Origin of the sequence: Planktotalea arctica (genome assembly GCF_002105285.1) — a bacterium.
Classification (GTDB): Bacteria; Pseudomonadota; Alphaproteobacteria; order Rhodobacterales; family Rhodobacteraceae; genus Planktotalea; species Planktotalea arctica.
The window spans coordinates 1-55,197 of the sequence record NZ_MUHR01000030.1; the positions used below are offsets into that span (position 1 = coordinate 1).

60 protein-coding genes, 2 tRNA genes and 1 pseudogene (1 of these 63 only partly in view) are annotated in these 55,197 nt (G+C 57.0%); 41 read left to right on the forward strand and 22 right to left on the reverse strand.

Features of this window, described 5'->3' with window-relative positions:
* Positions 1-173 precede the first annotated feature (173 nt).
* Positions 174-1,334: a site-specific integrase gene (locus tag B9P63_RS18025; protein WP_085311409.1), complete on the reverse strand. Its 1,161-nt coding sequence runs from the start codon at positions 1,332-1,334 to the stop codon at positions 174-176.
* A gap of 168 nt (positions 1,335-1,502) precedes the next feature.
* On the opposite strand from B9P63_RS18025, the gene dusA reads away from it, so the two are divergent.
* The 3 genes from dusA to B9P63_RS18040 all read left to right on the forward strand — a co-directional run bounded on the left by dusA (position 1,503) and on the right by B9P63_RS18040 (position 4,097).
* Entirely contained in the window at positions 1,503-2,459 is a 957-nt protein-coding gene (gene dusA / locus B9P63_RS18030; RefSeq protein WP_245830755.1) for a tRNA dihydrouridine(20/20a) synthase DusA, read from the forward strand.
* Positions 2,460-2,526: 67 nt separating this feature from the next.
* On the forward strand, positions 2,527-3,351 hold the full coding sequence (locus B9P63_RS18035) for a sulfite exporter TauE/SafE family protein (RefSeq protein ID WP_085311413.1): 825 nt from the start codon (positions 2,527-2,529) through the stop codon (positions 3,349-3,351).
* Positions 3,348-4,097, forward strand: a complete 750-nt coding sequence (locus tag B9P63_RS18040; RefSeq protein WP_085311415.1) for a hypothetical protein — start codon at positions 3,348-3,350, stop codon at positions 4,095-4,097. The genes B9P63_RS18035 and B9P63_RS18040 overlap by 4 nt, the downstream gene beginning before the upstream one ends.
* On the opposite strand, the gene B9P63_RS18045 is transcribed toward B9P63_RS18040, so the two are convergent.
* From B9P63_RS18045 to B9P63_RS18080, 8 genes are all read right to left on the reverse strand, one after another.
* A complete protein-coding gene (locus B9P63_RS18045) occupies positions 4,094-5,173 on the reverse strand; it encodes a 2'-deoxycytidine 5'-triphosphate deaminase (protein WP_085311518.1) in 1,080 nt (359 codons plus the stop codon). The two genes, B9P63_RS18040 and B9P63_RS18045, sit on opposite strands and share 4 nt — an antisense overlap.
* Positions 5,174-5,234: 61 nt before the next feature.
* A tRNA-Pro gene (locus tag B9P63_RS18050) sits at positions 5,235-5,311 on the reverse strand.
* 68 nt (positions 5,312-5,379) lie between these two features.
* The gene (locus tag B9P63_RS18055) at positions 5,380-6,366 is read right to left on the reverse strand and encodes a MerR family transcriptional regulator (RefSeq protein ID WP_085311418.1); all 987 of its coding nucleotides are present in this window, start codon (positions 6,364-6,366) and stop codon (positions 5,380-5,382) included.
* A gap of 18 nt (positions 6,367-6,384) precedes the next feature.
* A complete protein-coding gene (gene ihfA / locus B9P63_RS18060; protein ID WP_085311420.1) occupies positions 6,385-6,687 on the reverse strand; it encodes an integration host factor subunit alpha in 303 nt (100 codons plus the stop codon).
* A gap of 102 nt (positions 6,688-6,789) precedes the next feature.
* Complete coding sequence (locus tag B9P63_RS18065; RefSeq protein ID WP_085311422.1) at positions 6,790-7,758, reverse strand: beta-ketoacyl-ACP synthase III; 969 nt, start codon at positions 7,756-7,758, stop codon at positions 6,790-6,792.
* A complete protein-coding gene (gene plsX, locus B9P63_RS18070; protein WP_085311424.1) occupies positions 7,755-8,864 on the reverse strand; it encodes a phosphate acyltransferase PlsX in 1,110 nt (369 codons plus the stop codon). The genes B9P63_RS18065 and plsX overlap by 4 nt, the downstream gene beginning before the upstream one ends.
* A gap of 22 nt (positions 8,865-8,886) precedes the next feature.
* A complete protein-coding gene (gene rpmF / locus B9P63_RS18075) occupies positions 8,887-9,093 on the reverse strand; it encodes a 50S ribosomal protein L32 (RefSeq protein WP_085311426.1) in 207 nt (68 codons plus the stop codon).
* Positions 9,094-9,280: 187 nt separating this feature from the next.
* Positions 9,281-9,706, reverse strand: coding sequence for an ACT domain-containing protein (locus tag B9P63_RS18080; RefSeq protein ID WP_085311427.1), 426 nt, complete (start codon positions 9,704-9,706; stop codon positions 9,281-9,283).
* A 138-nt stretch (positions 9,707-9,844) separates the two neighbouring features.
* Here B9P63_RS18080 and B9P63_RS18085 point away from each other — a divergent pair, with 138 nt between their 5' ends.
* The 3 genes from B9P63_RS18085 to B9P63_RS18095 all read left to right on the forward strand — a co-directional run bounded on the left by B9P63_RS18085 (position 9,845) and on the right by B9P63_RS18095 (position 13,381).
* Positions 9,845-10,822, forward strand: a complete 978-nt coding sequence (locus tag B9P63_RS18085) for a sterol desaturase family protein (protein ID WP_085311520.1) — start codon at positions 9,845-9,847, stop codon at positions 10,820-10,822.
* 99 nt (positions 10,823-10,921) lie between these two features.
* A complete protein-coding gene (locus B9P63_RS18090; RefSeq protein WP_085311429.1) occupies positions 10,922-12,607 on the forward strand; it encodes a tetratricopeptide repeat protein in 1,686 nt (561 codons plus the stop codon).
* A gap of 15 nt (positions 12,608-12,622) precedes the next feature.
* Positions 12,623-13,381: a phosphate/phosphite/phosphonate ABC transporter substrate-binding protein gene (locus tag B9P63_RS18095; RefSeq protein WP_085311431.1), complete on the forward strand. Its 759-nt coding sequence runs from the start codon at positions 12,623-12,625 to the stop codon at positions 13,379-13,381.
* Positions 13,382-13,465: 84 nt separating this feature from the next.
* On the opposite strand, the gene B9P63_RS18100 is transcribed toward B9P63_RS18095, so the two are convergent.
* Positions 13,466-14,002, reverse strand: coding sequence for a YaeQ family protein (locus B9P63_RS18100; RefSeq protein ID WP_085311433.1), 537 nt, complete (start codon positions 14,000-14,002; stop codon positions 13,466-13,468).
* Between B9P63_RS18100 and B9P63_RS19315 the strand changes: the two genes are divergently transcribed.
* Positions 14,001-14,165 (forward strand): hypothetical protein, encoded by a 165-nt coding sequence (locus B9P63_RS19315; RefSeq protein WP_176219205.1) that lies wholly within the window; start codon positions 14,001-14,003, stop codon positions 14,163-14,165. The genes B9P63_RS18100 and B9P63_RS19315 overlap by 2 nt on opposite strands.
* Positions 14,166-14,263: 98 nt before the next feature.
* Here the strand turns inward: B9P63_RS19315 and B9P63_RS18105 are convergent, their stop codons facing one another.
* A complete protein-coding gene (locus tag B9P63_RS18105; protein WP_245830746.1) occupies positions 14,264-14,848 on the reverse strand; it encodes a YceD family protein in 585 nt (194 codons plus the stop codon).
* Between the two features lie 88 nt (positions 14,849-14,936).
* Between B9P63_RS18105 and B9P63_RS18110 the strand changes: the two genes are divergently transcribed.
* Positions 14,937-15,389, forward strand: a complete 453-nt coding sequence (locus tag B9P63_RS18110) for an outer membrane protein assembly factor BamE (protein WP_085311435.1) — start codon at positions 14,937-14,939, stop codon at positions 15,387-15,389.
* Between the two features lie 85 nt (positions 15,390-15,474).
* On the opposite strand, the gene eda is transcribed toward B9P63_RS18110, so the two are convergent.
* Positions 15,475-16,116, reverse strand: a complete 642-nt coding sequence (gene eda, locus B9P63_RS18115) for a bifunctional 4-hydroxy-2-oxoglutarate aldolase/2-dehydro-3-deoxy-phosphogluconate aldolase (RefSeq protein ID WP_085311524.1) — start codon at positions 16,114-16,116, stop codon at positions 15,475-15,477.
* Between the two features lie 15 nt (positions 16,117-16,131).
* Positions 16,132-17,937 (reverse strand): phosphogluconate dehydratase, encoded by a 1,806-nt coding sequence (gene edd, locus B9P63_RS18120; protein ID WP_085311436.1) that lies wholly within the window; start codon positions 17,935-17,937, stop codon positions 16,132-16,134.
* A 271-nt stretch (positions 17,938-18,208) separates the two neighbouring features.
* Here edd and B9P63_RS18125 point away from each other — a divergent pair, with 271 nt between their 5' ends.
* From B9P63_RS18125 to B9P63_RS18135, 3 genes are all read left to right on the forward strand, one after another.
* Positions 18,209-18,907 (forward strand): DUF6778 family protein, encoded by a 699-nt coding sequence (locus tag B9P63_RS18125; RefSeq protein WP_139816294.1) that lies wholly within the window; start codon positions 18,209-18,211, stop codon positions 18,905-18,907.
* A gap of 62 nt (positions 18,908-18,969) precedes the next feature.
* Complete coding sequence (locus B9P63_RS18130; RefSeq protein ID WP_085311440.1) at positions 18,970-20,169, forward strand: RSP_2647 family RNA methyltransferase; 1,200 nt, start codon at positions 18,970-18,972, stop codon at positions 20,167-20,169.
* Positions 20,166-20,711 (forward strand): RSP_2648 family PIN domain-containing protein, encoded by a 546-nt coding sequence (locus tag B9P63_RS18135; protein ID WP_085311443.1) that lies wholly within the window; start codon positions 20,166-20,168, stop codon positions 20,709-20,711. Before B9P63_RS18130 ends, B9P63_RS18135 begins: the two co-directional genes overlap by 4 nt.
* Positions 20,712-20,738: 27 nt before the next feature.
* Here B9P63_RS18135 and B9P63_RS18140 read toward each other — a convergent pair whose 3' ends face one another.
* Together B9P63_RS18140 and B9P63_RS18145 are read right to left on the reverse strand one after the other, a co-directional pair.
* Entirely contained in the window at positions 20,739-21,419 is a 681-nt protein-coding gene (locus B9P63_RS18140; protein ID WP_085311445.1) for a M48 family metalloprotease, read from the reverse strand.
* Between the two features lie 38 nt (positions 21,420-21,457).
* A complete protein-coding gene (locus B9P63_RS18145) occupies positions 21,458-21,673 on the reverse strand; it encodes a hypothetical protein (RefSeq protein ID WP_085311447.1) in 216 nt (71 codons plus the stop codon).
* Positions 21,674-21,817: 144 nt separating this feature from the next.
* Here B9P63_RS18145 and B9P63_RS18150 point away from each other — a divergent pair, with 144 nt between their 5' ends.
* On the forward strand, positions 21,818-22,081 hold the full coding sequence (locus tag B9P63_RS18150) for a DUF2312 domain-containing protein (protein WP_085311449.1): 264 nt from the start codon (positions 21,818-21,820) through the stop codon (positions 22,079-22,081).
* Positions 22,082-22,115: 34 nt separating this feature from the next.
* On the opposite strand, the gene B9P63_RS18155 is transcribed toward B9P63_RS18150, so the two are convergent.
* Positions 22,116-22,997: a hypothetical protein gene (locus B9P63_RS18155; RefSeq protein WP_245830748.1), complete on the reverse strand. Its 882-nt coding sequence runs from the start codon at positions 22,995-22,997 to the stop codon at positions 22,116-22,118.
* Between the two features lie 246 nt (positions 22,998-23,243).
* Between B9P63_RS18155 and B9P63_RS18160 the strand changes: the two genes are divergently transcribed.
* From B9P63_RS18160 to ribD, 12 genes and pseudogenes are all read left to right on the forward strand, one after another.
* Positions 23,244-23,319: transfer RNA gene (locus B9P63_RS18160), tRNA-Thr, on the forward strand.
* 166 nt (positions 23,320-23,485) lie between these two features.
* A pseudogene (locus tag B9P63_RS19500) lies at positions 23,486-23,689 on the forward strand (Arm DNA-binding domain-containing protein); the annotation flags it as partial.
* Between the two features lie 117 nt (positions 23,690-23,806).
* Positions 23,807-24,673, forward strand: coding sequence for a tyrosine-type recombinase/integrase (locus B9P63_RS18165; RefSeq protein WP_245830757.1), 867 nt, complete (start codon positions 23,807-23,809; stop codon positions 24,671-24,673).
* A gap of 27 nt (positions 24,674-24,700) precedes the next feature.
* Positions 24,701-25,615, forward strand: coding sequence for a hypothetical protein (locus B9P63_RS18170; protein ID WP_085311453.1), 915 nt, complete (start codon positions 24,701-24,703; stop codon positions 25,613-25,615).
* Between the two features lie 91 nt (positions 25,616-25,706).
* Positions 25,707-25,913 (forward strand): helix-turn-helix transcriptional regulator, encoded by a 207-nt coding sequence (locus B9P63_RS18175; RefSeq protein ID WP_085311455.1) that lies wholly within the window; start codon positions 25,707-25,709, stop codon positions 25,911-25,913.
* Entirely contained in the window at positions 25,906-26,331 is a 426-nt protein-coding gene (locus B9P63_RS18180) for a helix-turn-helix domain-containing protein (RefSeq protein ID WP_085311457.1), read from the forward strand. Before B9P63_RS18175 ends, B9P63_RS18180 begins: the two co-directional genes overlap by 8 nt.
* A gap of 52 nt (positions 26,332-26,383) precedes the next feature.
* A complete protein-coding gene (locus B9P63_RS18185; protein ID WP_085311459.1) occupies positions 26,384-27,400 on the forward strand; it encodes a site-specific integrase in 1,017 nt (338 codons plus the stop codon).
* Between the two features lie 64 nt (positions 27,401-27,464).
* Entirely contained in the window at positions 27,465-28,907 is a 1,443-nt protein-coding gene (locus tag B9P63_RS18190) for a class I SAM-dependent DNA methyltransferase (RefSeq protein ID WP_085311461.1), read from the forward strand.
* A complete protein-coding gene (locus B9P63_RS18195; protein WP_085311462.1) occupies positions 28,904-30,040 on the forward strand; it encodes a restriction endonuclease subunit S in 1,137 nt (378 codons plus the stop codon). Before B9P63_RS18190 ends, B9P63_RS18195 begins: the two co-directional genes overlap by 4 nt.
* A 15-nt stretch (positions 30,041-30,055) precedes the next feature.
* Positions 30,056-32,389, forward strand: coding sequence for an EcoAI/FtnUII family type I restriction enzme subunit R (hsdR, locus tag B9P63_RS18200; RefSeq protein ID WP_085311464.1), 2,334 nt, complete (start codon positions 30,056-30,058; stop codon positions 32,387-32,389).
* 588 nt (positions 32,390-32,977) lie between these two features.
* Positions 32,978-33,445 (forward strand): transcriptional regulator NrdR, encoded by a 468-nt coding sequence (gene nrdR, locus B9P63_RS18205; protein ID WP_085311466.1) that lies wholly within the window; start codon positions 32,978-32,980, stop codon positions 33,443-33,445.
* Positions 33,442-34,536, forward strand: a complete 1,095-nt coding sequence (gene ribD / locus B9P63_RS18210) for a bifunctional diaminohydroxyphosphoribosylaminopyrimidine deaminase/5-amino-6-(5-phosphoribosylamino)uracil reductase RibD (protein WP_281252387.1) — start codon at positions 33,442-33,444, stop codon at positions 34,534-34,536. The genes nrdR and ribD overlap by 4 nt, the downstream gene beginning before the upstream one ends.
* Here ribD and B9P63_RS18215 read toward each other — a convergent pair.
* The 3 genes from B9P63_RS18215 to B9P63_RS18225 form a co-directional block, all read right to left on the reverse strand.
* The gene (locus B9P63_RS18215; RefSeq protein WP_245830749.1) at positions 34,533-36,560 is read right to left on the reverse strand and encodes a capsular polysaccharide biosynthesis protein; all 2,028 of its coding nucleotides are present in this window, start codon (positions 36,558-36,560) and stop codon (positions 34,533-34,535) included. The genes ribD and B9P63_RS18215 overlap by 4 nt on opposite strands.
* Positions 36,561-36,580: 20 nt before the next feature.
* Positions 36,581-37,741 carry a polysaccharide biosynthesis/export family protein gene (locus B9P63_RS18220; RefSeq protein WP_085311471.1) on the reverse strand — a complete coding sequence of 387 codons (1,161 nt, stop codon included), beginning with the start codon at positions 37,739-37,741 and terminating at the stop codon, positions 36,581-36,583.
* Between the two features lie 103 nt (positions 37,742-37,844).
* Positions 37,845-39,137 (reverse strand): capsule biosynthesis protein, encoded by a 1,293-nt coding sequence (locus tag B9P63_RS18225; protein WP_085311474.1) that lies wholly within the window; start codon positions 39,135-39,137, stop codon positions 37,845-37,847.
* A gap of 112 nt (positions 39,138-39,249) precedes the next feature.
* Between B9P63_RS18225 and B9P63_RS18230 the strand changes: the two genes are divergently transcribed.
* Positions 39,250-39,843, forward strand: coding sequence for a riboflavin synthase (locus tag B9P63_RS18230; protein ID WP_085311476.1), 594 nt, complete (start codon positions 39,250-39,252; stop codon positions 39,841-39,843).
* Positions 39,844-39,916: 73 nt separating this feature from the next.
* On the opposite strand, the gene B9P63_RS18235 is transcribed toward B9P63_RS18230, so the two are convergent.
* From B9P63_RS18235 to B9P63_RS18245, 3 genes are all read right to left on the reverse strand, one after another.
* Entirely contained in the window at positions 39,917-40,975 is a 1,059-nt protein-coding gene (locus B9P63_RS18235; protein WP_085311478.1) for a YeeE/YedE family protein, read from the reverse strand.
* A gap of 61 nt (positions 40,976-41,036) precedes the next feature.
* A complete protein-coding gene (locus B9P63_RS18240; protein ID WP_085311480.1) occupies positions 41,037-41,372 on the reverse strand; it encodes an ArsR/SmtB family transcription factor in 336 nt (111 codons plus the stop codon).
* 24 nt (positions 41,373-41,396) lie between these two features.
* A complete protein-coding gene (locus B9P63_RS18245; protein WP_085311529.1) occupies positions 41,397-41,774 on the reverse strand; it encodes a thioredoxin domain-containing protein in 378 nt (125 codons plus the stop codon).
* Positions 41,775-41,844: 70 nt separating this feature from the next.
* On the opposite strand from B9P63_RS18245, the gene B9P63_RS18250 reads away from it, so the two are divergent.
* From B9P63_RS18250 to B9P63_RS18325, 16 genes are all read left to right on the forward strand, one after another.
* Positions 41,845-42,582, forward strand: coding sequence for a cytochrome c biogenesis CcdA family protein (locus tag B9P63_RS18250; RefSeq protein WP_085311482.1), 738 nt, complete (start codon positions 41,845-41,847; stop codon positions 42,580-42,582).
* A 25-nt stretch (positions 42,583-42,607) separates the two neighbouring features.
* Positions 42,608-43,189: a thioredoxin family protein gene (locus B9P63_RS18255; RefSeq protein ID WP_085311531.1), complete on the forward strand. Its 582-nt coding sequence runs from the start codon at positions 42,608-42,610 to the stop codon at positions 43,187-43,189.
* Between the two features lie 129 nt (positions 43,190-43,318).
* Positions 43,319-43,810, forward strand: coding sequence for a sulfur oxidation c-type cytochrome SoxX (gene soxX / locus B9P63_RS18260; RefSeq protein WP_085311484.1), 492 nt, complete (start codon positions 43,319-43,321; stop codon positions 43,808-43,810).
* Positions 43,811-43,833: 23 nt separating this feature from the next.
* Positions 43,834-44,253 (forward strand): thiosulfate oxidation carrier protein SoxY, encoded by a 420-nt coding sequence (gene soxY / locus B9P63_RS18265; RefSeq protein ID WP_085311486.1) that lies wholly within the window; start codon positions 43,834-43,836, stop codon positions 44,251-44,253.
* A 74-nt stretch (positions 44,254-44,327) separates the two neighbouring features.
* Positions 44,328-44,657 (forward strand): thiosulfate oxidation carrier complex protein SoxZ, encoded by a 330-nt coding sequence (soxZ, locus tag B9P63_RS18270; RefSeq protein ID WP_085311488.1) that lies wholly within the window; start codon positions 44,328-44,330, stop codon positions 44,655-44,657.
* Positions 44,658-44,729: 72 nt separating this feature from the next.
* Positions 44,730-45,578 carry a sulfur oxidation c-type cytochrome SoxA gene (soxA, locus tag B9P63_RS18275; RefSeq protein ID WP_085311490.1) on the forward strand — a complete coding sequence of 283 codons (849 nt, stop codon included), beginning with the start codon at positions 44,730-44,732 and terminating at the stop codon, positions 45,576-45,578.
* 103 nt (positions 45,579-45,681) lie between these two features.
* A complete protein-coding gene (gene soxB / locus B9P63_RS18280; RefSeq protein ID WP_085311492.1) occupies positions 45,682-47,379 on the forward strand; it encodes a thiosulfohydrolase SoxB in 1,698 nt (565 codons plus the stop codon).
* A gap of 26 nt (positions 47,380-47,405) precedes the next feature.
* Positions 47,406-48,671 (forward strand): sulfite dehydrogenase, encoded by a 1,266-nt coding sequence (soxC, locus tag B9P63_RS18285; protein ID WP_085311494.1) that lies wholly within the window; start codon positions 47,406-47,408, stop codon positions 48,669-48,671.
* Positions 48,655-49,716 (forward strand): c-type cytochrome, encoded by a 1,062-nt coding sequence (locus tag B9P63_RS18290; RefSeq protein ID WP_085311496.1) that lies wholly within the window; start codon positions 48,655-48,657, stop codon positions 49,714-49,716. Before soxC ends, B9P63_RS18290 begins: the two co-directional genes overlap by 17 nt.
* The gene (locus tag B9P63_RS18295) at positions 49,717-50,433 is read left to right on the forward strand and encodes a c-type cytochrome (protein WP_085311498.1); all 717 of its coding nucleotides are present in this window, start codon (positions 49,717-49,719) and stop codon (positions 50,431-50,433) included.
* A gap of 34 nt (positions 50,434-50,467) precedes the next feature.
* A complete protein-coding gene (locus tag B9P63_RS18300) occupies positions 50,468-51,739 on the forward strand; it encodes an NAD(P)/FAD-dependent oxidoreductase (RefSeq protein WP_085311533.1) in 1,272 nt (423 codons plus the stop codon).
* 402 nt (positions 51,740-52,141) lie between these two features.
* Positions 52,142-52,774, forward strand: coding sequence for an ATP-dependent Clp protease proteolytic subunit (locus B9P63_RS18305; protein ID WP_085311500.1), 633 nt, complete (start codon positions 52,142-52,144; stop codon positions 52,772-52,774).
* A gap of 152 nt (positions 52,775-52,926) precedes the next feature.
* Positions 52,927-54,192, forward strand: coding sequence for an ATP-dependent Clp protease ATP-binding subunit ClpX (gene clpX / locus B9P63_RS18310; RefSeq protein WP_085311502.1), 1,266 nt, complete (start codon positions 52,927-52,929; stop codon positions 54,190-54,192).
* Between the two features lie 118 nt (positions 54,193-54,310).
* Positions 54,311-54,694: an NADH:ubiquinone oxidoreductase subunit NDUFA12 gene (locus B9P63_RS18315; protein ID WP_085311504.1), complete on the forward strand. Its 384-nt coding sequence runs from the start codon at positions 54,311-54,313 to the stop codon at positions 54,692-54,694.
* A 28-nt stretch (positions 54,695-54,722) separates the two neighbouring features.
* Complete coding sequence (mlaD, locus tag B9P63_RS18320) at positions 54,723-55,169, forward strand: outer membrane lipid asymmetry maintenance protein MlaD (RefSeq protein ID WP_085311506.1); 447 nt, start codon at positions 54,723-54,725, stop codon at positions 55,167-55,169.
* On the forward strand, positions 55,166-55,197 hold the 5' portion of the coding sequence (locus B9P63_RS18325) for a DUF2155 domain-containing protein (protein ID WP_085311508.1). The gene runs 334 nt beyond the window's last position; 32 of the gene's 366 nt are visible here — the first part of the coding sequence; its start codon is at positions 55,166-55,168; its stop codon lies off the right edge, out of view. Before mlaD ends, B9P63_RS18325 begins: the two co-directional genes overlap by 4 nt.

Genomic DNA, 55,197 nt, shown 5'->3' on the forward strand with positions numbered 1-55,197 from the left:
GGTAATTCTGAAATCCGCACGTGGGTGCTAATATTTGAGTCAGCAATTGGGGGTCCCGTTTTTAAAGTAGGTTTACATGAAGTTTTACTAGATAATAAAAAACACATAAGTTTCAATATGTTTTATGGGGATTTACCCCAACTCGGAAACTGCGCTGAACATCTTGAGCTCAGCTAAACGCCTCTGTCTGAGCGGCGTTTCCGAGGAAATTGGCCATTCCGGACCAATTTAAGTGCGTTGTCCCGCTTCGTGACTTCGGCCAACCAGGTCCAATCCGCGTATTTGTCGCCAGTCTGACGTAGATGTGTATAGCGCTTCAGCGAAGTCCACGACCGGTGGCCTGAGTTGGCGGCAACGTACGGAATATTGAGGCCGAGCTCGAACAGGCGTGAAACACCGTCATGCCGGAGATCGTGAAAGTGAAGTCCCTTTATTTCCAGGAACTTGCAAGCTCGCGTGAATGCTGCGCTGATAGCATCAGTCGAGTAGGGGAATATCTCGTCTTCTATCAATGGCATGGCCTCGATGATCGCCAGAGCCTGTTCCTGCAGGCCACACCAGACATCGTTGCCGATTTTTTCGCCGGGGTTCTTCATGTCCCGGACCAATATACGTTTGCCTTCCACGTCGAGATCTTTCCAGCGAATGCGGACGATCTCTTCCTGACGTCGGGTGGAAAAGATGGCAAAGGCGATGATCCTATGCATGGGGATGGACGTGGGGCGACGTCGGGAGCGGTCCAAAAAGTGCTGCATGAGTCGATCTAGTTCATCGAGCGTGGGACGCCGATCCCGTTCGCGGCTCTTGCCGGTGATACCCAGTTTGTCAGCCACTTTCCGGGCGTCTTCCATAGCCTGCGCGCTCAGTGGAAAACCCCATGCGGGTCGGGCGATGGAGAACACTGCACCGAGATGCGAAAGGTAGTTGGCCACGGTCTGAGGCTGGACGCCGCTGTTTAGTTTTTCCTGTGCAAATTCGACGATGTCAGCGCTGGTTATCGCGTCACAGTGTTGGTCCGCGATATCAAACGTCTTGATGCTCTTCAGAACCTGGGTTTTGGTCCGACCGATCTGTTTGTTGCTTTCTTGGACATACCTGTCGATGGCATCGGCCAAGGTCGGTGTCTTCTTGCTTTTCGGTTGAGTTTTGAGCGCATCGAGGGCACCGGGTCGTGCAAGACTTTCTTCGCGATTTTCGATCCAAGCCGCAGCAGTTGATCTGCGCTCGAATGTCTGACTTTCGCGAAGTAAGACTTTACCTTGCCGCATCACTGAGATTTGTGCGAGCCAAGCTATGGTGCCATTCTTGCGACGACGCTTTATGATGGTTCCCATGATTTACAACATGGCCTTTCATTTTACAACACGTGTTGTAAATGTAGCAGATAATGGGCCTAAATGGCAAGATATCGAACATAGACGAACTTGAGAATCCGGAGCTAAGTATTGGAAAAGGCGGTAAAATCGCAGATTGGCGTAAGTAGCAGGTTATCCGTGGCTCCGATGATGGACTGGACGGATCGCCATTGCCGCTATTTCCACCGTCTGCTGTCTTCGCGCGCATTGCTTTATACGGAGATGGTGACCTCGCCTGCATTGGTGCGCGGCGGCGCTTTGCATTTGCTCAGGTTTTCGCCCGAAGAGCAACCGGTTGCGCTGCAACTTGGTGGCTCGGACCCTGCTGAACTTGCCGAAGCGGCGTGCCTTGGGGCCGAAGCGGGCTATGCAGAGATCAACCTGAACGTCGGCTGCCCCTCGGATCGTGTGCAATCGGGCACGTTTGGCGCGGTTCTGATGCGCGATCCAAAATTGGTTGCAGAGTGCTGCGCGGCGATGATCAAAGCCTCGCCAATCGAAGTGACGGTGAAATGTCGTATCGGTGTGGACGATCAAGAGCCAAGCGACGTGCTTCCCGAATTCATCGCGCGCGTTGCGGGGGCAGGGGTTTCGCGCTTTAGCATCCATGCGCGCAAGGCCTGGCTTCAGGGGTTAAGCCCCAAGGAAAACCGTGATATTCCGCCGCTGGATTACGATCTGGTGCATCAGATGAAGGGGCTCTTTCCTGCGCTGCACCTGAGCCTTAACGGCGGTGTTACCACGCTTGATGAAGCTGTTGCGGCGCTTGAGCGCGGTATGGACGGCGTGATGATCGGGCGCGCGGCCTACCATCAGCCGGGCGACATACTGATGGATGCGGACCGCGTGATTTTCGGTGAGGCGGCGCTTGATCGCACGCGCGAGGATGTGGTGCGCGCGATGCTGCCCTACATCGAGCAACATATTGATGGCGGCGGTAAACTGGGGCAGGTGACGCGCCACATGCTTGGCCTTTTCGCAGGCCAGCCCGGTGCACGGCACTGGAAGCGCCACCTGTCGGAAAACGCCCACAAGAGCGATGCCGGCGCGCATACGGTGCTTGATGCGATCGACAAGATGCACGCGGCGCGCCCTGTGCTGTGAGGTTTTGCCTTGCCCGCCGTCCGGCTTTCTGGCTTGAGTAGGCGCAAATCGAGCGAGAGGCGGCGCAATGTCTGATCCCACACTTTTGATACAAATGCTGGCACTTTTGCTGCTTACGGGCGCGGTTGCAGGCGTTTTGGCTGGCTTGCTGGGGGTGGGCGGCGGTATTGTGCTGGTTCCGGCGTTCTTTTACGTCTTCGGGATGCTGGGTTTTGACGGACCGCAGCTCATGCAGATTTGCCTTGCGACCTCGCTTGCGACAATCATCGTGACCTCTGTGCGCTCGGTTCTAAGCCACAACAAAAAGGGCGCGGTGGAGTGGGGCATATTGCGTACATGGGCACCGGGAATCGTCGTTGGGGCGGTGCTTGGAATGCTGACTGCGGCAAGCCTGCGCTCGGACACGCTCCAACTTATCTTCGGAACTCTGGCTTTGATCGTAGGGCTTTACATGGCGCTCGGGCGCAGTTCCTGGCGCCTTGGCGATGCGATGCCGGGGGGCGCGCGGCGCATGGCAGCCTCGCCGCTGCTTGGCTTCCTGTCGGTGCTTATGGGCATCGGTGGGGGTAGTTTCGGGGTGCCGTTCATGGCGCTGCACGGCGTGGCGATCCACCGCGCGGTCGCGACGGCGGCAGGCTTTGGCGTGGTGATCGCCGTGCCTGCTGTCATCGGTTTTCTGTTCATGCAGATCGAACCTGCGTCGCGCCCACCCTTCACCGTCGGTGCGGTCAATCTCGTGGCCTTCGCGGTGGTGATCGCCATGACGCTGATCACTGCGCCTTGGGGCGTAAAACTGGCGCATGCGATGGATGCCAAGCCTCTGAAAAAGGCGTTTGGTGTGTTCCTGACGCTTGTCGCGCTTAACATGCTGCGCAAGGCGATGGGCTGGTGAACGCGTTTCTGCGCAACGGGTTCCACGTTTTCGAGCGTGATGCGCGTGTGTTGAAATGGGCTAGCGCCGCTGCGGATGTCGCGCGCAAGGTTGCGCAGGACCCCGCCATGCGTGCGCAGTGGCTGCGCCACCAAGAGACGTGGTTCGTCGGGGTGGATGCGCTACCGAACGCCACCGATGGCGCAATTGCAAACGTGCCTTTGGCAGGTCCTTGGGAGGCGCAGATCACGCCGCCGCGCGCTTGGCATAAGGCGCAGCTTTCAGTGGTCTATGAGGGCTATCCGCTGCAAGACGCAGGTGAGAGCGATGCCAATCACCGCTTTCGCATCAAGCGGTATGCGGCCCATGTGGATGGCATTTTGCTGGAGCAGGGTCGCAGATTCCTGCGCGAGCCGCATGCTTTCGTGCTGGGCCTTCCCCTTGGCGATAGCTGCGCGTCGCCTCTGGTGGTCTGGCCGTCCAGCCATGTGATGATGCGCGCGTCTTTGCGGCGCGCAATTGGCGCCGCGGAGCCTGCGAGCATCGATTTGACCGATGCCTACAAAGCGGCGCGCGCCGAGGTGTTTGCGCAAATCGAACCTGTGGAAATTAATGCGCGGATGGGCCAATCCATGCTCCTGCACCGCCATTTGCTTCACGGGGTCGCGCCTTGGAAGGCGGCGGACACGGCCCCGCCGGAGGGCCGCATGGTGGCCTATTTTCGCCCGCAATTTGAGCAAGTGTCCGACTGGCTCACGCAGCCCTAGGCAGGGGCTGCGAAATGCTTGGAAAGTTTCAAGCCCTGCCCCTGATAGTTCGACGCGATCCCCGCGCCGTATAGCTGGCGGGGGACTTCGGCCATATGCTCATAGACCAAACGCCCGACCACTTGCCCGTGCTCCAGCACAAAAGGCGCTTCGTGGCAGCGCACTTCAAGCACGCCGCGCGAGCCGGTTCCACCAGCGGCTGAGTGACCGAAGCCGGGGTCGAAAAAGCCCGCGTAATGCACGCGAAATTCCCCGACCATTGCCAAATAGGGTGCCATTTCAGCGGCATAGGCGGGCGGGATATGCACGGCCTCGCGGCTGACGAGGATGTAGAATGCGCCGGGATCAAGAATGATCTGGCCATCCTTGCAGCGCACTTCCTCCCAATACTCGGCGGGATCGTAATGGGCGATTTTGTCCAGATCGATCACACCTGTATGCGGTTTCGCCCGATATCCGACCAGATCGGTGCCCTCGGGTTTCAGATCGACGGAAAAGCCCAGCCCTTCGTCGATCACTGCCTCGCCGTTGACCAGAATATCGCTTGCATGCAGCGCGTGCATCGCCGCGTCGTCCAGAATGGCCTGACCTTCGCGAAAGCGGATCTGGTTGAGACGCATCCCCGGGCGCACCAGCACGGAAAACGAGCGTGGGCAAATTTCGGCAAACAGCGGGCCGTGATAGCCGGGTGCGATGCGATCGAATTCCGCACCGCCATCAGTGATCGTGCGCGTCAGCAGATCGAGCCGCCCCGTAGAGCTTTTGGCATTGGCAACCGCTTGCAAGCCTGCGGGTAGTGCGAGGCTCTCCATCAAGGGCACGACGTAGACACAGCCCTTTTCCAGAACGGCGCCGCCGCTGAGATCGATGCGGTGCATTTCGAATTCTTTGAGGCGATCTTCAACGCGCCGCCCGTGCCCTGCAAGAAAGGAGGCGCGCACGCGGTAGGCGACATTGCCGAGACGCAGATCAAGGCTGGCGGGCTGGATTTGCTCTGAAATGACGGCAGGCGATCCGGTGATCTGAGCTGCGTCGATCATCGCTTCAAGTCGCTGGCTGGGTAGAACACCTGTCATCATGCGTCTCCGATGGCCCGCTTAGGGCGGGTCAGAACCGGATCAGCAGGTGATTTGAAAATGGTCGGGCTAGCAGGACTCGAACCTGCGACCTTCCGTCCCCCAGACGGACGCGCTACCAGACTGCGCCATAGCCCGACGCTTGATAGGGCGGTGTTTACTCGAAATAAGTACAAGGGCAAGGATAAAATGACACAAGCCAAGACCTAGCCTCGCATCCGGTCTCGCAAAGCGCGCAGTCCGCTCAGATGTGGTGCCATTTCGGCGGCGATTGCCGGTGAAATGCGCCGTGCCTCGGGGAGGGCGGCAAGAATGCCAGCGGGCGCGGCGTAGCTGTCCAGCGTTGGTGCGGCCTTGGCATCGCTAGGCAGGTCTGGAGCGGGCTGTTGGGGTGTTTGGGGTGCGTCTTGCGCAGGGGCGCTGTTTGACGCAGCAGCGTCCTTGGCAGCGCCTGGCTCAATGGGCTCAATGGGCTCAAAGCGTGCGGTCGGATCAATTGTGACCTTTTGCGCTGTGCCGGCTGTCTCTTCGGGCGAGGGCGCGTCGGCGGATTGTTTCGGATGCTGCGGCGCAGGCGCAGAGCGGCGCATGAACGCGGGCAGAGCATCGCCGCCGAAAGCGGCGGGGGCCTCAACAGCGGGCGTAGCTGCCGCCAAAAGGGCTGGCGCTGGCGTGGAGTCCTGAGCGCTCTGGGCGATTTCGTTCTGCTCTAGGTGCGCAGCCTCTGGAGAGGTGTCGGCAACCTGCGGCTTTGGTGATTGATCTTCTGGCGCGGCGACCTCCGGCAGCGCAAGGCTTGGCAGCGCAGGAATCGGCGGTTCTGCGCGATTGGGAAAGCTGAGCACCGTCGAGGGTGGCTCGGCCACCGGTTCAGGCTGCACATCCAACTCGAACGCGGCTTCCTCCGTCAGGTCCTCGTCTAACTGTTGCGAGAGCGCGGCCACATGTTTGACACCATGCTCGCGCAGTAATTTCTGCGCACCTTTGATCGTCAGCCCGTCGTCGTGCAACAATTTCTTGATGCCGCCCAAAAGCAGCATGTCGGCAGGGCGATAATAGCGCCGCCCGCCCGCACGTTTCACCGGCTTGACCTGCGTGAACTTGCTTTCCCAAAAGCGCAGCACATGCGCAGGGGTTTCAAGCCACTCTGCAACTTCGCTGATCGTGCGAAAGGCATCCTTGGACTTGGGCATCGCCAGCCAGCTCCTGTTTTAACGCTTGTTGCCGTCCGCGACACGGTCTTTCATCAGATGGGACGGGCGGAAGGTCAAAACGCGGCGCGGATTGATCGGGACTTCCTGTCCTGTCTTGGGATTGCGCCCGACGCGGGCGGCCTTGTCGCGTACGCTGAAGGTGCCGAAAGATGAAATCTTGACCTGCTCGCCAGAGACGAGCGCATCGGACAGATGCGTCAGGATATTCTCGACAAGTTCTGCGGATTCGTTACGTGACAAACCGACTTCGCGAAACACGGCTTCGCTCAAGTCCATACGTGTCAATGTCTTTTCAGTCATATATGCCCCCCAAGGCTTTGCACCACCTTACGGCGAGGGAGAAAAATGAGTCAATAGGCCTGATGCGCGATTCGACTTTGGAAACCCCTAACTATCAAAGGTTTACCAGCGCAGGACCACTGCGCCCCATGCAAGGCCGCCGCCAATCGCTTCGGTGACGATCAAATCGCCCGCTTTGATCTTGCCGCTGGCCTTGCCCACGGAGAGCGCCAAGGGAATCGAGGCGGCGGAGGTATTGCCGTGATCCTGTACCGTCACGATGACATTTTCCATTGGCACATTCATCTTCTTGGCGGTGCCTTTGATGATCCGGATGTTGGCCTGATGGGGCACGACCCAATCGATGTCCTCGGCGCTGACGCCGGCTTTGTCCATCGCTGTCGTGGCGGTCGCTGCAAGCTTTTCGACCGCATGGCGAAAGACTTCCTTGCCCTCCATGCGCAGATAGCCCGTAGTTTTGGTCGACACGCCGCCATCCACATAAAGGATATCACGGTGACTGCCGTCCGAATTGAGATCGGTCGACAAGATGCCGCGATCGCCAGAAGTGCCTGCACCCTCGCCAGCCTCGAGGATCAGCGCGCCGGCCCCGTCGCCGAACAGAACGCAGGTGCCTCGATCGCTCCAGTCCATGATCCGGCTGAAGGTCTCTGCGCCGATTACCATCACGCGCTTGGCCTGGCCCGACACGATCAGCGCATTGGCATTTGCCAGCGCGAAAACAAAGCCCGCGCAAACCGCTTGCACATCGAAGGCAAAGCCGTTGTTCATGCCGATCTGGTGCTGCACCATCGTCGCTGCCGAGGGAAATGTCAGATCGGCGGTCGAGGTCGCAACGATCAACGCATCCAGATCGCTTGCCTCAAGTCCGGCATCGGCCAGCGCTGCGCGCGCGGCATGGGCGGCAAGATTGGAGGTTGTTTCCCCCTCGGCTGCAAAATGGCGCCGCTCGATTCCCGAGCGCGACACAATCCAATCGCTCGTGGTTTCGAGCGTCTTTTCGAAATGCGCGTTCGATACTACGTTTTCCGGCAGATAATGCCCAACCCCTTTGATTTGCGCACGTATCATCTGGATTGGTTCTCCTCGGCGATGCTTTGGGCAGCCCGCTGCGTGCTCGCTGCAATTCTTTTGGCCAGTCTGTCGGAAAAGCCGGACTGTGCAAGGCGAAACGCCAGATTTGTCGCTGCGGCAACACCCGTGGCATCCGCCGCTCCGTGTGATTTTACAACCGTACCGTTAAGCCCAAGGAAAACCCCGCCATTGACGCGGCGCGGATCAATGCGGTGGCGCAAGCGTTTGAGCGAGGTGAGGGCCAGAAGCGAGGCGAGGCGCGATGCAATGGAATAGGCGAAGGCTTCGCGCAGGCGCTCGCCGATGAGGCTGGCCGTGCCCTCGCCGGTCTTGAGCGCGACATTGCCGGTAAAGCCGTCGGTGACAATAACATCGGCGCGATTCCCGGGCAAATCACCGCCCTCGACAAACCCGACATATTCAAAATTGGCGGCGCTTGACTGCGCCTCGATAAGCTCGCTTGCCTCATGCAGCTCGGCGCGGCCTTTGTGTTCTTCGGTGCCCACGTTCAGCAAGCCGACGCGCGGGCGCTGCACGTTCAACCCGTTGCGCGCATAGGACACGCCCATCAGCGCGTATTGCAGCAAATCGGCCGCATCAGCGCGGATATCTGCGCCCACGTCGAGCATCACGTTGAACCCGTGCTGCGAGCGCGAGGGCCACAAAATCGCAATTGCGGGGCGGTTCACGCCGGGCAATTTGCGCAGACGGATCATGCTCATCGCCATCAGCGCACCTGTGTTGCCGCAGGACACGCAGGCATCCGCTTCGCCGCTTTTCACAGCGTCGATGGCGGACCACATGGAGGTGTTCTTGCCCGTGCGCAGGGTCTGGCTCGGCTTGTCACTCATCTTGACCACGTCAGGCACATCGCGCAGCGCGCAGCGCCCGATCAGCGCCTTGCGCTTGGCAAGGAGGGGCGCAAGCACCGTTTCGGGGCCATGCAGTATAAAGCCGAGATTGGGATTTTCGAGCGCTGAACGCGAAATGCCGGCGACAATTGCCGCCGGTCCCGCATCGCCGCCCATAGCGTCGATAGATAAAATGATGCGCTTATTCTCTGCCGTGGTCGGATCACCGATAAGATCAGTGGACACAGTCATCTAAGCGTACCTCGCGGATTGGTTAAGCCGCGTCTTCGTCCAGATCGATTTCGTCGGCTTGCGCAACGATTTCTTTATCTGCGTAGTGGCCACAAGATGGGCACACATGATGCGGGCGTTTCAGCTCGCCGCAGTTAGAGCACTCGTTCGGGTTCGCAGCAACCAGCGAGTCATGCGCGCGACGATTGTTGCGGCGCGATTTGGATACTTTGTTCTGCTGGACAGCCATGTCGCAACCTTTGAATTTCGGGGCCCAGTCGGGCCGATGGATGGGTCTTGCAGGCACATATGCGAGGTCCGCGTGCCTGTCCAACCCTAAATTCGTCTGAGCGAGGGAAAATAGCCAAGAAGCGCAGCGGTGCAAGCGATTCTTTGCTGCATGTGCGAAGGGCGTGGTCCTTGTCGGGGCAGGCACTCTATTGGGGCGGCTCTTGGGCGCTTGTTTCTTGTAGCTGCGTCAGAATCTGCACTGCGCGTTCGCACATATCGGCAGGAACGAAAACATGGTCGTGATGAAAGGCCGCAACCATGTTGCAGGGGATTTGCTCTGCACCGAGCGCGGTAGCGACGGCCGCTGTCAGGCCAACGCCCTCAAGCGAGGAATAAACGCTCAGCGTGATGCAGGCCATGGGGCTGGCGGTGTCGAAGCCTGCCTGCTCTGCCACATCAACGGGGACGATCATCGAATGGCCCTCTGCTTCCTTGAAAGTGGAAATGGCATGCGGGGCAAGGGCGGCAATGCGCGCGGGGTCGCACGTAATGATGAAGACGAAGACACCGGGCTGCGGTTCTGGCGTCATGCCCGAGATCATATCGTGTGCGGACTGCGCAATGTCGGGCATCGGGTTTTCCTGTTGGTTTTTGCATGGCTACGGTGATTTCTTCGCCCGATCAATCCTATGGGCGACACTGCGAGTTAAAGAAATGATTTGCGCCACAGCGTGCTTAACGCTTCAAATGCGCGCAACACAGGAGCGCCCATGAGCAAGACCCCGCTAAAAGGATGGAACCACGCGCCCGATGTGCCGCTGCAGGTTTCGCCGTTTTTTACATGGCCGCTCAAGCCTGCAAAAATGCTCGCGTGGGTCTGGAATTCTTGGTTCCTGCTGACTGAAAAGTTGATTATCCTCGCTCTGGCGTGTGTATCACTGGCATGGTTCCAGCCGCCGCTGGATGAAACCCGCACGCTTGCCTTTGGCTGGATTTTCGAGCTGTGGCTGCGCAATATGGCTCTGATGACGCTGGTGGCGGGGGGCTTGCACCTTTATTTCTACAGCTTCACCAAACAGGGCGCACGGTTGAAGTATGATCCGCGCCCGTTGATGAAAAATGGCAGGCAATTCACGCTTGGCGGGCAGATCAGGGACAATATGTTCTGGACGCTCGGCAGCGGCGTGTTTTTTTGGACCGCCTACGAGGTGCTGATGTTCTGGTCCTTGGCGAACGGCTATGTCCCGATGCTCACCTGGGCCGCGAATCCGTTCTGGTTTGTCGCGCTGTTTCTGCTGATCCCGCTCTGGGAGAGCTTTTATTTCTACTGGATCCACCGGTTCTTGCACATTCCGTGGCTCTACAAACATGTCCACGCGCTGCATCACCGCAATATCAATGTGGGGCCGTGGTCGGGCCTGTCTATGCACCCTGTGGAGCATATCATCTACCTTGGTACGGTCCTGATCCATTTTGTGATCGGCGCGCACCCGCTGCACATTCTGTTCCACATGCAGTATTATACTTTGACCGCTGCGACGACGCACACGGGCTTTGAGGGGCTGTTGATCAAGGATGAGAACCGCCTGAAGCTCGGCACGTTCCACCATCAAATGCACCACCGTTATTTCGAATGCAACTACGGCTCGCTGGAACTGCCATGGGACAAGCTGTTCGGCTCGTTCCATGATGGCACGGTGGAAGCGGATGGGCGGATCAAGGAGCGGCGCAAGCGGATGGCGGGGTAGGGTGGAACGCCCCAAGCGCTGCCGCGCTCCATTTGCAGTTTACCTCTGAAAAAGCGCTCTTTACTGTCGTGCTTGGCGACACAGACCATTGGAGTGGCAATGGATTATTTTAATCTTGGTGAACATGAGCGGGACGTCTCGAGCACGTCTACAGACGCGCAGCGTTGGTTCAATTTGGGCCTGAACTGGTGCTACGGTTTTAACCATGAAGAGGGCGTTAAGTGCTTTCACCGCGCGCTGGAACATGACCCTCAATGTGTGATGGCGCATTGGGGCATCGCCTATGGCACTGGCCCGTTTTACAACAATGTCTGGCGGCAATTCAGTGAGGCCGAGGCTGACAGTGCTGTAAGAACCGCTTATTATCACATCCAGCAGGCCAGACGTTTCGCACATACTGCGAGCGGAGTGGAGAACGCGTTGCTCGGGGCTTTGTCGCGCCGGTTCCAGCAGCCGCACGGCGTGGACGGTGCGACGTTTGATTCCTGGGACGACGATTACGCCGATGCGATGCGCGGCCTTTACCGCGCCAATCCGGATGATCATGACATTGCCGCGCTTTGCGCCGAAGCGATGATGACCCGCACCGCGTGGCAGCTTTGGGATGTTAAACGCGGTGTCCCTGCAAAGGGGTCTGATGTTCTGGAGGCGTTGGAGGTGATTGAGCGTTCGATCGCTGCAAAAGATGCTTTGGGCGAGCGTCAGCATCCGGCAATCCTGCATTTGCACATCCATGCGACAGAGATGTCGGACGCGCCGGAGCGCGCGATGCGCTCTGCCGATATTCTGGCGACGCTCTGCCCTGATGCGGGGCATATGAACCATATGCCGGGCCATACCTATGTTCTGTGCGGCGAGTACGAAAAGGCGAAGACCGCCAGTGAAAAGGCGATCCGCGCAGACAATAAGTATGTCGATTACGCAGGCGCGTTCAATTTCTACACCACCGCGCGTTGCCATGATTTGCACCTGATGATGTATACCTGCATGTATCTGGGGCAGTTCCAACCCGCGATGGCCGCAGCCGAGCAGATGTGTGCCACCCTGTCCAAAGAGGTGCTGAGCGTCAAAGATCGCCCGCAGATGGCAATCACGATGGAGGGCTATTACTCCATGAAGATGCACGTTCTGGTCCGGTTCGGGCGTTGGCAGGAGATTGTCGAGACACCAATGCCCGATGACCCTGTGCTTTATTGTGTATCCACTGCGATGCACCATTATGCCAAGGGCGTGGCACATGCAGCGTTGAAAAACATCGGCGCTGCCGAGCAAGAGCGCCGGTCGTTCTACGCCGCCGTGAGCGGCATCCCCGAGAACCGCAAGTTTTTCAACAACGCGGCGCGCGCGACGTTGTCGGTCGGTGAAATGATGCTCAACGGTGAATTGGAGTACCACAAAGGTAACTACGATGTGGCGTTCGAACATTTGCGCGAAAGTGTGCCGCGCGACGACAACCTTGAATACACCGAGCCTTGGGCATGGATGCACCCGCCGCGCCACGCGCTTGCGGCCCTTTTGGCAGAGCAGGGGCATTACGGGGAGGCCGAAGAGGTGTATCGCACCGATCTCGGCCTGAACGGAAAATTGCAGCGCTGCGCGCAACATCCGCGCAATGTTTGGGCGCTGCATGGGCTGGTTGAATGCCTGCGCAAGCGCGGGGAGACGGCAGAGCTTGAATTGTACGAGGCGCAGTTGAATATCGCACTTGGCAAGACGGATGTGCCAGTGACATCATCGTGCATGTGCCGCGCCAAGACCGCCGCGCGCGTCTGCTGCGCTACATAAGAGGACGGACACGACATGATTGCCAATTTGATGATGTATCAGCGCCCGCAACTGGTTGAGGCGCACGCGCGCTACTGGGCGCTTATCCGCAAACATCTGGCTGACGCTGGAATGGATAGCCCTGAAACACTGTCGCAAGACGCCGAAGAGTTCTTCGTTTGGAAGCATTCCGATCTGGTGCTAAGCCAGACCTGCGGGATGCCATATCGTACATGGCTACATGACAAGGTGCAGCTTGTTGGCACCCCCGATTACGGGTTGGCGGGCTGCCCTGCGGGATATTACCGTAGCGCCATCGTCGTGCGCGCGGATGATACGCGGACCGACGTCAGTGCCTTCAAGGATGCGGTCTTTGCCTATAATCAAACGTTTTCGCAATCGGGCTACGCGGCCCCGTTCTGGCACCTGTTGCCCGGTGGATTCTGGTTTGAAAACCGCCTGCACACCGAGCAGCATCTTGAATCGGCGCGCGCCGTAGCGGCAGGGCGTGCAGATATCGCATCGCTCGATGCTGTGACATGGCGCAACATCGAGGCCTTTGAGCCATTTGCGCGCGATTTGCGCGTTCTGACGTGGACCGAGCCAACGCCCGGGCTGCCGCTCATTACTGCTTTGGGCAATGACGCCAACCTCATTTTTGAGGCCGTAAAGGGCGCGATTGCTGAGTTGGACGCGCAAGATAAATCCCTGCTCGGAATAAGGGGTATCGTGAAGATATTAAAGCAAGACTATCTGAACGTGCGCAATCCGGGTGACGACAGCGCCTTAAATTGAGCACCCGAGCGGGTGATGACAGCTGGGCGGTAGAACGCGTTTGCGCGGCCTACAGGGGGGACGCCGCCGCGGCTTTTGCTTTCATCACTTCCACTTAACAGGGTTGAGATAAACAATAGCGTCATCCACGCTAAGCATCACCTCGCCGTCCTGAATATTCACCTGCATCTTCATCGAGCGGCCAGCCAGTTCGGCCAATGCGCTCGCTTCTTGTTCAGGCAAGTTGAAAACGGAAAGATTGTCAAAACGTGTAGTGCTGTTCTTGATCTTCTCCCACCATATTTCGGCGGTGTTGCCGCTGTAGCAATAGATAACCACCGCGTCGGCCTTGCCGCAGGACTGGCGCACGATCTTTTCGCTAGGAAGCCCCAAAGCCACCCATAGCTTCAACTCGCCGCTCAGGCTTTTCTGCCAGATATCGGGTTCGTCATCTGTTGAGAGGCCCTTGGTCAACTCCAGATGTTCGTGGGCATTCAGCGCAAAGGCGAGAAGGCGGACCATGAGGCGCTCATCGGTTTCAGAGGGGTGTTTGGCCACGGTGAGTTTGTGGGTTTCGTAGTAGTGACGATCCATGTCGGAGACCGAAAGTTCTACTTTATAAATTGTCGATTTTTGTGCCATGATATATCCCGACCTCCCGATGATGGGCCTGCGTAGAGCCTCCGGGGGCTTTGTGAAAGCAGATAAGATCGTGGCGCTGCCAAAAATATCGCGCGCAGCGGGCCTCTATTTCATCCCCGCAACGCGGCCCAAGCCTGCGATTGTGCGCGTTAGCCCGTCATAGTGAAAGCCGCGTTTGTCCAGAGACGTGGCAACGCGGCCATCATGGGGCAGGGTGCCCGCGCGACCGCGCCGCTCTTGCCCGCTTTTAGCTGATAACGATCAAGCTTCGCCCTTTTTTGTATCCATCAGCGCGGCCAGATTCGCGAAGGGGCGTGTGCCCTCATCCGTCATCGCGTCTTTGCCCGGTTCGGTCACATTCAACGTGCCCAGCTCCGCGCCCTCGACGCGTGGATAATCGGGCAGTGCAAGGGCCAGCGCTTCGCTCAACACGCGCCAAAGATCGATTTCGCGCTCCAAAGGTTCGAGCGTATCATCGTCGAGCATGGCGGTGCCGCCGAATTCGTCCTCTTCGGCTTCCTTGGACGTCTCAACGGAAGTTTCGGGCAGCTCGGCGACAAAACGGCGGTGGACTTCCACCTCGACGCGGGTTTTCACCGGCTCGAGCGTGATCGTGCAGGGCTGCACCGCGCTTGCGCCAAGGCTGGCCTCCAAGGCCCAGTCCCGCTTGCCCGCAGGGCTAAGGTTGCCGGTAAAGGTGACCTTGTTCAGCGTGCTCAAGTCAAGCAATTTGATCAGCGCCTTCAACTGGGGCGCATCGAGGCGATATTCGAAACGGGTCATCTTGCGGCGCGCCAAAGCGCTTGTTTCAAGGATAAACTCGGGGAATTGATGCGTTTCACTCATGAGATCGGTTTTTCCTTTCTTGAACGTCGCGCGTTCGTGTCGTATCCCGATACCAAGGCAGAGTAGGCCAAGACAAGAGGGCACCTCTATGCGGGCACGACACAGAACACTTAAATTGGGCGCAGCGCTGCTGCTGTGCGGCGCGCTTTCGGCGTGTAGCGCCACTTACCGCAACCACGGATATGCGCCGCTGGACGAGGATTTGTCACAGATCACCGTCGGCGTCGATACCCGCGATACAGTCGCCGAAGTCGTCGGCACGCCGTCCTCGGGCGGAGTGCTAAGCGAGAGCGGGTATTATTATGTCCAGAGCCGCGTCAAGCATTTCGCATGGCAAAAGCCCGAAGTGATCGAGCGCGAAGTCGTCGCCGTTAGCTTCACCGAGGCAGGTATTGTCGAAAATATCGGCCGCTACACGCTGCAGGACGGTCAAGTCGTGCCGCTGGCGCGCCGCATTACGCGCAATGGCCAAGACGTGAGCTTCATTCGCAAGCTGCTCGCCAACCTCGGGCGTTTCTCGGCAAGCGACTTCATCAACTAAAGCAAAAGGGCCCGCTTCTGGCGCGCCCTTTCGCTTCATCTTGCCCTTTAAACTCTCGCGCGTCAGCGCGAAACGCTAAGGAGGCTCACACGCGTAGCTTTGACGCTTCGCGTGCAAGCGCTTCGATTGCACCCCAATCTTTTGCATCAATCAAATTTTGCGGGCAAACCCAACTGCCGCCTGCGCAAATCGTGTTGCTCAATCCAAGGTAATCCGCAGCATTGCTCGGGCTGACGCCGCCCGTGGGACAAAAACGCACTTGCGGGATTGGCGCGCCGATGGCTTTGAGCGCTGCTGCGCCGCCGGATGCTTCGGCGGGGAAGAATTTTTGCACGCTATAGCCGCGCTCCAAAAGGCGCATCGCCTCGGAGGCTGTGGCCGCGCCGGGCAGCAAGGGCAGATCCTCTGCTTCGCAGGCATCGAGCAGAATATCCGTTGCGCCGGGGGATACGCCAAAGCGTGCGCCAGCGGCCTTGGCCGCGCGCACATCTGCGGGGGTCAGCAAAGTGCCGGCGCCGACAACGCCGCCCTCCACCTTGGCCATTTGCGCGATCACTTCGAGCGCGGCATCGGTGCGCAGCGTCACTTCGAGGGCGGGCAATCCACCTGCGATCAGTGCGCGCGCGAGATCTTGCGCGATTGAGGCGTCATGCACCACAAGCACCGGAACGATCGGGGCAAGCTGGCAGATTTCCAGCGCGCGTGCGCTGGCCTGTTGGGGGGTCATCATATCATAGGGTCCTTATACAATCACGCCTGCGCCGGTATCGGCGCTGCCAACATTCTGGCGAAAGACTTCAAAAAGTTCGCGGCCCACACCATTGCCATTGTGGCTCAGATCCGGCGTGGCTGGCGCACGATCGAGAGCGCCTTTTGTAAGGACCTCCAGCGTGCCTTTCACTGCGTCCACGCGAATGATGTCACCGTCCTGAATGCGCGCCAGGGGGCCACCAGCGGCAGCTTCCGGGCTGACGTGAATGCACGATGGCACTTTACCAGATGCGCCGGACATGCGCCCGTCGGTGACCAGCGCAACCCTGTGACCGCGCTGCATCGTGACCGAAAGCGCAGGGGTAAGGCCGTGAAGTTCGGGCATGCCGTTGGCCTTGGGGCCTTGAAAGCGCACAACGATCACAACATCAGAGCTGAATTCACCTGCTTTAAACGCGTCCTTAACTGCCTCTTGGCAATGAAACACGCGTGCGGGCGCCTCGATCACATGAAGCGATGGATCAACCGCGGAGACTTTCATCATACCGTGGCCCAGATTGCCGTCCAATTGACGCAGACCGCCCGAGGCTTGGAACGGATCGCTTGCGGGGCGCAGGATTTTGTCGTTCGCGCTTTCCTTTGCGCCCATGCGGAAGGTTAGCGCGCCTGCGTCCAGCACGGGTTCTTGCGCGTGCAGCGCCATGCTGTCGCCCGCGACGGTTTTGACATCCTCATGCAAAAGCCCCGCATCGAGCAGACGGCCAATCATATAAGGCAAGCCGCCAGCCGCGTGGAAGTGGTTCACATCAGCGAGCCCGTTCGGATAGACCTTCGCCATTAGCGGTACGACCGAAGAGATTGCATCGAAATCCTCAAGGCGTAGATCGACGCCCGCCGCGCGCGCCATTGCTGGCAAGTGCAGCACCAGATTTGTGGAGCCGCCCGTCGCCATCAACCCGACGATGCCGTTCACAAAGGCCTTTTCGTCCAGCACATCGCAGACGGGGCGATAATTTTCGCCAAGCGCGGTGATTGACAGCGCGCGCTTTGCAGCTTCGCGCGTGAGCGCATCGCGTAGTGGTGTGCCCGGGTTGACGAAGGACGAGCCGGGCAAGTGTAGGCCCATGAATTCCATCAGCATCTGGTTCGAGTTGGCTGTGCCATAGAAGGTACATGTGCCAGCGGAGTGATATGAGGCCATTTCCGCCTTCATCAACTCGGCGCGATCAATCTCGCCCGCCGCGAATTGATTGCGCACACGCGCTTTTTCATCATTGGGCAGGCCTGACATCATTGGACCTGCGGGAACGAAAATACCTGGAATGTAGCCGAAGGTTGCAGCGGCGATGATCAGGCCGGGCACGATCTTGTCGCACACACCAAGATAGGCGGCGGCATCAAAAGTGTTGTGCGACAGGCCGATGCCCGCCGCGAGAGCGATCACGTCGCGCGAAAAAAGCGAGAGCTCCATACCGGTTTGCCCTTGCGTGACGCCGTCGCACATGGCCGGCACGCCGCCTGCGACCTGGGCTGTTCCGCCTACGGCATGGGCCGCTTCTTTCAGAATGGCGGGATAGCCTTCAAAGGGTTGATGCGCCGAGAGCATGTCATTGTACGCGGTGACAATCCCGAGATTGGGGGCAGGGGTTTCGGCCAGCGTTTGCTGATCTGCACCCATGGCGGCATAGGCGTGAGCTTGATTGCCGCAGCTTAGGTGCGCGCGGCGCGGGCCTTCTGCGGCGGCGGCGCGCATGTGGCTCATGTATTTGGAGCGCCGCTCCTGCGAGCGCTCGAGGATGCGATCAGTCGTTTGTGCGATAATGGGATGCAAGCTCATGGTGGCGGTGTCCTTGCCTGTGAGGAATGGCTGAAATTCGGGGTATTTTACCGACTTCTAGCGATTGTTAGCGCTAACGTCGAGGGTAACTTGGCAAGGGTCGCAAGTTTCTTTGGTGTAGGGCCCAGCCGTGCCGCACGCGCAAAAGCGCCCGTGGGGCATAGTTCGGGCATAGTAAAATCATGGGTACGCCGCCCCTGCGCCGCATTTCTGCCCCGCTTTGATACCATCTTGAGGTTGCACACATAGACCCCATGGTCTGGAGGACGATATGAAAACTTTACGTATGATGATGCTTACTCTGGCGGCCGTTTCGGTTTCCGCCTGCGCAGGCCCGCAAATGGCCAGCCGCAACGCCACACTTGCAGGGGTTGATGGTAACGCAGCCCTGAGCCAGCCCGTGACAGCCCTGCCTGCAAATCAATTGTCTCAAATGGATGGCGCGCAGATTTTCATCCCCGACGTTGCAATCGCGAAGGTTTCAGTTGATGTGCCGCGCACGCTTTCGGTTTCGGAAAAAAATTCTTACTATCCCAAAGGCGATATCGTCTGGCGCGGTGACATGTACGGCGATCGCTATGAACAGGTCGAAGCGATCCTGACCCGGAGCGCGCAAAATGCCGCCGGCAAGCTGCAAGGCTCGCGTCCTGTTCACATGCACATTCAGGTCACGCGCTTTCATGGCCTGTCCGAAAAGGCGCGCTATTCGACGGGGGGGGTGCACAATATGAATTTTCTGGTGACGCTACTTGATCCGGTGAGCGGCGCGACGCTGCGTCCGGCGCGTGAAGTGGTTTCCAATCTCGATGCGCTGAAAGGGAGTGCTGCCCTTGAAGGGGAGCGGCGCGGCGAAACCCAGAAAACCCGCGTCACGGCGTTTCTGGAACAGGTTTTGATGGCCGAGTTGACCCAGCCCGCGGGCTATCAGGATAACAACACCGGCTTTTTTGTCGCTTTGAATAAAAACTGATCTTGGCGGTTGGATCAAAACTGATCCTTTCCAGAGCGCCATGAAATCGCTAAGGGGACGCTATGACAATAGCGCCCCCTTTTCCCGTCCTTCGCCTTAAACCCAAAGCTAACGCCCGCGCGATCCGCCACGGTGCCCCTTGGGTTTATGATAATGAACTCGTCCTTGATCGGCGCAGTAAAAACCTGACACCCGGCACAATTGCCGTGCTGGAGGATGCCGAGCGTAGCCCGATGGGTTTGGTCGCAGTCAATCCGCTCTCGCGCATTACCGCGCGGATGATCGAGCGCGATGTGAACGCTTTGATTGATCAAGCCTGGTTCGCCGCCAAAATCACCCGCGCGCTGGAACTGCGCGCGCGGCTGTTTGATCAACCTTATTATCGTCTGATCCACGCAGAGGCTGATGGCCTTCCCGGATTGGTCGTGGATCGCTTTGGTGACACGCTCGTGGTGCAGCCGAATGCCGCTTGGCTAGAGTTGTTGCTGGAGCCGCTTGCGGCGGCTTTGGCGCAGGTCACGGGCTGCTTGAATATCCTGAAGAACGCGGCGGGGCGCACGCGCTCGCTTGAGGGCTTGGATGATGTGAATGCGGTTTTGCTTGGCGCAGCGCCGGGCGGGGCGCTGATGGTGCCGATGAACGGTGCATTTTACGCGGCGGATCTCACGGGCGGTCAAAAGACCGGGTTGTTCTACGACCAACGCCCCAATCACGCTTTTGCCGCGCGCCTGAGCGAGGGCGCAGAGGTTCTGGATGTTTTCTCGCATGTGGGCGGGTTTGCTTTGGCGGCGCTTGCGGGCGGCGCGACATCCGCGCTTTGCGTGGATGGCTCTGCGCCTGCGTTGGAATTGGCCGTGGCGGGCGCTGAAAAATCAGGCTTTGCAGATAAGATGGTGACACGCAAAGGCGATGCCTTTGATGTGCTGGAGGCCTTGGCCGGCGAGGGCGCGCAATACGATGTTGTGATTTGCGATCCGCCTGCGTTTGCGCCGGGCAAAGCCAAGCTGGAAGTAGGCCTTCGCGCCTATGAGCGGCTTGCGAAATTGGCTGCACCTTTGGTGCGTGAGGGTGGATATCTAGTGCTGTGCTCGTGCTCGCATGCGGCGGACCTTGGTAAATTCCGCTTTGCCTGCACGCGTGGAATTGGCCGCGCAGAGCGGGCGGGATCGCTCATTCACACAGGGTTCGCTGGGCCGGATCATCCGCTGATGCCGCAACTGGCAGAAAGCGGATACCTGAAAGCGCTGTTCTACCGCCTGTGAAACTGCTGCTGGATACATGCGTTTTGTATCCCACGGTGATGCGAGAGATGTTAATCGGGGCGGCGCGTGCTGGTGCGTTTGAGCCGCTCTGGTCTGCGCGCATCCTCGAGGAATGGCGGAGCGCCGTGCTTAAGCACGGCGAGTCCGCTGCGCTCGAGGTGATGGGCGAGAGCGCATTGCTGAACGCGGCCTTCCCGCGCGCGCTCGTGCGTTATGCGGAGGAGCATGAAGCGCGGTTCTGGTTGCCTGATCCATCGGACATACATGTGATCGCGGCGGCGGTGATTGGCGGTGCGGACGGGATTGTTACGATGAACAACAAGGATTTCCCAGCGGGTATTCTGGCCGAAGAAGCGCTGAGTCGGGTCAATCCTGACGCGCTGCTCTACGGGTTCTGGCAAGCTCAGCCGGAGATGATCGCACATGTGGCGCGCGGCGTTCTGGACAAGGCGAATGCGCTCTCGGGGCAGGGCTGGAGCATGAAGGATCTTATGAAAAAGGCGCGCATGCCGCGTCTGGGCAAAGCTCTGATCGGCGCGTGATCCGATTTTTCGAGAAAAATCGTGGGTCTAGCTCCAGCGCGCGTCCAGTTTTTCCAATGCCGCGATCCGCTCGTCGGTTTTGGGATGGCTGAGCAGCCAAGCGGGTGCGCGCCCCGATTGGCTTTTGGTCAGCGCATCAAGCTTGCGAAACAGCGAGATTTGCGGCGCTACGCCAATCCCGGCCTTGGTAAGTAGGGCCGCGGCATAAGCGTCTGCCTCATACTCATCAGAGCGCGACAGACGCGCTGCGAGCAACGACGTCAGCATATTGGCGATCCATGGGCCGACACCCGGCACAAAGCGCCCGATCACCATCGCCAGCGCTGTGCGCAGCGCGTTCTGCCCGGAGAAATCAATCATACGGCGACGCGAATGGCCAAGGGCGACATGGCCAAGCTCATGTGCGATTACGGAGGCGATTTCTTCGCCGCTCACCTCGCCCTGACGGAACTTCTGGTAAAATCCGCGCGTGATGAAAATCCGCCCGTCCGGCGCAGCGAGCCCGTTGACCGGATCGATCTCGTAGATATGCACCCGAACGCGCGGCAGATCGAGCGCGCGCGCCATTGCGTCCATGATCGGCTTTAGCGCCGGATCCGCCAACTCGCTTGATTTCGCATCAAGTTCTCGGCTCGTGCGCCACACGGAAAAGCGGTACATCGCAAGGCCATAGACGATGGCCAGAAGAATGGGGGCGAATTTCAACATGAGTTAGATATGTGTCGCCGCCCCCGTCTAGGCAAGCGTTATCCGAGGAAAATACCGACAATCACCATCATCAGACCCATGACCGACAGCAGCAACGAGGCCAGATTGAGCGGTAACGCCTTTTTGACTTCGGCGCGCAACTCTTCATCGCCCAGCTTTGCGCGGCGCGCTGTGTTTACCTTGACGATACTTAAGAGCAACCCGATCACGCCCAAGCCGGAGATCGCAGCACCCATCCAAATCAAACTGTCCATAGCCGACCCTCCAATTGCTGGTCCATTGTGCAAAACATTCGCGCATCGCGTAACGTGCAAGCGCGCGGCTCGCAAGCCCTTGCACCGCGCATTGCGGGGCGCTAGGGGAGGGGCGATATATTTTCCAATGATCGGAGTGCACCCATGTCAGATGTAATCGGCGATACCAGCTACCGCGTGACCGCAGATGAATTGCGCCAATTTATCGAGCGCCTCGAGCGCCTCGATCAGGAAAAAAAGGACCTTGCAGAGCAATCCAAGGAAGTGATGGCCGAAGCCAAAGGGCGCGGTTATGACACCAAGGTCATTCGCAAGGTTATTGCGCTGCGCAAGCGTGAACCCGATGATATCGCCGAAGAAGAGGCGGTTCTGGAAATGTACAAAGAAGCGCTCGGGATGCAGGGCTAGGGCGCTTTGACGCGCTGGCCTATGGGCTGCAAAATCAGGGGCTGAGCAATTCGACGCCGGGAATTCGGCTGATCTTGAAGATATCCTCGTCATACTGCTCGGTCATCTGATCGATCAGCGGCTCGGTCCAGCCTTGTAGATCTACCTCCTCCTCGACCATGTCATCCAGCGCAAATTTGTCCAGAAACACAGAAATCACGCGGCGCTTTTGCATTTCGCTCATGTCGGGATGGCTCTTGAGATAGCTCTCGAAGCGGGCCATGCCCTCTGCGCTCATGATTTCGGCCAGAAGATCGTAAGCGCCCTCGATCGGCTCGTTTGCGGCAAGGCCGGCGATCTCGCGCACCAATTCTCCCCAGATCAGCGGTGTATCTTCGTTGCACCAAACAGTGACCCGCACATTTGGCGCTTCTTGTCGGATCGATGTGATTAGATCGGACCAGTAGATATCGCGCGGATCAGCGCCATCGAGAAATTCGGTGAACTGCGTATGCGGCGTCGCTGCAAACATGGCGGGCAAATGCGTGGCAGGGTTACGCAAGCCAATGAAAAGCTCGAGTTCATCTTCTGCGAACAGATTGCTCAGATAGCCAAGGCGTGTGCCGGCCATCGGATAGATGCGGCCCTTGCTAAAGGCGATTTTCGGCACGCAGAAAAAGTTTTCACTGTGCAGAACAAGGCGATCCACTTCATTTGAATCCTGATCCATGATCGCATCAAGAAACGCCATGCGCGAATCTGGGCCCACTGGACGTTTGGAGAGCGCCTTGACCGTAGCGCTGAGCAATTGGCGGTAATGACGCGGACGCGGCAGCGCAATGCCACGCTCTTGAAATGCCGCCCTGTTTCTGAAGAGTGTTTTCAAAAGCCGCCCCTCGTCCGTAGAGTGGGCACCCGCGTGAAGAATGATCTGCATACCTGCCTGCTGTTGGGATATTTGCCTGAGCATTCGACTATAAGCGCTTTTCGCGCCAGTTAAACCGATTTCGAAGCGAAGTTAGGACGTGGATGCTGGCTCTGGCTTTGAGCGCCATGAGGCGTTGTTCGCGCCTAATCCGGCCTGCAAGAACGGGCCGCGAAAAAGGGGCTTTGAAAATATTTCCGATTTTCTTCAAAAACCCTCTTGCGAGCCCGCGCGTCTCTTTGTATTCCGCCTCGCAGTGCCCCTATAGCTCAGCTGGTAGAGCAATTGATTTGTAATCAATAGGTCCGCGGTTCGAGTCCGTGTGGGGGCACCATTTTCCAATCCGATAAAGTCCAAAGACATCCGAAAAACCCTGTGTTATAAGGGTTTCACGATAGCTCTTTGTCCGATGCTGTTTAGTGGCGTCCGATACGATACCCCCAGATAGGGGGTGTTTTTGGGGGTATCGGGTTTGAAGCGAAAAAGTGATACCCCCAGCGATGCCATTGTCAGATATTAAGGTTCGATCTCTTAAACCCCGCGATAAGGCTTACAAGGTCTCAGACTTTGAAGGCTTGTATGTCTTGGTGAAAGCCAACGGGTCGAAGCTGTGGCAATTCAAATACAGGCTTTATGGCAAAGAGAAGCTGCTTTCGATTGGCGTCTATCCAGATGTAAGCCTTGCCCAAGCGCGTAAAGTAAAAGACGAAGCGCGCGTTTTGGTTGCCGCTGGCAATGATCCAAGCGATGCCAAGCAAGAAGAAATGCGGATTAGACAAGCCGCCAAAGGTGAAACCTTTGAAAAGCTGGGGCACGCCTTCTTGGCCAAGCAGCGCAAAGAGGGGAAGTCCAAGGCGACCTTGGATAAGACCGAATATCACCTAAAGCTGGCGAGCCGTGATATTGGCAAGAAACCGATCACCGAAATCACCGCGCCGATGATTCTGAAGACATTGCGCAAGGTTGAGGCGAAAGGAAACTATGAGACTGCGCATCGCCTGCGCGCTAGAATTGGTTCAGTCTTTCGCTATGCTGTTGCAAGCGGGATAGCTGAAACAGACCCAACCTATGCGCTCAGGGATGCACTAATTCGCCCAACTCGCGTACATCGCGCCGCGATCACTGATCCCAAGGCACTGGGCCAGCTTATGCGCGAGATCGATGTGTTTGATGGCCAAGCAACAACGCGCATTGGTTTGCAGCTTTTGGCTTTGCTCGCTCAAAGGCCGGGGGAGATAAGAAATGCAAAATGGGAAGAGATAGATTTCGAATCCGCGATCTGGTCACTTCCAGCGGCTAAGATGAAGATGCGACGTGATCACTTGGTTCCGTTGCCGTCGCAAGCCTTGGAATTTCTTGAGGAGTTGAAAGAGATCACAGGGGAAGGTGCGTACCTTTTCCCAAGCCTACGTTCTTGGCATCGCCCTATGTCAGAGAACACGCTGAACGCCGCTTTGCGTCGTATGGGCTATTCTGGAGATGAAATGACAGCACACGGCTTTCGTGCAAGTTTTTCAACACTTGCAAATGAAAGCGGGCTTTGGAATCCAGATGCAATTGAAAGGGCGCTTGCACATGTAGAGAAGAACGAAGTGCGAAGGGCTTACGCACGAGGAGAGCATTGGGATGACCGTGTGAAGCTTGCTGATTGGTGGGCTGGATTTTTGGAAAACATAAGGGCAGGATAGTCGCATAGTGTACGTTGAGAGGTATCTATGTCCGACAATTCTAACGGCTTTCGTGAAGAAACTATTGGCAAGTTAGTCGCAGCAAAGCTTAAAAAACTTGCGACTTGGGAAATGCCCGAGATCGGGCATTGCATAGGTCCAGATGAACGGTCTGAATTCGAATTTTTTAGTAAGAGGCTTCAATTGTTGAAAGCCTCGTTGCGGGAACATTTAGCAGGGCTGGATGATCAAGATTTAGCGAAATTGATCTGCGCTGCTGATACTGAACAAGTGTCAGCGTCGATTGAGGCATGGGAAACTCTGGAACTTGAGAGCCTCCGAAAGCTTTGGAAATATACTCCTCCCCCCATCAAAGCAGGTTTTGGTCATGAGCAGTTTCGAGCTGATTTTGAGCATTGGGGACAAACACCAAGTTACAGCTTGAACGAAGCCGTAACCCTTTCGCTGGGTGTAGAACCTGACAAAATAGATGATGATGAAATCGACGCTCTTCTGAGAGAAAAGCGAGAAACTTTATGGCCAGCATATAAGTTTTTGCTTAAGCGGAGAGAACAGTTCACACGCTTCTTTCACTTTGGTGGTTTTGGCTACGCGCATATGACGGCGCGCGAATTAAACGCCATTTTTGATAAACTTGGCACAGACGTTCATCCAGAGTTCAAAGCGCAATTGGACTCTCGTTGGCCATCCGAGAAATCTAAACTGGTAATATCGCCAGATAATTTCTCATCCCAAGAAAAGCGCACATTGCTAAAGCTCTTAGCTGCGATGGCCTGTGAGCAATACAGCTTTGATCCTCATGCAAAGCGCAGTGAAGCTGTTTCTCGCATTCGCGATGATCTTGAGTTCATAGGAGAATCCATGGACACCAAAACCATCCGAAAATGGCTGCTGGAAGCGATGGAATTTGTGGACGACGAATATTGGAAAAAACAGAGTTAGCGGATTCCTAAAGGAAAGTTGGGGATTCCAACAAGATTTCTCTTTATTTTAGCAGGCTTGGCTGAACGCAACCGCATTCAGGAGAACTGCAATGGACTTACCAAATTTCCCTCGAACAGGCTTTGTCCGCTTGTCACAAATACTCTCGCCCATAGGTCCGATACCCGTTGCTAAATCAACTTGGTGGCAAGGTGTTAAAGATGGGCGCTTCCCACAACCTCAAAAACTAGGCCCGCGTACGACCGTTTGGAAGGTCGAAGAGATCCGCGCTCTATATGAGGGTGACCCCAATGGGTAAGCGCGCGAACCCGATGCGGATCAAGGCGGTGTTAGTCTACACGCCCGAAGAGGCTGCGAAAGCGCTTGGCAAGTCTACCGCAACAATTCGTAATTGGATTAAGGACGGTTTGCCCGTGATGTCATCCCGCAAACCGATGCTGATTTCTGGCTTGGCTCTGCGCAAATATATTCAAGAGAAGAACAAAGCCGCAAAGCAACCATTGGAGCCTGATGAATTGACCTGTCTGTGTTGCAGGGCAGGGCGCAAGCCAGAGGGGATGCGCGTGAGCATGGTTCCTCTCACGACCAAAACTTCGCTGCTAAGGGGAACGTGCGCGCGGTGCGGAGCGACTGCAACGCGCATCATCGCAACACGCGACATCCCTAAATTCGCTGAAACCTTCCATCTCACGAAAAGCGCCAAGAGCGCAGCCTAAGAGACACCGTCTTTCTACGCCTAAACTAACACTTACAAAGGAACGTTAAGCCATGCGCAAAATGAACGAAGACAACGAACGGATCAAACGCCGTTACTTGCAATTTCTCAAGACAGCAAAGAGTAGGGACGCCAGCACTGTTTTGAAAGCAGCAGAGGGCATTTTGCGCTTTGAGGCAAGTACCCGTTACACCAGCTTTAAGAAGTTTCGCATTGAACAAGTCATCAAGTTTCAAGACGCTTTGGACAGCGAGGTGAACAAGCAAACGCGCAAGCCGCTTTCTAAGTCAACAATCCGATCCGTTCTTTCCGCGAACAAAAAGTTCTTCTTTTGGCTCGCCGATCAGCAAGGCTACAAAAGCCGCATCCGGCATTCCGATGCAGACTATTTCAACATGAATGCCAAAGGTGCGCGGATCGCCAGTGCATCGCGCGAAACGCCATATCCTTCAATGGAAATGGCCCGACATGCGTTTTCCTACATGCCAGAGGAAACAGAGATCGAACGCCGCAACAAAGCGCTCTTTGCCTTCTTCATGCTAACGGGTGCGCGTGACGGGGCGGTGGCTTCACTTAGGCTCAAACATATCAATATGGTTGATGGCTGTGTTTATCAGGATGCGCGCGAGGTGAAGACGAAAAACTCCAAAACCTTCACGACATACTTCTTGCCAGTTGACCCTGAATATTTGGATGTTTTCAAAGGCTGGATGGATTTCCTTCGCAAGGAAAAACTCTTCGGTCCTGATGACGCTCTCTTTCCGCCGCCAAAAAACGAAGTGGTTGATGGCTCATTCAAAGTAACGGGGTTTAGGCGCGAAACTTACAAAACGGCCAACGCATTGCGCCAAGCGATCCGCGAAGCATTTCTGCGCGCTGATCTGCCTGCCTTCACGCCACATGCCTTCCGAAAGACGCTCGTGAAGTGGGCCGATACGAAATACCCGAGCCGAGAGGCGTTTAAGGCGTTTTCGCAGAACATTGGCCATACCAGCGTGATCACGACGATCAGCGCTTACTGTCCTGTCAGTACAGAGCGCCAAGCGGAGTTGATCAAACAAACCGGCTAAATCAAATTTGCGTTGTTCATCCCTCGGTGAAAACATACCCTGACAAGAAAGCGCAGGAATCCCAATGTTTGAAAACGCCTTCAACAGCATCGACCGCGAGCTTCGCAATGAAGAGGGGCTTGCGTCGGAGTTGGACTATGCCGAGCAAACCTCTTGGATATTGTTCCTCAAATACCTCGATGACATCGAACAAGAACGCGAGGATGAGGCAGAGTTAGAGGGCAAAGACTACTCCCCAACGCTGCCAACCGAAATGCGCTGGAAAACATGGGCATCGGCCAAGAATGAGGACGGGACAGATCGCAAGGACGTGCTGACAGGGATCGACCTGATCACCTTTGTCAACACCACGCTTTTTCCGACCCTCAAGAAATACCGCGAGGATGCGACCAGCCCCGACACCATCGAATATAAGATCGGCGAAATCTTCTCGGAGATCACTAACAAATTCCGCTCGGGCTATTCGCTGCGTGATGTGCTGGAAATCGTGGACGGGCTGGAGTTCAACACGCAAGAGGCCAAGCACGAACTATCCGACCTCTACGAGAGCCGCATCAAACGCATGGGCAACGCGGGGCGCAATGGCGGCGAATACTACACGCCGCGCCCATTGATCCGCGCCATGCTCAAAGTCACAGACCCCAAGATCGGCGAAACCGTCTATGACGGCGCGTGCGGCTCTGCGGGCTTCTTGGTCGAGGCTTATGGCCAAATGCTGACCCCCGATATTTCCGCGACCGATTTCAACACGCTCCAGACCAAGACATTCTACGGGCAGGAAAAAAAATCGCTCGCCTATATCATCGCTATCATGAACATGATCCTGCACGGGATCACCGCCCCCAATATCCGGCGCACCAATACGCTAAATGAAAACGTCATGGATATTCAGGAAAAAGACCGCCACGATGTGATCCTCGCAAACCCGCCCTTTGGCTCGGGCGAGCGGGCAGAGGTGCAGCAAAACTTCCCGATCAAATCGGGCGAGATGGGCTATCTGTTCATTCAGCACTTCATTCGTAAGCTCAAAGCAGGCGGGCGCGCGGCTGTGGTGATCAAGAACACGTTTCTAAGCAATGGCGACGCCGCTGCCTTGCGCAAAGAACTGCTCGACACTTGCAATCTGCACACGGTGCTGGATTGCCCCGCGAAAGTGTTTCAGGGGGCAGGGGTGAAAACCGTTGTGCTGTTCTTTGAGAAGGGACGCAAGACGCATAAAACATGGTTCTATGCACTGGACCCTGAACGATCCTTGGGCAAATCATCCCCCCTGCGCGATGATGAATTGGCCGAGTTTATCGAGCTGCAAAAAACCAAAGCCGACAGCGCAAAAAGCTGGACAGTGCTGCGCAGCGATATTGATGCAGTGACATTTGATATGTCTGTCAAAAACCCCTTCGCACCCGAGGAAGCGCCACTGCGCGAACCTGCACAGATTATCGAGGACATGCTAGCCCGCGATGCAGAGACCGCCGCGATCTTGGATCAGATCAGGGGGATGCTGTGAAGGCGGGGTGGGAGGTTAAGCCGCTTGGGGAGGTTTGTACGCTCCAACGTGGTTTCGATCTTCCAAAACGTCTACGAACTAATGGCCCATTTCCTTTGGTCACTTCCAACGGTCCAACGGATACTCACGATACGGCGAAAGTTACTGGTCCCGGCGTTACCACTGGTCGAAGCGGAACGATTGGGGCCGTCCATTACATCGAGGCTGACTTTTGGCCGTTGAATACCGCATTGTACGTTAAAGATTTCCACGGAAACGATGAAAAATATATTTGGTATTTATTACAGGCTTTTGATCTTTCACAATTCGCCTCTGGGGCTGGCGTCCCAACCCTAAACAGAAACCATGTGCATGGCGAACTGGTTGCTACTGCGGGCAATCTCGAAGTGCAAAAGCGGATTGTGGCGGTTTTGGATGCGGCGTTTGAGGGGCTGACCCGCGCCAAAGAGAACGCCGAAACCAACCTCCAAAACGCGCGGGAGTTGTTTGTTCGGTTAGTTGAAGAACGGTTTGCTGAACTTTCCAGTGTTGGTGAGAATAAAAAAATTGAAGAAATTGCGCAAGTAAAAGGCGGGAAACGACTACCGAAAGGTTCAAAGTTTTCTGAGAAAAAAACAGATTATCCCTATATCTCGGTGAAAAATTTCACTGACGATGGTTCAATCGACTATGCCAAATTGGGGTATATTGATTTAGAAACCCATGAAGCAATAAGCCGCTACATCATCAACAAAGAAGATATGTACATCAGTATTGCAGGTACAATCGGGAAGACAGGTATTGTGCCGTTGGAACTTGATGGTGCGCATTTAACTGAAAACGCGGCGCGATTGATTTTTGTACCGGAAATTTTGAACGAGTATGTGTACTTTTTCTCAAAGACTGCCAACTTTCAGGATCAAGTTGGCCTAAATACACGGACTGCGGCGCAGCCGAAACTCGCCTTAGTTAGGCTCAAAACAGTGACCCTGCCAATTGTTGGCTTAGATGAACAGCGCAATGTGATCTCCGATTTCGAAGGTGCTAGATCACTTTGCATTGATTTAGAGCGGCAATACCAAGCCAAAGTCCAAGACATCGCGGACCTGCGCCAATCCCTTTTGCAAAAGGCCTTTGCAGGCGAATTAACTTAAAGCTAAGCTCAACCCATGATTGATCAAACTCCCCTTCCGAATGAGACCGAGGCAGATACCCGCGCGATGCGGATTGATCCCGTTCTTGCCGCCTCTGGTTGGGAAGGGGCGGCCAAAGTGGACGGCGCGCGCGTTAGTCGTGAAGAAATGCTTTGGCCCGGTCGCATCGGCGCGGGGGGGCACACAGACAGCCCCAAGCCCGCTGATTACGTGCTGCGCATGAATGGTCATGTTTTGGCCGTTATGGAAGCCAAACGCGCAAGCCTGCCCTATACCGAGGGGCGCGGCCAAGCGCTTGACTACGCCACCCGCATCGGCGCGCGCTTTGCCTATTGCACCAACGGGCTGCGCACCTACGAGATTGATCGCAATACGGGGGCCGAGCAAGAGGTGGACGCCGTACCGTCCCCCGATGTGCTTTGGCAGCGCTGCTATCCCACAGGCAACGCATGGCGCGACCGTTTCGGGCAAATCCCGTTCGAGACAGATGGCGGCAAATGGCAACCGCGCTACTATCAGGCCCGCGCTGTGAACGCCGTACTTGAGGCGATATCGACGGGCGAGCGCCGCATCCTGCTGACGCTTGCGACGGGGACGGGCAAAACCTCTATCGCGTTTCAAATCGCTTGGAAGCTGTTTCAGTCGCGTTGGAGCCTATTAGGCGAGCCAACCCGCCGCCCGCGTATCTTGTTCCTTGCGGATCGCAACATTCTGGCGGATCAGGCGTATAATTCGTTCTCTGCGTTTGAGAAGGATGCGCTGTCTCGGATCAATCCCAAAGAGATCAGCAAGAAGGGCAAGATGCCGCGCAATGCGTCAGTGTTCTTCACGATCTTCCAGACGTTTATGACGGGTGAGGATGGCGAGTTTAACTTTCGCGAGTACGAGCCTGATTTCTTTGATTTTATCATCATTGATGAATGTCACAGGGGCGGGGCCAAGGACGAAAGCACTTGGCGCAAGATTTTGGAATATTTCGAACCCGCTGTTCAGCTTGGTCTGACCGCCACGCCTAAACGCAAGGGCAACGCGGATACCTACGGTTATTTCGGCGAACCCGTTTACACTTATGCCCTTCGAAGCGGTATCGAGGATGGCTTCCTAACGCCCTTCAAAGTGCGCCAAATGGCCAGCACGATTGATAGCTATGTGTTCGATCCTGATGATGAGGTCATGAGCGGTGAGATTGATCCCGATCACGTTTACACAGAGGCCGAGATCAACGCCAAGATCGTGATCCCCGAGCGCGAGCAAAGCCGCATTCATGAGTTCATGGATCAGATAAACCCGCGTCAAAAGACGTTGGTGTTCTGCGCCACGCAAGAGCATGCGCTAGCGGTACGTGACTTCATAAACCAGATCAAAGACATCGAAGACCCGCATTATTGCGAACGCGTCACGGCCAATGACGGAGCCTTGGGCGAGCAACACCTGCGCGAGTTTCAGGACAACGAGAAGAGCATTCCAACGATCCTGACGACATCGCAAAAGCTATCAACGGGCGTTGATGCGCGAAACGTGCGCAACATCGTCTTGATGCGACCCGTTAAGTCGATGATCGAGTTTAAACAGATCGTAGGGCGGGGGACGCGGACGTTTGAGGGCAAGGACTTCTTCACTGTCTATGATTTCGTGAAAGCCTATGAACATTTCAACGATCCCGAGTGGGATGGTGAGCCGTTGCCACCTGAGACGCCCGAGCCACGCGCTGCGACACCAAGTGAACCGCGCCCCGCTGGCCCGAAAGAGCCGCCCGAAAATGAACCCGAGGCGAAGATCGTCGTGAAGCTGGCAGATGGCAAAGAGCGCAAGATCAAGTACATCGCATCGACCATGTACTTCTCACACGATGGCAAGTTGATTTCGGGCGAAGAATTCATGCAGCAATTGTTCGGTGATCTTGGTGATCTTGTTCGCGACGAAGACCACTTACGCGAAATCTGGGGAAATCCTGAAACGCGTCTGAATTTCACTAAGGTACTCGCTGACAAGGGTTACGATAGCGACCGCCTCGAAGACATGAAGCGCCTGATCGACGCGCCCAACAGCGATATCTTCGATGTCTTGGCCTATGTGCGGTTTTCATTGCTGCCCTTGATGCGAACTGAACGCGCAGAACATGCAAGGGAAGTCGGACTTGCGACGGTTGATGGCGAGATGCGCACTTTCTTAGAAGCCGTTCTTGGCGCATATGAAATCCACGGTGTTGATGAACTTGCTTTGAGCAAGATTGGTGATTTCCTAAAAGTGAAGTATGGTGGCACCAACGGAGCTAAACGCGTACTTGGTGAAATCCCGACGATCAAGCAAGCGTTTACTGATATTCAGGCTCACTTGTACGCGAGTTAAAAGCTTTGAAATAGCCTTAGGAAAACGCTTTGGGGGTACTATTGGGGGTATCTTGTATTTCACGGTATATTTTATTGCATTTAAACAAATGCTTAAATTCTGAATGTGAAGACGTGTGGGGGCACCATTTATCACTGAAATCATTCATCAATTCGCTGCTTTCTGGCTCTGGTCCTCCAGCTAAACCTCTACATCTTCGAGGTGGTCCTCCAGCTTGTCATCCGATCCGGTTGCGAATTTACCATTTCCACCGGCTCCACAAAAAACATCAGCCTGTGTTTAGGACCTGCGGCGTGCTCTTACTTTGCTGGGCAGTAGAAGTGATGTGTCATCGGTATCTACCGTGTTTGACAAAGAAAATTTCACCAAACGCTCCATCAGGCCCTGACACGTGCATATTTGGGTGTTGATCTTCGCGCCGATCAGCGCCGGGCTTTTTGGGCGCATGCCTGAGTCCGCTGCGCCACACCAGATGCGGCGCCCGAAAATAGGCTCTACCCAAACCCTAGCGGCTCGCCTATAAAACCTTTGGATAAGTGGGGCTAACCCACAGCCAGAGGCAGAGACAGTTGAATAAGGGGGACGGCCATGCGCTGCCCATTTTGTGGGAATATAGACACTCAGGTCAAGGATTCGCGTCCTGCCGAAGATCACGTGTCGATCAGGCGGCGGCGGTTTTGCCCTGCATGTGGCGGACGGTTCACTACGTATGAGCGCGTGCAGCTGCGCGATTTGGTCGTGATCAAATCAAACGGGCGGCGCGAAGATTTCGACCGTGACAAGCTAGAGCGCTCTATTCGCATCGCGTTGCAAAAGCGCCCGGTTGAGCCGGAACGCATGGATCAGATGATTTCAGGCATCGTGCGCAGGCTGGAAAGCATGGGCGAAACCGACATCGGATCCAAGCAGATTGGCGAGATCGTGATGGAAGCGCTCGCGCGGATCGACACGGTTGCTTATGTGAGATTTGCCAGTGTTTACAAGAACTTCCAGGCGGCGGATGATTTCGATAAATTCGTTTCCGAATTGCGTCCGGACACGGCACCCGAAACGTGAGCCAAAGCGATCACGCTTTTATGAGAACGGCCCTGTCGCTTGCGCGGCGGGGCCTTGGCCGTGTCTGGCCCAACCCTGCGGTTGGCTGTGTGATCGTCAAGGCGGGCCGCGTGATCGGTCGTGGCTGGACCCAGCCTGGCGGTCGCCCGCACGCGGAAACTATGGCGCTGGCGCAAGCTGGCGCGCGTGCGCGCGGCGCGGTGGCCTATGTCACGCTTGAGCCTTGCGCGCATCATGGTCAAACCCCGCCCTGCGCTGAGGCGCTGATAGGTGCGGGTATCACCCGCGTCGTGGCCGCGTTGGAGGACAGTGATCCGCGCGTCTCTGGCCGCGGTTTTGCCCAGCTTCGCGCGGCGGGGATCGCGGTGCAGACCGGGCTTTGCGCCAGTGAAGCGGCAGAGGACAACGCCGGATTTTTCCTGCGCACCGAACTTGGCCGCCCGCAGCTTACCTTGAAACTCGCGCTCACGCTTGACGGGCGCATCGCGACCCGCACAGGGGATAGCCAGTGGATCACAGGTTTTGAAGCGCGCCGCGCTGTGCACGGGTTTCGCGCAAACCATGATGCGGTGCTGATCGGGGCAGGGACCGCGCGCGCGGATGATCCCGCGCTTACGGCGCGCGGTCTTGGCGTCTCTCATCAACCTGTGCGCATCGTCGCGGCGCAAGGCCTGAGCCTGCCCCTGGACGGCAAGCTCGCTCGCAGCGCGCGCGACATTCCCCTTTGGCTGTGCCATGGGCAAAGCGCTAGTGAAGAGCGGCGCGCAGCCTGCGCCGCAGTGGGCGCGACGTTAATTTCCTGCGAGAGCGGAGAGGCGGGGATCGGGCCGCGTGCGATGCTAACCGCCCTTGGCAGCAAAGGGCTGACACGGGTTTTTTGCGAAGGCGGTGGGCATTTGGCTGCGTCGCTTTTGCGCGCGGATCTGGTGGACCGCTTGATCGTGCATAGCGCGGGCGTTGCGATTGGCGCCGATGGCTTGGGCGCGATCGCGCCCATGGGCCGCGATGTTCTTGGCGATGCACCGCGTCTGCGATTGGTGTCGCACCGCCGCCTTGGCGCTGATATCGAACATGTGTGGCAGCGCGCTTAGCGGCGCCAAAGATACGCCTTGCCCGCCAGCAAACCTTGTAGTTTTGACGCGCTGCGATTGAACGGTCCCGGCTTTGGCAGATCGCCCGAGGCAAGGCGCTCAATCACTACCTCTACTGGGCAGGCCATGCCAGTGACCGGATCGAAATAGCGAGGATAGTCAATCAGCGTGGCATGCACGAGCGCCTCTAGAGAGACCTTGGTGCTGCGCCGCGCAGGCACTGCGCCCAAGTCCGTGGTCAACCCCCAACCAGCATAAAACGGTGCGCCGTAGCAGGTGACGGGCTTGCCGCGCAGCAACGCCTCAAAACCGAGCAGGGAGGTCATGGTCCACACTTCATCGACCGCGTTGATCGCTGCAATCGGGTCGACATCGGCCAGAACCCCGTCGCACAGCGCGTCCAGATCGTTCTGCGCGATATGGCCTTGGCGCAGACCCGCCTCGACGTCGGGATGGGGCTTGTAAAGGATCACTGCGTCCGGGTTCGCAGCGCGTGCAGCGCTGAGCAGGTCCAGATTTGTGCTGACAACTTTGGTGCCCATAAGAACAGAGGCGTCATCTTCAACTTGCCCCGGGACCAGAATGCGGTGGCCTGCGGGCACATCGCCAAACACGGCGCGCCCGACGTTGTACTTGCTGAGCGCGGCACCGTTCAGCCGCCCGATCAGCCTTTGCGCGCGCTCTTTTTGATCAGGGCGCAGCAGGCGGCGCATGCGGATCAATTCCTCAAGCCGGCTAGGGCGCGTGGGGTCATAGTAAATCCCCATATCATCCAATACGAGCGAGAGCGGCGGGATCAGCTTTGCACCAAGCCCTTTGGAGCGCACAAACCCGTCCTCGATGCGCAGGCTTTGACTGCTGAGCGGCGCATCCTTGGCGCTGGCCCATACCATGTGACGGCGCCCGTCGCCCATGGCGTGGGTTAGCTTGGCTTGATCGTCTACGTAGCGTAGCGCGCGGCTTTGTCCGAAAAAGCGATGAAACGACGCGCGTTTCCAAAGGCGTATGCCGCTGGCGGCCCAGCCTTTGTGATCCTCGCGCCAGGCACGCGACTGGGCCTCCAGCGCGTCGATCGCCGTTTCCAATTCGCACAAGCAATTCCTGTAGGGATCGTACCACTTGGGATAGAGGATCATCGCCGCCGCAAAAAGCTGCGCACGGCTGATCAGGCGCTGTCGGCGCTGCACGGGATGCTCGTCCGTGCTCAGGCCCCAGCCGGCATAAAAGGGCTTGCCGAACACGCGCGGCTTGTGGCCTGCAAAAATCGCCTCAAACCCCATCTGTGATGAAACGGTATAGATTGCCGCTGCCCCCTCGAGCAAGGTCCAGGGGGAGACGTTTTCACCAAGAAGCGTTACGTTGTGATTGGCGTCGCTTGCGTTGAAATAGCCGCGGCGATTGCCTGCCATGGTATCGGGGTGGGTCTTGATGATGATGCGCTTGCCGGGGTGCTCTTCCTGCGCGAAAACCAGCATTTCAAGGAACGTCGCTCGATCCGCGCCGCTCTTGAGGACAGAGGCGTCGTTCAGGGTCTGATCGAGCACCAGCACATAGCCCGGCTCGGGGCAGGGGGCGTTTGGATCAAAGCCGTTGTATTTGCTCAAATGGGCTTCATGCAGGCGTGCGATGCACGTGCGCGCGCGGTTCATCAAAGCGGTATCGTCAAGAGGATGGTTCGTTAGAATGTCTTCCAGATCAGAGAGTTGAGCGGGATCATAGTGCATGCCCCTACTGTCGATCGTAAGGCCGATGGGGGGCTGGCCGGAGCGCCCGGGCAGAACCGAGCGCAGGAAGGCATCTTCGATCCGGATGATCGGGGCACCGTGCTTTTGCGCGCCCGCTTCGCCGCGGTGGGCAGTGGGGCTGTGGCCCCAAACGCCGATCGCATCGCCGTCCTTTGGCCTGCCGACGCGTAGATCATAGCCTGCAAGTTGCAAAATACGGCGCAATCGGGGCTGGCGCAAAAAGCCGCCGTTGTAAATAAAAAGCCGCCGACGCTGTTCTGCGTCGGCGGCTGATTCCATCGTGTGTTCCGACATCGGGCTTAGCCGCCTGAGGCTGCGCCGACACCGAGCGTATCTGCCGTCGTGGTTAGCGTCCCGACCGCGCCGAGCGAGCCTGTGACCGCAGCAATCGCTTTGCTCCACTGGGTAAAGGGCGCTTCGGTGACATAGACAGTGTCTTCATCGCGGATCACGAAATCACGCGCTTGGAACATGCCGTTCGGGCGTGTGAGATCAAGGACATAGACAAAACGCTGCGCCCCTTGCAGATCGTTGCGGCCAAGAACGCGATTGGCAATTTCAACCGGCTCGTTGCGGAAAATGAACACGCCTGTCGGATCGGAAGAGGTACTGATCAATCCGCCAACCTGCGCCAGCGCTTCGACGGCTGACAGTGTCTGGCTTTCGAAAATGACGCGGCTTTGACTGCCTGTTGCGCCAAGCGCGGTGAACGAACGTGTGTCCTGTTCGACCAGAATGCGGTCGCCGCCGCGCAGGGCAATATCCATCTGAGGGTTGTTATAAAGGTCCTGGAACCAGATTTTACCCTTCTCCGCGCCGCGGATCACGGTGATCTGCGCAATCTCCGGCTCGATCGCGATCCCGCCTGCGCGCGCAAGCATGGACGAGAGCGTGCGCGTGGGCCGCTCGATCGGATAAACGCCCTGTCCGCCGATCGCGCCGACTAGCGACACGGTTGCACCGTCGCCTGCAAGGCGGCGTACTTGCACCTGCGGATCTGGCGTTTGCTCTTCTAGCTTGCGCGTAATCGTGCGCCGGATCGCTTCTGGCGAATTGCCCGCCGCGCGGATGCGTCCTGCGTAGGGCACAAAGATAAAGCCTGCGCCATCGACTTGAACTTCTTCCAGCAAGGTCGAGTTCGAAGTCTCGCCTGCGAGTAGCCCGTCATCGACGTTTTCCCAAATGGTTAGCCCAAGCGTGTCACCTGGACGGATCGTGTCAGATCCAATTTGCCCTGCGTTTTGAAAGGCTTGCGAAAAGCCAAGGCTGGGCACGACAGAGGTCGCGCGCGTGACGCGGTCATTAACTGAAACGACGAAAGCATCGCCAGAGCGCTGCACGGAGCCCTCGTAGATTTCTTTTTTATTGGGCCCAACGCGCGGCAAACCGCAAGACGATATCATCGCCACAGCAGCCAGCAAGCAGGCGGATTTCGCCCATCTGGATGTATAGGATTTCACTGCTCGGTCTCCTCGACCTATTACTCTGCCTCAGACTCTATCGGTCTTTTTAAGTAAACTACGGGAATCCAAAATAAAAAGCTAGCGTTAGAGAATGAACTCTTTAGTTCACGACCCGCAACTGTTGCCGCGGAGCCGCGGTGCCGGACAGCAGCGCATCATAGGGGTCCTCGCTGGAAAGCATCATATCGACCACATGGCGCAGCAATTGGCGTCGCCCTATGGTGGAATAGAAGCCACCCGGAACTTGGCTGGTTTCCAGCAAATAGCGGCGATAATCCTTGTAGGCGCGATTGTCCGGGCGTTCGGCCGCCTTGAAAAACTGGGCGAGCGGTTGATCGGAGACGAATTCAGGTTTGGAATAGACCGCGCTGCCAAAAGTCTTGAGCGGAATGCCGCGCCAAAGGACCTGCTGGCCGGCGGTGGAATTTACTGTGACCGCAGTGCGTGCGTCGTTCAATAGCTGCGCCAGCTTGCCGCCGCGCACATAATGCACACGTTTGGATACGCCATAGCGCGTGGCCATTTCCTTGAGCGAGCGGCGCACAGGCACGCGGCCATCTTCAAGCGGGTGCGCTTTGAAAACGAGGTGGTGATGCTGCGGCGCGCCTTTGGCGAAGTCGCGGATTACCAGTTCGAGAAACTCGGTCATCGTCTCGAAGGGGGAGTGCATCTTGAAAGAACTGTCATGCTCCAATTGCAAAAGCGCAAGATGATATGGAAAGCCGCCATTGCGGATGCGCCAGGTGGCGATGCGTCGCTCGAGGCCTTGCAGCGGCATAAGCAATAGGCGTTTCACATAAAGCTGGAATTCCTTGATCACCGGCAGATCGCGGTGCGTGCGAAAATTGCGGTATTGACCGTTCCTGAACATCACGAACCAATGATAAAGCGCGCCGTAAAACACGTGCTGGCGCATGTCGCCCCAATGGCTCGGCGGCATCGGCGCTTCCATATCAGAGCGCTCCAGCGCGGATTGCATTTGCGCCACGCTTGTATCCATCAACCGCGAATTTCCGTTCGATCCGCCGCGTTCGTAAGTGACCCAGAAAGGACGCAAATAGCCCTCCTCGAAAACATGCACACGCAGGCCAAGCGCATTGGCGCGTGCAACCGCGGTAGCATGAACCGGGCGCGTGTCACCATAAAGCACGATATCGGTGACGTTTTTCTCGGCAACGAGCGCGTCGAACGTGCTCTCCCAATCGCCCAAAGCCCCGCGAAACGGGATGTAGGTGGAGGGCTGGAACCAGAAGGCGCGGTCCCCTGCATTAAAGCCCACACGCCAAACGCCCGCGCCCGCCCGTTGCAGCATACGCCCCAAACGGTGAAAGAACGGCCCATGCGGCCCTTGCAGGAACAGAAAAACAGGTTTTTTCGCCGTTGCGGTGCTCATGTCATTCGGTCTACTCATTATTTCTTGAAAGACATAGACAGATTATAGGGTCAAAATAAGGCGCAACTTCGCCAAATTTTCCCCAGCGCGCACAGGCAAAGGAGCAATTCAGATGTTCACAGGGATAATCACCGATATCGGCGCGGTGCGCGAGACCCAGCAGCGCGGCGATCTGCGCGCGCGCATTGGCACGCGCTATGACACCAAAGGCATCGACATTGGCGCGTCGATCGCCTGCGACGGGGTCTGCTTGACGGTGATCGAGCTTGGTAGCGATTGGTTTGACGTCGAAATCAGCGCTGAAACCGTCAGCAAAACCAACATCGGTGTAACCCATTGGCCCGCGGGCCGCCGCCTCAATCTTGAGCGCGCGCTCAAAGTCGGCGACGAACTTGGCGGTCATATCGTGTCGGGTCATGTGGATGGGGTCGCCGAAATCATAGCGATGAAAGACGAGGGCGATAGCACGCGCGTCACCCTGCGTGCACCCGAGGCGCTCGCCAAATTCATTGCTTCCAAAGGCTCGGTCGCGCTGAACGGCACCTCGCTCACGGTGAATGAAGTCAATGGCGCGGAATTCGGAATCAATTTCATCCCTCACACCAAGGTCGCGACCACTTGGGGCGACGCCAAGATCGGCGATGCCGTCAATCTGGAGATCGACACGCTGGCCCGCTACGTCGCGCGTTTGCACGAATGGGGCTAACTCGTGCTTCTCTGGTCTGAAAATACCTCGGGGGGTCGATCTTTGATCGACGGGGCAGAGCCCCTTCCACCGCTCATTCAAGCGCGCGGTGGAAGCCTTCGATTAGCTGGCGTAAGCCAATCGCGCAGCCTGCGAAGATCGCCAGCAGCGTCACAGGCGCGCTGTAGCTGAGCAGGCTGAATGCGCTGATGCCTTGCCCGACGGTGCAGCCCATCGCTACCACAGCGCCGCCGCCCATCAAGACTGCGCCGAAGATTTGACGGCGTAGCTCACGTGGATCCTCGCAGGCTTCCCAGCGAAAATGCCCTTTGATCAAACTGCCCACGAAGGCACCGATCCAGACGCCGACCACCGATCCGACACCGAAACTCAATGTGAGGCCAGAGGAGAGCATTGCATAGAGCATTGCATCGCCCACGGGCGCGGAAAATGTATGCGACACCACCGGCAATCCGTCAAATCCCGCGTTGGCCACCCAGGATGTGCCGGCCCAGCCGCTGACGATGGCAAGGCCGACGACAGCCCCCCAAAAGGCTGATTTCGGCGCGCGCAAGAGCGGGCCTCGCCAAAAGGCAGCGCTGCAAATCAGCGCGCCGATCGCCAGGCCGATCGCGATTGGCGAAAGGCCGGTGTATGCGCCAAGCCCGTGAGCGATGCCCGCAGGCGTGTCTGCCACGCCGCTTTGGGGAAACGCCCAAACGCGCAGCGCAGCAAGCGGGCCGGAGAGCACCACATATGTGCTCACCCCCATCACCAACACGATCACGAACGAGCGCAGATCACCGCCGCCAAGGCGCGCGATCGCGCCAAAGCCGCAGTTGCCAGCAAGCGCCATACCGTAGCCGAAGGTGAGGCCGCCGAGAATGCTGGCAAGGACGGAAAACGGCTGCGTGAGATAAAACGCTTGCCCTGCATCAAGCAGGCCAAGACCCAAAAGCGTGAAGCTGCCAAGTACTGCGACGCCGATGGCGAGCGCCCACATGCGCAAACGTTCGCTAGAGCCGCCGTAGAGCGCATCCTCGATCGCGCCGAGCGTGCAAAAGCGGCCAAGGCGCGCAGCCAGGCCCAGGGCGATGCCGCCAAGCGCGCCGAACAGCGCGACCAAAGTGGTATCATATGTGAGAAATTCCATCCGCGTCCCCTCCCAAGTTGACGGATTTGCGGCGCTAACCCATGCGCGGCATCATACTGTGTCAGTCGTCTTTACAGAAAAGTTCGTAAACCGTTTCAAGCATCTTGCGCGGGCGTTCGTCCGCCAGCTTGTAATAGATCGTCTTGCCGTCGCGGCGCGGAATCACCAGACCCTCGAGGCGCAAACGCGAGAGTTGTTGCGACACAGCGGCTTGGCGCGCGGCCAGCAATTCCTCAAGTTCGGTCACTGATTTCTCGCCGCTGACAAGATGGCACAGGATCATCAGGCGACCCTCATGGCTGATCGCTTTTAGAAAGGCCGACGCTGTTTGCGCATTAGAGACGACTTTGTCGATCTCCTCGTCGCTCATATTCACGTCTAAAACAGGAAGCCCCATCGCGTCAGTCTCTCAATTCTTGCATCAGCTTCGCTCGTCGACGAAGGCTGTCTTGTCTTTAAGCAGTTGATTGAACAGTGGCCAGAAAAAATCCTCGCCCGGGTATCCTTCGATGCGGCCGATCTCTTGGCCCTCGTCCATCAAGATGAAGGTCGGTGTGAAATTCACCCGCCGTGCATAGGCCGCGCCCTCGGGGGCTCCGTCGTGGAGGTCGCGGCGCAGAAGCGGTGCGAATTTGCCCTCGGCGGTGTTGGGGTAGGCCGGTGCGATTTCGTCCATCCAGGCCTCGCAGTAATGACAACCCTTTTGTTCGACCATGATCAACTCGGCCGCAAGGGCAGAACTGGCAAGGGCGGCGGCAAGGCCAAGCCCGAGGGCGACTCTGGAAAATAGCGGTAACATGTGAAACCCGATTGACGCTGCGATAACAATCAACATAATTTGAATATGTGAATAACACAAGGAAGCCGTGATGTTGGAAATATCATTCGCAGGCGCTGCACTGGCCGGGCTTTTGTCGTTCTTCACACCGTGCATATTGCCGATGGTGCCGTTCTATCTGTGCTACATGGCAGGCATTTCGATGTCGGAGCTGCGCGGGGACGGTGAAATTGCGCCGGGGGCGCAGCGCCGCTTGGTGATCTCGGCAGTGATGTTTGCGCTTGGGGTTAGCACGATCTTTGTGTTGCTCGGCATGGGTGCGACGGCGATCGGGCAGGCCTTCGGGCAATGGCTTGAGCCGCTGAGCTATGTGGCTGCCGCCATCTTGTTTCTGTTCGGGCTGCATTTTCTGGGCGTTCTCAGGATCGGCTTTCTCTATCGAGAGGCCAAGTTCGAGAGCACCGCAGAGCCGACGACGCTGATCGGTGCATATGTCATGGGGCTCGCCTTCGGTTTTGGCTGGACGCCCTGCGTCGGTCCTGCGCTGGCCTCGATCCTGATGATCGCATCCGGCATGGGCGATATCTGGCGTGGCGGTTTGCTGCTTTTGGTCTACGGCCTTGCGATGACCGCGCCCTTCGTGCTCGCTGCTTTGTTCGCGCGGCCCTTCCTTGGCTGGATGGGGCGCAATCGCAAGTATCTGGGACATGTGGAAAAAGTCATGGGCGCAATGCTGATCGTTTTTGCCATTCTGATCGCGACGGGCAGCGTCAATATTATTGCGGATGCGATGATCCGCTGGTTCCCCGCGCTGACGTCGCTGGGATAACATTTTGTAAAGGGAGAGGGTTATGATGATACGGCGGACACTTCTCGGGTTTTTGATCGGCGCGATTGCGCTGCCCTTGAGCGCGGCAAGCATTGGTGATGACGGCCTGCACAAGACCGATTGGATGCGCGATACCTTTAAGGATCTGCGCGAGGATCTGGAAGAGGCCAACGACGAGGGCAAGCGCCTGATGATCATCTTCGAGCAACGCGGCTGCATCTATTGCACCAAGATGCACAAAGAGGTTTTCTCGCAGGCCAGAGTCAGTGATTACATTTCAGAGAACTATTTTGTAGTGCAGCTGAACCTGCACGGCGACATTGAAGTGACCGACTTTGACGGCGAAACGCTGAGCGAGAAAGACATGGCGCGCAAGTGGGGGATTCTTTTCACGCCCTCGATGATGTTCCTGCCCGAAGAGGTGGGCGAGGGCGCGGCGACGCCGCAAGCGGCGGTCGCGGTGATGCCCGGGGCCTTTGGTGCGGGCACCACTTTGGATATGTTCTCATGGGTGAAGGAGAAGCGGTACGAGCTTGATAACGGAGAAGATTTTCAGCGCTATCACGCACGCCGTATTCAAGAGCGCAGCAACGGCAGTTTTGACTGATCGCGACAATTCGGATCACTTATTCATTTTAGTGAATTTGATGTTGCGTTATAACGGCTCTGTGAACTACGGTATACCGAAGCCATACAAAATGCAGTCATGCAAAGCATGGTTACGACGGGAGGGACTATGAAAACGATTAATAAAATAGCAGCGGCAAGCGTTGCAGGTGTCATTGCTCTGGGCAGCGCAAGCTGGGCGGAGATGATTGCACCGACGGACGTCAAATTCGGCGAATATGGCGAGGTGGAAATGTCTCTGACGGGCAAGCCGGGCAATCCTGAGCAAGGCGCAGTCGTTCTTGGCAACAGAAGTCTCGGCAATTGCGTGGCCTGCCACGTTGTCGGCGCGCTGGCGGATATTCCGTTTCAGGGCGATATCGGTCCAGCACTTGACGGTGCTGCGGATCGTTGGAGTGCGGCAGAGCTTCGCGGCATTCTGGTCAACTCGAAAATGACGTTCGAGGGCACAATGATGCCAGCCTACTACAAGATTGACGGCTTCACTCGCCCGGGCAATGCCTACACGGGCAAAGCCGCAGATGGTCCGCTCGATCCGCTTCTGAGCGCCGAGCAAATCGAAGATGTCGTCGCGTTTCTTTCAACACTCAAAGACGAGTAAGCGACGGACTTAAGGAGATAGATATGGAATTCTCACGTAGAGACACGCTGGCGTTGGGGCTTGGTGCCGCCGCGCTGACGGTTCTTCCCTTCCAGCTGAGCGCGGCTGCCACGGATGATGCGATCTCCGCATTTACCGGCGGCGCGGATGTAGGGACGGGCGGCCTGACGCTGACCGCGCCCGAGATCGCGGAAAACGGCAACACCGTTCCCGTCGAAGTGGCCGCGCCCGGCGCGACGTCCATTTTGTTGCTGGCGGCTGGCAACCCGACACCGGGCGTTGCGCAGTTTAACTTTGGACCGCTCGCAGCAGCGCAGTCCGCATCCACACGTATCCGCCTTGCCGGCACGCAGGACGTGGTCGCGATCGCCAAAATGGCCGATGGCAGCTTCGTGCGCGCGGCGCAGACGGTTAAGGTCACAATTGGCGGCTGCGGCGGCTAAATGCGTGCAATCCGAAAACGGGGAACCGGTTTTCGGAAGAAATTGTGCGATACAAAAGTAAGGAGACAAAAACTATGGCATCTGGTGTAAAACCCCGCGTCAAGGTCCCGAAGACGGCAGCAGCTGGCGAGGCCATTACGATCAAGACGCTGATCAGTCACAATATGGAGTCCGGTCAGCGTAAGGACAAAGAGGGCAACAAGATCCCGCGTTCGATCATCAATCGCTTTACTGCCGAATTCAACGGCGAGAGCGTGATCGACGTAACGCTTGAGCCTGCGATCTCGACCAACCCGTATTTCCAGTTCGACGCGACTGTCCCCGAGGCCGGTGAATTCAAGTTCACATGGTATGATGACGACGGCTCCGTCTACGACGAAAGCAAAAAAGTAGCGATTGGTTAAGATCGCACATCGCAACGCTGGGGCGGGTGCTGCGCAGTTTGGGCAGCAGTCCCCCAGCAAGGGAGGAAAGACATGAAATTTAGAGCTATGACGGCCATTGCAGCAGTAATGCTTGCACCGACGTTCGCCCTTGCCGAGGCCGACGACGATACGATGGTTCTCAATGAAGAGACCGAAATGGTCACCAAGACGGCCGCACCTGCGCATGTCGCAGATGCTCTCGATCAGGTGATGTCCGGCTGGCACTTCCGCTCTGACGAGACGCAAGCGATGCAATTGGATGACTTCGACAATCCAGGCATGGTTTTCGTCGAGGCAGGTCTGGAAACATGGGACACCGTTGAGGGGAGCGAGGATAAATCATGCTCGTCGTGCCATAACGACATGGACTCGATGGCAGGCGTAAGAGCCACATATCCCAAGTGGAACGAGGCCGCTGGTGAAGTTCGCACGCTGCAAATGCAGGTGAACGATTGCCGCACCTCGCGCATGGGCGCAGAGGCGTGGAAATATGACAGCGGCACAGCCATCAATATGGAAGCAGCGCTGTCGTCCGTGTCGCGCGGCCTGCCTGTGAACGTCGCAATCGACGGTCCGGCGCAATCAACGTGGGAAATGGGCAAGGAGCTGTATTACACGCGCACCGGTCAGCTTGATCTAAGCTGCGCCACTTGCCACGAGGACAGCTATGGCATGATGATCCGTGCGGATCACCTGAGCCAAGGCCAGACCAACGGTTTCCCTGTGTACCGCCTCAAGAACGCCAAGCTGAACGGCGCACATTCGCGCTTTAAGGGCTGCGTACGTGACACGCGCGCCGAGACATATAACCCGGGCAGCAAGGAATTCGTTGCGCTCGAGCTTTATGTCGCAAGCCGCGGTAACGGTTTGAGCGTCGAGGGCCCATCCGTTCGTAACTAAATATCTGAGGAACCCCGCGTGCCTACCGGCGGGCGGGGTTTTTCATATCTGATCCATTCAAACATGCGCATATGTGTGCGTCGAAAACAGAAAGCCTTTACCCATGATCTCTCGCCGCGATTTTCTGCAAGTTTCCATGGCCGCTTCGGCGCTATACGGGGCATCCGGTTTCGGTAATTGGGCCCGCCTCGGCGCGCAGCAGGCTATGACGCAGGACAAGCTGCTGGACTTTGACACCTTCGGCAACGTGACCCTGATGCACATCACCGATATCCACGCGCAGATGAAACCGATCTACTTTCGCGAGCCCGAGGTCAATATCGGTGTCGGAAGCAACAAGGGCGCGGTGCCCCATGTGACGGGCGCGGAGTTCCGCAAGCTTTATGGCATCGAAGATGGATCGCCCTCTGCTTATGCGCTGAGCCATGATGATTTTTCCTCCCTTGCGCAGTCCTATGGCCGCGTCGGTGGCCTTGACCGCGTTGCGACTGTTCTGAACTCGATCCGCGCGGATCGCCCTGACGCCTTGCTGCTTGATGGCGGCGATACGTGGCACGGCAGCTACACCTGCCTCAAGACCGAAGGGCAGGACATGGTCAACGTGATGAACGCGCTCAAGCCTGACGCGATGACGTTCCACTGGGAATTCACGCTTGGCTCGGACCGCGTTGCGGAGATCGTTGAAGGCTTGCCGTTTGCGGCTCTTGGCCAGAACATTTTCGATGCGGAGTGGGACGAGCCGACAGATCTGTTCCCGCCCTATCAATTCTTTGAACGCGGCGGCGTGAAGATCGCCGTTATCGGTCAAGCCTTTCCTTATATGCCCATCGCTAATCCGGGCTGGATGTTCCCCGAATATTCCTTCGGTATCCGAGATGAGCGGATGCAGGAAATGGTTGATGAGGTGCGCGGGCAGGGTGCTGAACTGGTTGTCTGTCTAAGCCACAATGGTTTTGACGTGGACAAGAAGATGGCGGGCATTGTCAAAGGCATCGATGTGATCCTCTCGGGTCACACACATGATGCTTTGCCCGAACCTGCGCTTGTGGGCGAGACCATCATCGTCGCTTCCGGCTCTAACGGCAAGTTCGTCTCCCGCGTTGATCTGGACGTGCGCGACGGGCGCATGATGGGGTTCCGGCACAAGCTGATCCCGATTTTCTCTGACGTGATCGAGCCTGACAAAGAGGTCGCGGCACTTATCGACGAGCAGCGCGCGCCGTTTGCGAGCGAGCTGGGCGAAGTCATCGGTAAGACCGATAGCCTGCTCTATCGTCGCGGTAACTTTAACGGCTCATGGGACGATCTGATCTGCGATGCGCTGATTTCCGAGCGCGAGGCAGATATTGCCATGTCGCCCGGTGTGCGCTGGGGCCCGAGCATTCTGCCGGGCCAAGACATCACCCGCGAAGATATCTACAACGTTACCTCGATGACCTATGGCAAGGCGTACCGCACTGAAATGACAGGCGAATTCATCCATGTTATTCTTGAGGACGTGGCCGATAACCTGTTCAATCCCGACCCTTATTATCAACAGGGCGGCGACATGGTGCGCATTGGTGGCATGGGCTACCGTATCGACGTCACCAAAAAGCAGGGCGAGCGGATCACCGACATGACCTTGCTGAAAACCGGTGAAAAAATCGATCCGAGCAAGACCTACATGGTCGCCGGTTGGGCGTCAGTGAATGAGGCCACGGAGGGTCCGCAAATCTGGGATGTGGTCGAAGATCATATCCGCGCGCAAGGCACGATCAAACTTGATCCGAATAATTCCGTCACGGTTGTTGGCGTCTAAAGTAAAACATTAAACAGGAGCAGCAAATGTCTGATACACATTTGAAAAATGCCTCTCGTCGTCAGTTCTTGTCTGGCGCGGCGGCTGTCGGCGCTGGCACCCTCGCGGGCGGCGCGGTGCATGCGGCGGGTGATCCGCTGATCATGGAAACACAAGACTTCGCCGCGGGGCTTGGCGTTGGTGTGGATGAAACGCCCTACGGCTTGCCGATCCAGTTCGAGGGTGATGTGGTGCGCCGCAATGTGGAGTGGTTGACGGCGGATACGATCAGCTCGATCAACTTCACGCCAATTCACGCGCTCGACGGCACGATCACGCCGCAAGGCTGCGCGTTCGAGCGTCATCACTCCGGCGCGATCGAAATGTCCAAGGACGAGTACCGCCTGATGATCCATGGCCTCGTGGATGAGCCGCTGATCTTCACCTATGAAGACTTGGAGCGTTTTCCGCGCGTGACGCGCACCTTCTTCCTGGAATGCGCCGCGAACACAGGGATGGAGTGGGCCGGCGCACAGCTAAACGGCGCGCAGTTCACCCATGGCATGATTCACAACATGGAATATACTGGCGTTACCTTGCGAACGCTTTTGGAAGAATCCGGTATCAAACCGGAGGGCAAATGGGTCTATGTCGAGGGGCATGATGCCTCCTCTAACGGCCGCTCGATCCCGCTGGAAAAGGCGCTGGACGATTGCATGATCGCGTTCAAAGCCAACGGCGAAGCGCTGCGGATGGAACATGGGTATCCTGTGCGCTTGGTTGTTCCCGGTTGGGAAGGCAACATGTGGGTCAAATGGCTGCGCCGGATTGAAGTTGTTGAAAACGCAGTGGAAAGCCGTGAAGAAACGTCAAAATATACCGACGTTCTGGAAAACGGTATCGCGCGCAAATGGACATGGGTCATGGATGCGAAATCCGTGATCACATCGCCCAGTCCGCAATCGCCCATCAAACACGGCAAAGGCCCGCTGGTTATCACTGGCCTTGCATGGTCGGGGCGCGGCGCGATCACCCGCGTGGACGTGTCCATCGACGGCGGCATGAGCTGGCAGGAGGCGCGTCTCGCGGCCCCCGGTCAGGATATGGCGCTGTCGCGCTTCTATCTTGATATAGATTGGGACGGCTCTGAAATGCTGCTGCAAAGCCGCGCGATGGACAGCGAGGGTTATGTTCAACCCACCAAAACCGAGCTGCGCGAAGTGCGCGGTTTGAACTCGATCTATCACAACAACTGCATCCAGACATGGCATGTAAAGACAAATGGAGAGGCGGAAAATGTCGAAGTTTCTTAAACTGGTAGGCTCGACGGCTCTCTGCGCCAGCCTTATCGCTGCGCCTGCGATGGCCGAAAAAATGGGCCTTGGTCGCGCGGCCCTGCCCGAGGAAGTTGCAAGCTGGGACCATGATGTCAGCCCCGATGGCACAGGTCTACCCGAGGGCTCCGGCTCCGTGCTCTATGGCGAGGAAGTCTTTGCCGACGCTTGCGCCGCCTGCCACGGTGATTTTGCGGAGGGCGTGGACAACTGGCCGAAACTTGCGGGCGGCATGGGCACGCTCGACCGCGAGGATCCTCTGAAAACGGTTGGCTCTTTCTGGCCCCACCTCAGCACCGCTTGGGATTACGTGCACCGCTCGATGCCGTTTGGCGATGCACAAAGCCTGAGCGATGACGACACCTATGCGATCGTCGCGTATATTCTTTATTCAAACGATCTGGTGGATGACGATTTCGTGCTCTCGCGCGAAAACTTCCTCGAAGTCGAAATGCCCAACGCAGACGGCTTTATCCTTGATGATCGCGATACCACAGAAGCGCATTTCTGGAAGGCCGAGCCTTGCATGAGTGATTGTAAGGACAGCGTCGAGATCACCATGCGCGCGACGGTTCTCGATGTGACCCCTGATGAGGGCGAAAGCACCGAAGACGCCGCCTTGGAGGTCGCTGAAGAGGAACCCGTGCAAGAGGTCGCCGTTGTCGAAGAGGCCCCCGAGGAAATTGTGCTTGCAGCTTTTGATGCTGAGCTGGCCGAAGCGGGCGAAAAGGTTTTCAAGAAGTGCAAATCCTGCCACATGGTCGGAGAGGGCGCAAAAAGCCGTTCAGGCCCGCATCTGAATGATCTTTTCGGGCGTCCCTTGGGAGGAATTGAAGGGTTCAGATATTCCAAGACCATGGAAGAAATGGGCGCAGAAGGTTTGGTTTGGAACGAAGAGACTTTGGCCGCCTTCCTCGCCAAGCCGCGTGAATACGTCAACAAGACCAAGATGTCTTTCGCGGGCCTTAAGAAGGACGATGATATCAAAGCGGTCACCGAATATCTGAAGTCGGTGAGCCCATAAATGCGGCGCGGTCTCAAAGCTGCCGCCCTTGCCGCCCTGCTACTGAGCGGGGCGGCGCTTCACGCTGAAGAAACCGCCGTTCCGCTTGGCGACGCTGAAAACGGTGCAAAGATATTTCGCACCTGTTCGGGCTGTCATCAGGTCGGCCCGAGCGCCAAGAACCGCACGGGCCCTTTGCTTAACGGTATCTTCGGCGCGCCCGCTGGTGCGATCGAGGGGTTCTTTTATTCCAAAGCTTTGAAACGTGCTGCCGCCGAGGGGCTGGTTTGGGATTATGAATATCTTGATGCCTATATCGAAAATCCCAAGGCGCTGGTGTCCGGCACACGGATGAGTTTTCGCGGCATCAAGGACGAACAGGACCGCCATGACGTTCTGGCCTATCTGCGCCGCTTTTCCGACGATCCGGCCAATATTCCCGAAGCCGAACCAACGGCGCAGGCCGTAGAGGTCGCTTTGGCCCCGGAAATTCTGGCGATCGTCGGGGATCGTGATTATGGTGAATATCTGGCGAATGAATGCTTGACCTGTCACCAATCTAGCGGTTCTGATCAGGGTATACCTTCGATAACGCGTTGGCCGGAAGAAGATTTCGTCATCGCAATGCACGCTTATAAACAAAAGCTACGCCCACATCCTGTGATGCAAATGATGGCGTCGCGCTTGTCGGACGAAGAGATCGCGGCGCTTGCCGTGTATTTTAAGGAGTTGGAGTAACCGGCCCTTAATGTTTTCATGGGAGGAAACACAAATGAAACTGAATAGACGAGTCTTTATCGGCACTGGCGCTGCGGCTGCAGCTTCGGTTTTGTCGGCGCCCATGGTGCACGGCGCGGCGCATGGCAGACCCAAGGTCGTGGTTGTCGGCGGCGGTGCGGGCGGCGCGACCGCTGCGCGCTATCTGGCCAAGGACAGCAAAGGCGAGATCGACGTCACCTTGATCGAGCCGACGCGCAGCTATTACACCTGTTTCTTCTCCAACCTCTATATTGGCGGCTTTCGCGAGGCGGATTCGCTTGCCCATAGCTACGGCACGCTGGCCTCCCAGTACGGCATCAACGTGGTGCATGACTGGGCCGTCGGGATCGACCGCGATGCGCGCACTGTCGCGCTCGCTGGGGGTGGCTCCGTGCCCTATGACCGCTTGATCCTTAGCCCCGGTATTGATTTTGTCGATGGCGCGGTCGCGGGCTGGGATCTATCCGCGCAAAACAAGATGCCCCATGCCTACAAGGGCGGCAGCCAGATGGAGCTGCTGAAGGCGCAGATCGAGGCGATGCCGCAGGGCGGAACTTTTGCGATGGTCGCGCCGCCAAATCCTTATCGCTGCCCACCCGGTCCCTACGAGCGGGTCTCCATGGTCGCGCATTTGCTGAAGAACACCAATCCGACGGCCAAGATAATCGTAGCCGACCCCAAGCCAAAATTCTCCAAGATGGGGCTTTTCCAAGAGGGATGGGCCGATAATTATGCGGGCATGGTCGATTGGATCGGATCGGACTTTGGCGGTGCCAATGTCGAAGTTGATCCCGAAGCGATGACCGTTTCCATCGACGGCGAAGTGACCAAGGTGGATGCCTGCAACGTCATCCCAGCGATGAAAGCTGGTCGCATTTGCGAAATGGCGGGCATAACCGAGGGCAATTGGGCGCCTGTGTCGGGTCACACAATGCAGAGCCGTATGGATGAAAACATTCACGTGCTTGGTGATGCGACCAATCAGGGCGATATGCCGAAATCCGGTTTCTCGGCCAACTCGCAAGCCAAGGTCGCAGCCATGGCTGTACGCGGTGCGCTGACGGGGTCTAAAGTGTTCCCTGCGAAGTTCTCCAACACCTGTTGGTCGCTGATCGACACGGACAATGGGGTTAAGGTTGGTGCCACTTACGAGGCGACGGACGAGAAAATCGCCAAGGTCGATGGCTTCATTTCGGCCACGGGCGAGGATGCGGCGCTGCGCAAGGCGACTTACGAGGAAAGCATCGGCTGGTATTCGGGCATCACCTCCGACATGTTCGGCTAGGCGTTTACTGCTCGATCAAAACGTATCAGGCCGCGCCTCTGAATGGGGCGCGGTTTTTGCATTTTGGGTAGAAATATCACTGCGCAATCGATTTGGCGTTGCGCCTGTGCGCTGAGAGAGGTTTTCAATGCTTAGCCCATCGCCGATCATAATGCCCTTGCGATCGAGCACCGCTTGAAATTAGTGGGCGCTTGGTGCGACCTGGATCAACGAGCATATAGTTGGCCGCAACGTTGCCAAAAGGGAATATTTTGTCCACAATTCAAGTCTAAGACGTGACACATCACACCGCTGCGCGCCTTTGACTTGGGTCGCCCCCCTTGCAGCCCCCTTGGGGCAGCACTAAGACTCTCTTAGTGCTTCATGTGATAAGCAACCATAGCAGCAGTAGGCAGGCGAGATATGAAAGACCCGATAGAGACATATATGAACACGCTGGTTCCCATGGTGGTCGAACAGACCAGCCGCGGGGAGCGCGCATACGACATTTTCTCGCGCCTGTTGAAAGAGCGCATTATTTTCCTGAACGGCCCAGTGCACGACGGTATGTCGAGCCTGATCGTCGCACAGCTTTTGCATCTTGAGGCGGAAAACCCGTCAAAAGAGATCAGCATGTATATCAACAGCCCCGGCGGCGTTGTGACCTCGGGTCTGTCGATCTACGACACCATGCAATACATCCGCCCCAAAGTATCGACGCTGGTGATTGGCCAGGCGGCTTCTATGGGTTCGCTTTTGCTCACGGCGGGTGAAAAGGGCATGCGTTTCTCTTTGCCAAACAGCCGCATCATGGTGCACCAGCCCTCCGGCGGTTATCAGGGCCAGGCAACGGACATTATGATTCACGCGGAAGAGACGCAAAAGCTCAAGACGCGTTTGAACGAGATTTACGTGAAACACACAGGTCAAACGCTCAAAAAGGTCGAAAATGCGCTTGAGCGTGACAACTTCATGTCGCCTGAAGATGCGAAAGAGTTCGGCCTGATCGACGAAATTCTCGAAACGCGCGCCAAGGGCGACGAGACCGAGGATTAAGACAGCCGGCGCGCATCAACCAAATCGGGGGATGCGCGCCGATTTTTGCGATTGTGGCTCGGGGCAGGCTCCCATAAGCTACGCGAGATATACGGTGCGATGACAGGCGTTGTGCCAAAGATGAATAAGGGCGGCAGCCCGAAAGGTGAGCAATGGCGAGCAACTCCAGCGGCGACAGCAAAAACACGCTCTATTGTAGCTTCTGCGGCAAAAGCCAGCATGAGGTGCGTAAACTTATTGCGGGACCAACGGTGTTTATCTGTGATGAATGCGTTGAACTTTGCATGGATATCATTCGCGAAGAGACAAAGACGGCGGGGCTGAAAAGCTCTGAAGGTGTTCCGACGCCGAAGGATATCGCGAAGGTTCTGGATGACTATGTGATTGGTCAGGCGCGTGCAAAGCGGGTGCTCGCGGTTGCGGTGCACAACCACTATAAACGCCTGAACCATGCTGAAAAAAACAGCGAGATCGAACTGGCGAAATCCAATATTTTGCTTGTTGGTCCAACCGGCTGCGGCAAGACTTTACTTGCGCAGACGCTGGCACGGATTCTGGATGTTCCATTTACCATGGCGGATGCGACGACGCTCACCGAAGCGGGCTATGTCGGTGAGGACGTTGAAAACATCATCCTCAAGTTGCTGCAATCGTCCGAATATAATGTCGAACGCGCACAGCGTGGTATCGTCTATATTGACGAAGTAGATAAAATTACGCGCAAATCCGAGAACCCATCGATCACACGTGATGTTTCGGGCGAGGGTGTGCAGCAGGCTTTGCTGAAGCTGATGGAGGGCACGGTTGCGTCCGTTCCACCCCAAGGTGGGCGCAAGCATCCGCAGCAGGAATTCCTGCAAGTGGATACGACGAACATCCTGTTCATCTGCGGCGGTGCGTTTGCGGGTCTGGACAAGATCATTGCGGCGCGCGGCAAAGGCTCGGCGATGGGTTTTGGCGCAGATGTGCGCGACAATGATGCGCGCGGTATCGGCGAGATTTTTAACGATCTGGAGCCGGAAGATCTTCTCAAGTTTGGCTTGATCCCTGAATTCGTGGGTCGTTTGCCCGTTCTTGCGACGCTTGAAGATCTGGACGAGGATGCCCTTGTCACGATCCTGACGGAACCGAAGAACGCGCTGGTGAAGCAATACCAGCGCCTGTTCGAGATCGAATCGACGCAATTGACCTTCACTGAGGACGCGCTGAGTGCGATCGCAAAGCGTGCGATCCAGCGTAAAACTGGCGCACGTGGTCTGCGTTCGATCCTCGAGGATATTTTGCTCGACACGATGTTCGAGCTGCCGGGCCTCGATAGTGTGACCGAAGTGGTGGTGAACGAAGAAGCGGTTAATTCCGATGCTGCGCCGCTGATGATCCACGGCGAGAGCAAGAAAGAGTCGGCCTCTGCGAGCTAAGCCGATACCGGAAATTTTCAGCAAAGGCGGGCGATTTGTCCGCCTTTGTGCGTTGTAAGGCCCCTAGACCTTGCTGCTACAATCAGGCATATCAAGGCAAACACAAGCGGAGTTTCCCATGGGCATTGTCAGTAAAATCCTGCGCGTTTTCACTTGGTGGGATGGTCAAACCCTGAACACACAGTTGTTCACATGGCGCAAAGGTGTGCGCGTCGGTGAGGATGATATGGGGAATATTTATTACGTTAATCGCGATAAATCAAAGCGTTGGGTTATTTACAACGGTGAAATTGAAGCGAGCAAGATTAGTCCTGATTGGCACGGCTGGCTGCATCACACATGGGACGAACCTCCCACGGACAAACCATTGCCGCACAAATCATGGGAAATACCACATCAGGAAAACCTGACGGGCACAGCGCTTGCCTATGCGCCCTCCGGGTCAATCCGGCGCGCGCAGCCCGCGGATCGCAGTGATTACGAGGCATGGGTGCCAAAGTGAGATCGCGGCGCAAGGCAGGGGCAAAGCGATGACACAGAGCAAGACAGAAGTTCTGGTCGGGGGAGCGGTGCTCGCTGTTGCAGTCGGTTTCCTGACCTATGCCGCGCAGATCACAGGCGCGGGCGGCAACGCGGCAAGCTATCCATTGACCGCGAGTTTTCGTTCGCTCGAAGGGGTGAATGTCGGCACTGATGTGCGCCTCGCAGGGGTGAAAATCGGATCGGTCAACTCTGTTGTGTTGAATCCGAAAACCTTTCGTGCGGATACGATAATCCTTGTCAAAGAAGGTATAGAAATCCCCGATGACAGTGCGATCACGATTGCTTCCGAAGGGCTTTTGGGTGGCAATTTCGTTGAGATCGTTCCGGGCGGTTCCCCCTTTATGTTCGAGCCGGATGCCGAAATTGAAGACACGCAAAGTGCGGTCAGCCTTGTTTCCTTGTTGTTGAAATTCGTTTCGGGATCTGGTGAATGACCAAATTTTTCGCAGCGCTTTCAATCGC

Coding starts and splice junctions, on each gene's coding strand:
- B9P63_RS18025 (WP_085311409.1), bottom strand. CDS start 1,334: ATGGGAACCATCATAAAGCGTCGTCGCAAGAATGGCACCATAGCTTGG.
- dusA (WP_245830755.1), top strand. CDS start 1,503: ATGATGGACTGGACGGATCGCCATTGCCGCTATTTCCACCGTCTGCTG.
- B9P63_RS18035 (WP_085311413.1), top strand. CDS start 2,527: ATGTCTGATCCCACACTTTTGATACAAATGCTGGCACTTTTGCTGCTT.
- B9P63_RS18045 (WP_085311518.1), bottom strand. CDS start 5,173: ATGACAGGTGTTCTACCCAGCCAGCGACTTGAAGCGATGATCGACGCA.
- B9P63_RS18055 (WP_085311418.1), bottom strand. CDS start 6,366: ATGCCCAAGTCCAAGGATGCCTTTCGCACGATCAGCGAAGTTGCAGAG.
- ihfA (WP_085311420.1), bottom strand. CDS start 6,687: ATGACTGAAAAGACATTGACACGTATGGACTTGAGCGAAGCCGTGTTT.
- B9P63_RS18065 (WP_085311422.1), bottom strand. CDS start 7,758: ATGATACGTGCGCAAATCAAAGGGGTTGGGCATTATCTGCCGGAAAAC.
- plsX (WP_085311424.1), bottom strand. CDS start 8,864: ATGACTGTGTCCACTGATCTTATCGGTGATCCGACCACGGCAGAGAAT.
- rpmF (WP_085311426.1), bottom strand. CDS start 9,093: ATGGCTGTCCAGCAGAACAAAGTATCCAAATCGCGCCGCAACAATCGT.
- B9P63_RS18080 (WP_085311427.1), bottom strand. CDS start 9,706: ATGCCCGACATTGCGCAGTCCGCACACGATATGATCTCGGGCATGACG.
- B9P63_RS18085 (WP_085311520.1), top strand. CDS start 9,845: ATGAGCAAGACCCCGCTAAAAGGATGGAACCACGCGCCCGATGTGCCG.
- B9P63_RS18090 (WP_085311429.1), top strand. CDS start 10,922: ATGGATTATTTTAATCTTGGTGAACATGAGCGGGACGTCTCGAGCACG.
- B9P63_RS18095 (WP_085311431.1), top strand. CDS start 12,623: ATGATTGCCAATTTGATGATGTATCAGCGCCCGCAACTGGTTGAGGCG.
- B9P63_RS19315 (WP_176219205.1), top strand. CDS start 14,001: ATGATATATCCCGACCTCCCGATGATGGGCCTGCGTAGAGCCTCCGGG.
- B9P63_RS18100 (WP_085311433.1), bottom strand. CDS start 14,002: ATGGCACAAAAATCGACAATTTATAAAGTAGAACTTTCGGTCTCCGAC.
- B9P63_RS18105 (WP_245830746.1), bottom strand. CDS start 14,848: ATGAGTGAAACGCATCAATTCCCCGAGTTTATCCTTGAAACAAGCGCT.
- B9P63_RS18110 (WP_085311435.1), top strand. CDS start 14,937: ATGCGGGCACGACACAGAACACTTAAATTGGGCGCAGCGCTGCTGCTG.
- eda (WP_085311524.1), bottom strand. CDS start 16,116: ATGACCCCCCAACAGGCCAGCGCACGCGCGCTGGAAATCTGCCAGCTT.
- edd (WP_085311436.1), bottom strand. CDS start 17,937: ATGAGCTTGCATCCCATTATCGCACAAACGACTGATCGCATCCTCGAG.
- B9P63_RS18125 (WP_139816294.1), top strand. CDS start 18,209: ATGAAAACTTTACGTATGATGATGCTTACTCTGGCGGCCGTTTCGGTT.
- B9P63_RS18130 (WP_085311440.1), top strand. CDS start 18,970: ATGACAATAGCGCCCCCTTTTCCCGTCCTTCGCCTTAAACCCAAAGCT.
- B9P63_RS18140 (WP_085311445.1), bottom strand. CDS start 21,419: ATGTTGAAATTCGCCCCCATTCTTCTGGCCATCGTCTATGGCCTTGCG.
- B9P63_RS18145 (WP_085311447.1), bottom strand. CDS start 21,673: ATGGACAGTTTGATTTGGATGGGTGCTGCGATCTCCGGCTTGGGCGTG.
- B9P63_RS18150 (WP_085311449.1), top strand. CDS start 21,818: ATGTCAGATGTAATCGGCGATACCAGCTACCGCGTGACCGCAGATGAA.
- B9P63_RS18155 (WP_245830748.1), bottom strand. CDS start 22,997: ATGCAGATCATTCTTCACGCGGGTGCCCACTCTACGGACGAGGGGCGG.
- B9P63_RS18170 (WP_085311453.1), top strand. CDS start 24,701: ATGTCCGACAATTCTAACGGCTTTCGTGAAGAAACTATTGGCAAGTTA.
- B9P63_RS18175 (WP_085311455.1), top strand. CDS start 25,707: ATGGACTTACCAAATTTCCCTCGAACAGGCTTTGTCCGCTTGTCACAA.
- B9P63_RS18180 (WP_085311457.1), top strand. CDS start 25,906: ATGGGTAAGCGCGCGAACCCGATGCGGATCAAGGCGGTGTTAGTCTAC.
- B9P63_RS18185 (WP_085311459.1), top strand. CDS start 26,384: ATGCGCAAAATGAACGAAGACAACGAACGGATCAAACGCCGTTACTTG.
- B9P63_RS18190 (WP_085311461.1), top strand. CDS start 27,465: ATGTTTGAAAACGCCTTCAACAGCATCGACCGCGAGCTTCGCAATGAA.
- hsdR (WP_085311464.1), top strand. CDS start 30,056: ATGATTGATCAAACTCCCCTTCCGAATGAGACCGAGGCAGATACCCGC.
- nrdR (WP_085311466.1), top strand. CDS start 32,978: ATGCGCTGCCCATTTTGTGGGAATATAGACACTCAGGTCAAGGATTCG.
- B9P63_RS18215 (WP_245830749.1), bottom strand. CDS start 36,560: ATGGAATCAGCCGCCGACGCAGAACAGCGTCGGCGGCTTTTTATTTAC.
- B9P63_RS18225 (WP_085311474.1), bottom strand. CDS start 39,137: ATGAGCACCGCAACGGCGAAAAAACCTGTTTTTCTGTTCCTGCAAGGG.
- B9P63_RS18230 (WP_085311476.1), top strand. CDS start 39,250: ATGTTCACAGGGATAATCACCGATATCGGCGCGGTGCGCGAGACCCAG.
- B9P63_RS18235 (WP_085311478.1), bottom strand. CDS start 40,975: ATGGAATTTCTCACATATGATACCACTTTGGTCGCGCTGTTCGGCGCG.
- B9P63_RS18240 (WP_085311480.1), bottom strand. CDS start 41,372: ATGGGGCTTCCTGTTTTAGACGTGAATATGAGCGACGAGGAGATCGAC.
- B9P63_RS18245 (WP_085311529.1), bottom strand. CDS start 41,774: ATGTTACCGCTATTTTCCAGAGTCGCCCTCGGGCTTGGCCTTGCCGCC.
- B9P63_RS18250 (WP_085311482.1), top strand. CDS start 41,845: ATGTTGGAAATATCATTCGCAGGCGCTGCACTGGCCGGGCTTTTGTCG.
- B9P63_RS18255 (WP_085311531.1), top strand. CDS start 42,608: ATGATACGGCGGACACTTCTCGGGTTTTTGATCGGCGCGATTGCGCTG.
- soxX (WP_085311484.1), top strand. CDS start 43,319: ATGAAAACGATTAATAAAATAGCAGCGGCAAGCGTTGCAGGTGTCATT.
- soxY (WP_085311486.1), top strand. CDS start 43,834: ATGGAATTCTCACGTAGAGACACGCTGGCGTTGGGGCTTGGTGCCGCC.
- soxZ (WP_085311488.1), top strand. CDS start 44,328: ATGGCATCTGGTGTAAAACCCCGCGTCAAGGTCCCGAAGACGGCAGCA.
- soxA (WP_085311490.1), top strand. CDS start 44,730: ATGAAATTTAGAGCTATGACGGCCATTGCAGCAGTAATGCTTGCACCG.
- soxB (WP_085311492.1), top strand. CDS start 45,682: ATGATCTCTCGCCGCGATTTTCTGCAAGTTTCCATGGCCGCTTCGGCG.
- soxC (WP_085311494.1), top strand. CDS start 47,406: ATGTCTGATACACATTTGAAAAATGCCTCTCGTCGTCAGTTCTTGTCT.
- B9P63_RS18290 (WP_085311496.1), top strand. CDS start 48,655: ATGTCGAAGTTTCTTAAACTGGTAGGCTCGACGGCTCTCTGCGCCAGC.
- B9P63_RS18295 (WP_085311498.1), top strand. CDS start 49,717: ATGCGGCGCGGTCTCAAAGCTGCCGCCCTTGCCGCCCTGCTACTGAGC.
- B9P63_RS18300 (WP_085311533.1), top strand. CDS start 50,468: ATGAAACTGAATAGACGAGTCTTTATCGGCACTGGCGCTGCGGCTGCA.
- B9P63_RS18305 (WP_085311500.1), top strand. CDS start 52,142: ATGAAAGACCCGATAGAGACATATATGAACACGCTGGTTCCCATGGTG.
- clpX (WP_085311502.1), top strand. CDS start 52,927: ATGGCGAGCAACTCCAGCGGCGACAGCAAAAACACGCTCTATTGTAGC.
- B9P63_RS18315 (WP_085311504.1), top strand. CDS start 54,311: ATGGGCATTGTCAGTAAAATCCTGCGCGTTTTCACTTGGTGGGATGGT.
- mlaD (WP_085311506.1), top strand. CDS start 54,723: ATGACACAGAGCAAGACAGAAGTTCTGGTCGGGGGAGCGGTGCTCGCT.